A 56,897-nucleotide genomic window follows, 5' to 3' on the forward strand; every position below is an offset into this window, starting at 1 on the left:
CCTCTCCGTCCTGCCCCAATTCACGCCGGAACTGGTCCGCAGCTATATCGACGCGCAACTCGAAGGCCTGCGCACGCTGGGCTATGACGTCGAGAGCTGCCTGATCGACCTCGGCGACACCGCCGAGCCGGTCGCGACGGCGGCACTGCGGGCAAAGCGCTATGATTGCGTCGTGATCGGCGCCGGACTGCGCGAACCGCCGGAGCGGTGCTGTTCGAGACCATCCTCAACCTCGTACACCGCCTCGCCCCCGATGCCCCGATCTGCTTCAACACCAGCCCGGCCGACACCGCCGCCGCCGTGCAGCGCTGGGTCAAGCCGTAGATCCGAATTGGAATGGAGCCACAGCCGGGGGCACCGCCAAATCTCGAAAAACAACCCCATGCAAAGGAGTCGGCGGCGGCGAGTCGAACGTATCTTGCCACCGGCCGCTTGGCGCTGTTGCACGACTGTCATACTGGCGTGCAAATCGAGACGGCAACGGGCACTCCCTCAGTTGCTATTGCGAATTAGTTGCAATAACACGGGGAATGTTTGTTGCTGATCTGTGCTCTTGGATGGGATGGCACAGATCAGGACCTGGGACGACGGGGCGATGACTGCAAATATGGGATGGCGAGCGGCCGCCAAATCTGCCGTGATGTCTGGCGATTCTGCCCGCCGCCTGCCGGATAACGCCGCGTCATGACCTGCGTCCGCCTCTTCCGCGTCCAGCTCGCTGCCGGCGCCGCGCTCGGCGCGGCCGCGTTCGGCGCGCCGGTGAATGCTGCGGATATCGCACTGAAATCGCCGGCGGCCCGGCAGGTCTACAGCTGGACCGGTTTCTACGCCGGTGCTCATGTCGGCTATGGCGACGGCAGCCTCGGTCCCGGCACCAATCCGCTGCCCGAACAAGGCGCGCTGTTTCCGCCGACCATTACCGGCGGGATCGGCGGCTTCCAGGCCGGATACAACAGGGAGTTCGCCAACCGCTTCGTGGTCGGCGTCGAGGCGGACGCGACGTTCACCAGCCCGACCGACGTGGTGCGGCGCCAGCCCGCCCCGTTCCACGCGACGATCGACTATGTCGGAACGCTGCGCGGCCGTATCGGCTACGCGTTCGGCTCCTGGATGCCTTACCTCACCGGCGGCTTCGCCTGGGGCCACAGCCACGTCAAGATCAACGACGCCGACGGCGCGACGCTCTCCGAACCGGGCCAGTACCAGACCGGTTGGACCGTCGGCGCCGGCGCGGCATTCGCGCTGAGCGGCAATTGGACGGCGAAGGTCGAGTACGAATATGTCGACCTGACGCGCAAGACGCTCGGCCTTGCCGATTTCGGCATGCCCGGCGTGGCCATCGAGCCGCGGCTGCATCTGCTGAAATTCGGCCTCAACTACCAGCTCGGCGACTCGCCATGGTCGGCGGCGCCGAGCCGGACCATGCTGCCGGAGTCCAGCGACTGGAGCGTGCACGGGCAGACCACGCTGATCGCGCAGGGATACCCGTCGTTCCGCGCGCCCTATAGCGGCACCAACAGCCTGCCGGGCCCGGGACAGGCGCAGCAGACCTGGACCACGACGGCGTTCCTCGGCGTGCGGCTGTGGGAGGGCGGCGAGCTCTATTTCAACCCCGAGACCGCGCAAGGGTTCGGCCTGAATGGCACCCTCGGCCTCGCCGGCTTCTCGAACGGCGAGGCGCAGAAGGCCGGCGCGCCGTTCCCGAGGATCCGGCCGCAGCGCTACTACTTCAAGCAGACCTTCGGCTTCGGCGGCGAGCAGGAAGAGGTGGCCGACGGTCCGAACCAGATCGCGGGCAAGCGCGACATCGACCGGCTGACGCTGATCGTTGGCCGCTTCGCGGTCGGTGATTTCTTCGACGCCAATTCCTACGCCAAGGACCCGCGCGCCGACTTCATGAACTGGGCGATGTGGGCCTCGGCGGCCTACGACTTCCCGGCCGACCTGCCCGGCTACACCCGCGGCGCCGTGGTCGAGCTCAACCGCAAGGATTGGGCGGTGCGCGCCGGATTCTTCCAGGTGCCGAACGCGCCGAACAGCGACGTGCTGGTCTACAACACCGGCGGCGCGGTGGTGGAATTCGAGGGCCGCTATGCGGTGTTCGACCAACCCGGCAAAATCCGCGTCGGCATCTTCGGCAACCGCGGCAACACCGGCAACTACCGCCAGGCGCTCGCGATCGAGGACGCCAATCCCGGGCTCGACATCAACGATGTGATGGCCGGCATCCGCAAGGAGAATTCCAAGTACGGCTTCTATCTGAATGGCGAGCAGCAGATCGCCACGGATGTCGGCCTGTTCGGCCGCCTGTCCTGGAACGACGGCCAGAACGAGATCCTGTCATTCACCGATGTCGACCGCAGCGTCTCGGGCGGCCTGTCGATCAAGGGCAGCCGCTGGGGACGGCCGAACGACACCATCGGCATCGGCGGCGCGGTGAACGGCCTCTCCGCCGCGCACCGCGACTTCCTCGCCGCCGGCGGCCTCGGCCTTCTGATCGGCGATGGCGCGCTGAACTACAGCCCGGAGCGGATCTTCGAGACCTACTACGCCTATCAGGTGAACAAGAATCTGACGCTGACCGCGGACTATCAGTTCATCACCAACCCCGCCTACAACGCCGACCGCGGCCCGGTGCACATCTTCTCCGGCCGCGTGCACGGAGAGTTTTGAGGCTCCGCTTTCACCCCATCTCCAATGCGTAGCCCGGATGCAGCGCGGCGCAATCCGGGGCGGTAGATCCGCTGACAGTGCGGCCCCGGATTTCGCTTCGCTGCATCCGGCTACGAACTTGCATCGTCGCATCGTCATTGCGCGCGAAGCGAAGCAATCCATGCGTCCGCATGCGAGGAAGCATGGACTGCTTCGTCGCTTCGCTACTCGCAATGACGGCAGGAAATGGGGGTGGGCCAAATAAGCCCTCTCCCCACTCAGATATATGTAGACCCCCTGGGCTTGCCGCAAGCCCGGGGTCATCCCGTAGAACGCGCGCCCGATCGATCGAACTTAAGGGGAGTGCGGGATGCAGGGACATGACGTGGTGATTGCCGGTGGCGGGCCGACCGGGCTGATGCTGGCAGGCGAACTGGCGCTGGGCGGTGTCGATGTTGCGATCGTCGAGCGGCGGGCCAGCCAGGAACTGGTCGGCTCGCGCGCCGGCGGATTGCATGCGCGCAGTATCGAGGTGCTCGATCAGCGCGGCATCGCCGACCGGTTCCTCGCCGAGGGCCAGCGCCATCCGGTGGTGCATGTCCATCCGATCCCGCTCGACATCAGCGACCTGCCGACCCGGCACAATTACACGCTCGGCCTGTGGCAGAACCATATCGAGCACATCCTCGCCGGATGGGTCGGAGAGCTCGGCGTGCCGGTCTATCGCGAGCGCGAGGTGACCGGCTTCACTCAGGACGACGACGGCGTCGACGTCGCGCTGTCCGGCAGCGGGTCGCTGCGGGCGCAATATCTGATCGGCTGCGACGGCGGACGCAGCCTCGTCCGCAAGGCCGCCGGCATCGATTTCCCTGGCTCCGATCCGACCATCAGCTGGCTGATCGCCGAAGCCCGGATGTCCGAGGAGCCGGCATTCGGCCTCCGCCAGGACGCCGCCGGCATCCATGGCATCGGACGATTGGAGGATGGAGCTGGCGTGCGGATCGTGCTGACCGAGCGGCAGCTCAGGAGCGGCGAGCCTGGCCTGAGCGACGTGCAGGACGCCCTGATCGGCATCTACGGCACCGACTTCGGGATCCACAGTCCGACCTGGATCTCGCGCTTCACCGACACGACCCGCCAGGCCGCCGCCTATCGCGAGCGCCGTGTCCTGCTCGTCGGCGACGCCGCGCATGTCCACGCCCCGACCGGCGGACAGGGCCTCAATATCGGCGTACAGGACGCCGTCAATCTCGGCTGGAAGCTGGCCCAGGTGATCAAGGGCATCGTGCCGGACAGTCTGCTCGACACCTACCATGCCGAGCGCCATCCGGTCGGCGCCCGCGTGCTGCGCCGGACGATGGCGCAGGTCGCGCTTCGCCGCACCGACGACCGCAGCAAGGCGCTTGAGGAGCTGATGGCCGAACTCCTCGGCATGGACGCGCCGCGCCGGCACTTCGCCGCGACGATGACCGGGCTGGATATCCGCTACGACCTCGGCGACGGCCATCCGCTGCTCGGGCGCCGCGTGCCCGATCTCGACATCGTCACCGCCGACGGCGACATGCGCGTGTTCGCCCTGCTGCATTGGGCGCGGCCGGTGCTGCTCAATCTCGGCGAGCCCGGCAGCATCGACATCACCGGCTGGCGCGACCGGGTTCAGCTCGTCGACGCCGCATACAGCGGCGCGTGGGAGCTTCCGGTGCTCGGCACGGTCGCTGCGCCCATGGCCGTGCTGATCCGGCCCGACGGATATGTGGCATGGGTGGGAGATCAGAGCCGGTCGGGACTGACCGATGCGATGGCGAAATGGTTCGGTGGGCCCACCTAGTTCCACATCGTCGTCCCGGCGCAGGCCGGGACCCATAACCACCGAAGTGTGCGGCTAGAGCCGGCTGGGGCCGCAGCGAGTTGCAACCATGTAGTCCTGTGGTCATGGGTCCCGGCCTTCGCCGGGACGACACTGAGATCGCGGCGCGAGCGTGCCAGCCCTACCCTGCCGGCTGGAACGAATCCGCGCGCGCCATCGCCCAGGCGTCGCGGTAGCGGCGGTCCTGGGTGCCTTCGAGCAGCTCGCCGGGCCGCAGCGCCGGGTAGAGCTCGGCGAAGGTGCTGACCTCGGTGGTCGAGCTGCGCTGCGAGAAGTGGATCGGGCGCAGGTCCTTGGTGTGCTCGAGGCCGGCGGCGGCAAGCAGCTCGCTGAGCGCGTGCAGGGTCGAGTGGTGGTAGTTGTACACGCGCTCGCTCTTGTCGGGCACGAACAGCGCGCGGTTGCGCGACGGATCCTGCGAGGTGACGCCGGTCGGGCAGCGGTCGGTGTGGCAGCTCAGCGACTGGATGCAGCCGAGCGCGAACATGAAGCCGCGCGCCGAATTGCACCAGTCGGCGCCGATCGCCATCGCGCGCGCCATGTCGAAGGCGGTCGCGATCTTGCCGGACGCGCCGATCTTGATGCGGTCGCGCGCGCCGATGCCGACCAGCGCGTTGTGGACGAAGTTGACGCCCTCGCGCATCGGCATGCCCAAATGGTCCATGAACTCGAGCGGTGCGGCGCCGGTGCCGCCTTCATTGCCGTCGACCACGATGAAATCGGGATAGAGCCCGCTCTCCTGCATCGCCTTGCAGATCGCCAAAAACTCCCAGGGATGGCCGATGCACATCTTGAAGCCGGCCGGCTTGCCGCCCGACAGTTTTCGCATGTTGGCGACGAACTCCATCATCTGCAGCGGCGTCGAGAACGCCTTGTGATAGGCCGGCGAGATGCAGTCCTCGCCCATCGGCACGCCGCGGATCTTGGAGATTTCCTCGGAGACCTTGGCTGCCGGCAGCACGCCGCCATGGCCGGGCTTGGCGCCCTGGCTGATCTTGAGCTCGACCATCTTGATCTGGTCGTCGCCGGAGATGCGCGCGAACTCGTCGGGATTGAAGGTGCCGTCGCGGTTGCGGCAGCCGAAATAGCCGGAGCCGATTTCCCAGATGATGTCGCCGCCCATCTCGCGGTGATACGGGCTGACGCCGCCCTCGCCGGTATCGTGGGCAAAGCCGCCCTTTTTCGCGCCGGCGTTCAGCGCCCGCACCGCGTTCGGGCTCAGCGCGCCAAAGCTCATCGCCGAGATGTTGAAGACCGAGGCCGAATACGGCTTGGTGCACTCGGGGCCGCCAATGGTGATGCGGAATTTGTGGCCGGCGTTCGGCTTGGGCGCCACCGAATGGTGCATCCACTCGTAGCCCTCGCGATAGACGTCCTCCTGAGTGCCGAACGGCCGCTTGTCGAGCACCATCTTGGCGCGCTGATAGACCACCGCGCGGGTGTCGCGCGAGAACGGCATGCCGTCCTTCTCGCTCTCGAAGAAATACTGCCGCATCTCGGGGCGGATTTCCTCGAGCAGGAAGCGCACATGCGCCGAGATCGGATAGTTGCGCAGCACCGCATGGTGCTTCTGCGTGAGGTCGCGGATGCCGAGCAGCGTCAGGGCGCCGAAGATGACCAGCGGGATCAGGACGATCTTGAAGACCTTCGGGTCGAAAATGCCAACCAGCAGCAGCAGCGCGGTGACGACCGAGCAGATCGTCATGATGATGAAGCGCGGCGAGAACGGCAGCAGCAGCGTTTCCATAATTCCCTCAACCCAGACCGGCAGGCCGTCTTGTCGGCAGCAAGCCTAATCCAACTCAGCAATCGAGCGCTACAAGGTTATATCCGCCGGGCAGTCACGGATGTGACAACCGCCCGAATGGGTGGGTATCGCTGTCGTAGTCGGGCGGACCGAAGAGTGCTTTTGCGGTGCAACGAAAGACGTCCGTGGCGCGCGCTGTTACTCCCTCTCCCCGTTCTTACGGGGTCGAGACGAGCGAAGCTCGCTCTTGGAGGGTTGGGGTGAGGGGCTGCTTCCGCAGCACTGCTGGCAGATGAACTCGCGGAGACTCCCCCTCACCCGGGTCGCATCTTGCGATGCGACGTAGCCGAAGCTTTGCTTCGGCGTGCTCGCTCAGAACGGCCGCCAAAGGCGGCCTACGCCTCTCCCCGCAAGCGGGGCGAGGTGAAGGGAAATCACCGCGCGAGGTTGCTCGGCTTAATGAACATGCGGCTACTTCCACCATCGTCATCCTGGCGAAAGCCAGGACCCATAACCACAAATGCAAAAGGCTGGAGCCCGATGGGGCCCCAGCCTTCGCAAAACAGAGAATGGTGGTAATGGGTCCTGGCTTTCGCCAGGACGACGAACCCAACTAGCGAGTATCAGCGCTCGACGAACGCCTTCTCGATCACGAAGTGGCCGGGCGTGTTGCCGCTGCCTTCCTTGAAGCCGCGGGTCTCGAACAGCTGCTTCAGCTCTTCCAGCATCGCCGGGCTGCCGCACATCATGATGCGGTCGGTCTCGATGTCGAGCGGGCCCTGATGCAGGTCGGAGAACAGCTGGTTGGAGGTGATGAGGTCGGTGATGCGGCCGCGGTTGCGGAACGGCTCGCGCGTCACGGTCGGATAGTACAGGAGCTTCTCGGAGAGCAGCGGCCCGAACAGCTCGTCGTCGCGCAGCTTGGCGACCAGCTCCTCACCATAGGCGAGCTCGGAGACCTGGCGGCAGCCATGGACCAGCACGATCGAGTCGTAGCGGTCGTAGACTTCGGGGTCCTTGATCAGGCTCGCGAACGGCGCGAGGCCGGTGCCGGTCGACAGCAGCATCAGCCGCTTGCCGGGAATCAAATTGTCGGTGATCAGCGTGCCGGTCGCCTTGCGGCCGACCAGGATGATGTCGCCCTCGCGGATCTTCTGCAGTTTCGAAGTGAGCGGGCCATCCTGCACCTTGATCGAGAAGAACTCGAGCTCTTCCTCGTGATTGGCGCTCGCCATCGAATAGGCGCGCAGCAGCGGGCGGCCGTCGACCTCGAGGCCGATCATGGCAAACTGGCCATTCTGGAAACGGAACCCGGAACCACGGGTGGCCTTGAAGCTGAAAAGCGTATCGGTCCAGTGACGAACAGAAAGAACCTTCTCTCGATAGAACGCGCTCATGGGATTTCGTTTTCTCGATTGACCAGATTTAGAATGGCTTGATTTTTAGGTGGCCTCGGACGGCGCAGAAGTGTCCGAAATCACTGAAGATCTCGCGTGTCCATCGCGCCGATGAAAGAGATAGTCAAGATCAACTGGCGTGCAATTGCGATCTCAGAATGGCAGTCGTTCGAATCCGCAAAGAAGTTCAGCCACGACATCGTTAATGCCCTGTGACGGCAGCAATTTACTTGCTGAGATCGCCGCCGATCTGGCAAATAATTGCTGCGAGAACCGCGGCGAAGGGAAAATCATTCAGTGGTCCTGATCAGCCAGCGAATCTTCCTGGAAACCATCAAAAAATATTGTCTGGCGCACGACATCGCCGTCGAGATGCGGTCCGGCGGCTGGCTGGTGATGATGCGGCGAGGCGCCGAGCGGCGGCTCGCGATCGGCTATGACCTCGGGCTGAACAGCGCGGTGGCGCATCAGGTCGCGAGCGACAAGGCAGCCTGCGCCGAGGTGCTGACCGCGGCCGGAATCGACGCGATCCCGCACACGCTGTTTCTCGGCCCGCGGCACAGCCCGCATATCCCGGGATCGGGATCGATCGACACGATGGCGCAACTGCTCGATGCGCATCCACGCGGGCTCGTCGTCAAGCCCAACGAGGGCACATCGGGCGAGCTGGTGTGCCGCGTCACCACGCGGGCGCAACTGGAGACGGCTGTCGCGCGGATTCTCGCCGAGTACCGCGCGCTGGCGATCTCGCCCTATGTCGAGATCGATGACGAGATCCGCGTCGTGCTGCTCGATGCGCGCGCGCTGATCGTCTACAGCAAGACGCGCCCACAGGTGACCGGCGACGGCGTGCATTCGCTGCGCGAACTGGCGCAGCGCGCGGCGACGGCGGAGCAGCTCAAGGCCATCACTGCGGATTTTGAAGCAGCCGAGCTCAATGCCATTCCACCTGCGGGCGAACGGCGCCTGCTGAACTGGCGGCACAACCTCGATGCCGGCGCGGAGCCCGTGCTGCTCACGGATGGCGCGACGCACCGCGCCTGCGTCGCGCTTGCGCTCAAGGCCGCACAGGCGGTCGGCATCCGCTTCGCTTCGATCGACGTCGTGCGCGTCGACGGCGGGTGGAAGGTGCTCGAGGTGAATTCCGGGGTGAAGATGGAAGCGCTGGGGAAGCGGCATCCGGCGCTGGTCGAGGCGGCGTATCACGCGGCGCTGGATGCGGTGTTTGCGTAGAGCGTGTGGGGGGATGGGTCCCGGCCTTCGCCGGGACGACGATAATGCTTGCGGCTTGTTTCGCGTCACTCGCTCTCGTCGAGCACCTTGAACGCCTCCTCGAGCTGCGGCGAGATGGCGACGTTGAGCTTTTCGCCGGTCGGCAGGCGGGCGATGAACCACTTGTTGTAGAGCGGGACGATGTCGCGGTTGGAGGCGAGCTTGCGGAAGGCGCGCTCGACCACGTCCTTCATCTGCTTCTCGCCCTTGCGGTACATGATGCCGTAGGGATCGTAGGACAAATAGTCGCCGGTGACGCGGTACTTGTCCTGCGACTTGTGCCGCGCGATCCAAGCTGCCGCTTGGCGTTGACATTGTTGATCGCCTGCTCGTTGGTGGTGCCCTTGGTGACGACGATGGTCTTGCCCTTCAGGTCGGCGATCTGCGTGACGCCGGAGGCCTTCGCCACCATCAGCTTGGTACCGGCCACGAACATCAGCGGCGCGAACGCCACCAGCTTGCCGCGCTCGGCATTCGCGGTGGTCGATCCGCATTCCAGATCGATCTTGTTCTCGACAACCGCCTGAATGCGGTCGTCCGAGGTGACCTTGACGTAGTCGACCTTGAGGTTGGCATCGTCGACCTCGATCCCGATCTCCTCGACGATCGCATCGCACAGTTCGAGGCTGTAGCCGATCGGCCGGTTGGAATGATCGAGGAACGAGAACGGCGGCGAGCTCTCGCGATAGCCGATCCGCACGGTGTGCGTGGCCTTGATGTTGGCGAGCGTGGGGCTGAGCCCCTCGCCCGCGGTCTGCGCGGAGGCCGGTGCCGCCAGCAGAGCTGCCAGCAGCATCAGGCCTTCAGCCGGTATCGGCCTCCAGCGAGGGCGACGCATGCATCCCTCCCGTCAATGGCCGGCCATCACGGCGCCGGGCACCGCATCCGACGGCACCGCATCGTCGGGCCCGAGCTCGTGCTCCGCCTTCAGCTCGCCCTCCCACTTGGCGACCACGGCGGTCGCCAGCGAGTTGCCGATCACGTTGGTGGCGCTGCGGCCCATGTCGAGGAAGGTGTCGATGCCCATGATCATCAACAGCCCCGCCTCGGGGATGCCGAACTGCGCCAGCGTCGAGGCGATCACGACGAGCGAGGCGCGCGGCACGCCGGCGACGCCCTTCGAGGTGATCATCAGCGTCGCCAGCATCGCGAGCTGGGTGCCGAGCGACATCTCGATGTGGTAGGTCTGCGCGATGAACACGTTGGCGAAGGTGCAGTACATCATCGTGCCGTCGAGGTTGAACGAGTAACCCAGCGGCAGCACGAAGGACGAGATCCGCGACGAGGCGCCGAACCTGTTCAGCCCCTCCAGCGTCTTCGGATAGGCCGCCTCGGACGAGGCGGTCGAGAACGCGATCATCAGGGGCTCGCGGATCAGCCGCAGCAGATGGCTGTAGCGCGGGCCGATGACGATGAAGCCGACCGTGGCCAGGATGACCCACAGGATCAGCAGCGCGAGATAGAAGCCGCCCATGAAGACGACCAGCTTCCAGAGCACGCCGAGGCCGTTCTTCGAGACCGTGGCCATGATCGCCGCCCACACCGCGAGCGGAGCGAACAGCATCACATAGCCGGTGACCTTCAGCATGATATGCGCGAGGTCGTCGATCAGGCTCATGATCGGCTTGGCGCGCTCCGGCATGGCGCCGAGCGCCACCGCGAAGAACACCGCGAACACCACGATCTGCAGGATCTCGTTCTGCGCCATCGCATCCGCGATCGAGGTCGGCACCAGATGGATCAGGAATTTCTCGAACGAGAACGCGGAGACCGGAAGACCGGTCGACTGACCCTTGTCGGGCAGCGTGCCGGGGAAGTTGGCGCCGGGCTGCAGCAGATTGACCATCACGAGGCCGAGCAGCAGCGAGACAAAGGAGGCGGAGACGAACCAGCCCATGGTCTTGGCGAACACGCGCCCGAGCCGCGAGCCGCTGCCCATATGGGCGATGCCGCCGACCAGGGTCGCGAACACCAGCGGCGCGATGATCATCTTGATCAGGCGCAGGAACAGCATCGCGATCAGATTGACGTCTGCTGCGATCGAGGCACGGCTGTCAGGAAAGTAGTTGAAGACGATCGACCCCATCACGATGCCTAGGACCATCGCAATCAGGATGTACTGCGTAAACCTGCTGGACATTCTCTTACCCCCGTAAGTTCCCGGCGAAGGTCAAGTGTGGCAGATTTACGCAGCGACGCAACACGCTTCGCGCCTGGCGGGATTTTCCGAAACGTTCCCGTTGTGGAATGCCACCGTGCGGACTAGCGTTCATGCAGCGCACAATCTGTGCAATCTGCTGCGCGCGGCGCAGTCAAATTGCGGCGCAAACGGCCACGACGAGGGGAGACAATCGCCATGAACGACACCGTCAATCGCCAGATCCTGCTGGTCGAGAAGCCGACCGGCAAGCTCGGTCCCGAACATTTCCGTCTGGTCAGCGGCGCGATCCCCGAGCCGAAGGACGGCGAGGTGCTGGTGCGCACGCGCTACATCTCGCTCGATGCCGCCAACCGCGCCTGGATGCATGGCGCGACCTACCGCGCCGCGGTTGAGGCGAACACTGTGATGGCCGGCGGCAGCATCGCCGAGGTGGTGGAATCGAAGGCGCCCGGCCTGAAGCAGGGCGACCTCGTGTTCGGCGACACCGGCTGGCAGGACTATGCCGCGCTGCCGGCCAAGCACCTGTCGAAGATGCCGAGGCTGGAGCCGATGACGCATCTGCTCAGCGTGTTCGGCATCGCCGGCCTGACCGCCTATTTCGGCCTGCTCGACGTCGGCAAGCCGAAGCAGGGCGAGACCGTGGTGGTGTCGGCCGCGGCCGGCTCGGTCGGCTCGATCGTCGGCCAGATCGCCAAGATCAAGGGCTGCCATGTGGTCGGCATCGCCGGCGGCAAGGACAAGTGCCACTGGCTGACAAGCGAGCTCGGTTTCGACGCCGCGGTCGACTACAAGGACGGCGCCACCTACAAGGCGCTGCGCGCCGCGGCGCCCGATGGCATCGACGTCTATTTCGACAATGTCGGCGGCGACATCCTGGAAGCCTGCCTGTCGCAGATGAACAATCGCGGCCGCATCGCCTGCTGCGGCGCGATCTCGCAATATGACGGCGTGCCCTCCGCGCACGGCCCGCGCGGCGTGCCCGGCCTGATCGTGGTGAAGCGGCTGGTGATGCAGGGCTTCATCGTGATGGACTACATGGACCAGCGCGATGCCGCCCTCGCCGAGCTGCAGTCCTGGGTCGGCGCCGGCAAGCTCAAGGTGCAGGAGGACGTGATCGACGGGCTGGCGAACACGCCGCAGGCGCTGATCGGACTGCTCGCCGGCGAGAACCGCGGCAAGCGGATGGTGAAGGTGTAGCGATCTTGCTTACCTCTCCCCGCCTGCGGGGAGAGGTCGGATCGCGTCGCAGATGCGATCCGGGTGAGGGGGTACCGGACACGCAATTCACACCGCCTGGCGGTGAGAGCCCCTCACCCCAACCCTCTCCCCATGAAGAACGGGGAGGGGGAGTTTCAGTGCACCGTGCCCGTCGCCCGCGGCTCGGCTTGCGGCGGCGCGGCCTTGCCTTTCTTCGCCTTGCGCCAGTTCTCGAAACTCTGCACCACGACGAAGAACGCCGGGACGAACAGCACGGCGAGGCAGGTCGAGGCGATCATGCCGGAGAACACCGTGATGCCGATCGACTTGCGGGCGTTGGCGCCGGCGCCGGTGGCGAGCACCAGCGGCAGCACGCCGAGGATGAAGGCGAACGACGTCATCAGAATCGGCCGGAAGCGCGCCCGCGCCGCGTCGATCGCGGATTGCAGCACGGTGTGGCCGTCGCGCAGATGGCGCTCGAGCGCGACCTCGACGATCAGGATCGCGTTCTTGGCCGATAGCGCGATCAGCAGGATGATGCCGATCTGGGTGTAGAGGTTGTTGTCGATCCGCAGGCCGGTCAGCACCAGCATCGGGCCGAGCAGCGACAGCGGTACCGCGAGGATCACCGAGATCGGTGCGTACCAGCTCTCATACTGTCCGGCGAGCACGAGATAGACCAGCAGCAGCGCCAGCGCGAATGTGTAGTAGATCTGGCCGCCGACCGCCTTCTCCTGGTACGACATCGCCGTCCACTCATAGCCCGAGCCGGGCGGCAGCGTCTTGGCTGCGATCTCCTCCATCAGCGCCATCGACTGGCCGGACGAGTAGCCCTGTGCCGGCAAGCCGATGATCGAGGCCGACGGATAGAGGTTGTAGAGGCTGATCAGCGACGGCCCGACCGACGGCGTGATCTTCGCCACCGTGCCGAGCGGAATCATGTCGCCGTTGCTGTTGCGCACCATCATGTTCTCGATGTCGCGCAAGGTCAGGCGGTACTGCGCCTCGGCCTGGGTGTAGACCTGGAAGGTGCGGCCGAACTTGGTGAACTGGTTGACGTAGCTGGCGCCGAGATAGGACGACAGCGCCGAGAAGATCTGGTCGGTGGTGACGTGCAAGGTCTGCGTCTTGATGCGGTCGACCTCGACGTCGTATTGCGGCACCATCGAGCGGAACGAGGACTGCACGCGCTGCAGCGCGCTCTGGGTCTGCGCGTTGGCGACGATCGCGCCGGTGATCGCCTGCAGCTTGCCGTAATCGGCATTGCCGTCGCGCAGCTCGACTTGCATGGCGAAGCCGGCGGCGTTGCCGATGCCCTGGATCGGCGGCGGCGGGATCACCAGGATGCGCGCCTCCGGGATCACCGCGAGCTTGTCGTTGAGTCCGAACACCAGCGAGCGCAGGTCTTCGCCCGGCCCGCGCGCACTCCAATCCTTCAGGATCAGGTAGGCGACGCCGGCATTGGCGAGGCTCGACGAGTTGTCGAGCGCGGAAATGCCGGCGATCGAGATCACCTGGTCGACGCCAGGCGTCTTGCCGGCGATCTCGGTGACCTTGTCGAGCACCTGCTGGGTGCGGTCGAGCGCGGCGCCGTCGGGCAGCTGCACCGCTGCCAGCAGATAGCCCTGATCCTCGATCGGGATGAAGCCGGTCGGCACCCGCGACAGGCCATAGCCGGCGAGCCCGATGATGATGAGCGCGATCGCGACCGATGTCTTGGCGTGCCCGGCGATGCCACCGATGATGCGGGCATAGCCGCGCTCGATCCGGTCATAGACCGCATTGAAGCCGCGGTAGAAGAAGTTGCGCTGCTCGGGCGGCGCCGGCGGGCGCAGCCACAGCGCGCACTGGGTCGGCTTCAGGGTCGCGGCATTGATCGCGCTGAGCAGCGCGGTGGCGGCGATGACCAGCGCGAATTGCGCGTACATCCGCCCGGTCAGTCCCGGCAGAAAGGCGGCCGGCAGGAACACCGAGATCAGCACCAGCGTGATGCCGACGATCGGTGCGAACAACTCGTCCATCGCCTTGATCGCGGCGTCGTGGCCGGACATGCCGTGCTCGATATTGTGCGCCGCGCCCTCGACCACGACGATGGCGTCGTCGACCACGATGCCGATCGCCAGCACGATCGCGAACAGCGTTGACAGATTGATGGTGAAGCCGAGCGCGGCCATCGCCGCGAAGGCGCCGATGATGGTGACCGGCACCGTCGTCGCCGGCACCAGCATCGCCCGCCAATCCTGCAGGAACACCAGAATCACGACCAGCACGAGCAGGCCGGCCTCGATCAGCGTCTTGTAGACTTCTTCAATCGAGGCGTTGACGAATTTGGTGGTGTCGAACGGCGTGTCGTATTTGATGTCCTGCGGGAACTGCCTGGCCAGTTCCGCCATCTTCTTCTCGATCGCCTTCTCGACCTGCAGCGCGTTGGCGCCGGGCGACTGGAACACGCCGATGCCGACCGCGGGCTTCTGGTTCAGCGAGAAGATCTGGCTGTAGGTCTGCGCGCCGAGCTCGACCCAGCCGACGTCGCGGACGCGGGTGACGTCGCCGACGGTGCCGGTCTTGACGATGATGTTCTCGAACTGGCCGGCGTCGTCGAGCCGGCCGTTGACATTGAGCGTGTACTGGAACGCCTGCCCCGCCGGCGTCGGCGGCGCGCCGACCTGGCCGGCGGTGACCTGCTGGCTCTGCTGCTGGATCGCCTGGATGACGTCCTGCGGCATCAGCCCGCGCACCTGCAGCTTGTTGGGGTCGAGCCAGACCCGCATCGAGTACTGGCCGGCGCCGAACACCGTGACGTTGCCGACGCCGGGCAGGCGCGACAGCTCATCGCGGATGTTGATGGTGGCGTAGTTCGACAGGAACAGGCTGTCGTAGGTCTTGTTCGGCGAGGTCAGCGTCACGAACAGCAGGATCGAGGTCGACCGCTTCTGCACGGTGACACCCTGGCTTTGCACCGCCGACGGCAGCTGCGACAGCGCGCTGGAGACGCGGTTCTGCACCAGCACCTGCGCGAAGTTGAGATCGGTGCCGATCTTGAAGGTCACCGTCAGCGTATAGGTGCCGTCGGCGCCGCTGTAGGACTGCATGTAGAGCATGTCCTCGACGCCGTTGACCTGCTGCTCGATCGGCAGCGCCACCGTGTCGACCACGGTCTGGGCCGAGGCGCCGGGATAGCGCGTCGTCACCTGCACGGTCGGCGGCACCACGTCGGGATATTGCGCGACGGCGAGGTTGTACAGCGACACGCCGCCGAGCAGGATCATCAGGATGGCGATGACGTTGGAAAGGACCGGGCGCTCGATGAAGAATTTCGAGATCATGGCGCGTCCTATTTCGTCGCTGTCGGCGTCGCGTCGCTCGTCCTGACCTGCGGATCGACCTTCTGGCCGGGGATCGCGCGCAGCAGCCCGGCGGTGACCACGCGGTCATCCGGCTTCAGCCCGGTCTCGATGACGCGGAGTCCCTGATCGAGCGGGCCGGTCGTCACCTTGCGCTGCTCGACCACATTGTCGGCATTGACGACCAGCACATAGCGCCCGGCCTGGTCGCTGCCGATCGCGGTGTCCGGCACCAGCAGCGCATTCTCCTGCTTGTCGAACGGCACGCGAACGCGGACGTAGAAGCCCGGCAGCAGCGCACGATCCGGGTTCGGGATCAGGCCGCGCACGGCCAGCGTTCCGGTCGACTGGTTGAGCGTCGGCGAGATGTAATCGAGCTTGCCCTTGTGCGGATAGCCGGTCTCGGTCTGCAGGCCGACCTCGACCGGCAGTTGCCTGATCTCGTCGATCGAGATGCCGCGCCGCCGCGCCTCGTCGCGCATGCGCTGCACGTCCTGCTCATTGACGTTGAAGTTCACATAGATCGGGTCGAGCTGCACGATGGTGGCAAGCTGCGTCGGCGAGGAGACGCCGACCAGCTCGCCGACCGAAACCAGATGGTTGCTGACGATGCCGTCGAACGGCGCGACGACGTTGGTGTAGCCGTAATTGACGGCGGCAAGCTTGGTGTTGACCTGGGCTTGCTGCAGACTGGCGGTCGCGTTGTCGCGCGTCGAGGTCGAGGTATCCAGCGTCGCCTGCGACACCGCCTGGCGCTGCACGAGCACTGCCTGCCGCTTGTAGTCGGTCTCGGCCTGCTTCACCGTCGCCTGCGCGCCGACCTCGGCGGCCTGCGCCTGCTCGAGCTTCAGCTTGTAGGTCTCCGGCTCGATCGTGAACAGGGTGGTGCCCTGCTTCACGAAGGTGCCGTCCTTGTAATTGATCGACTCCAGAAAGCCCTGCACGCGCGCAACCAAATCGACGCTCTGGATCGGCGCGGTATTTCCGGTCGCGTCGAGATAGCGCGTGATGGCGCGCTGCACCGGCGGCGCGACCTCGACCTTGGGCGGCGGTGGCGGCACAAAACTATTTTGTTCGCAGGCACTTAAACTGAAAAACGCCGCTATGACGAAAACATCGCGCGGAAATGTCGTGGTTCGCAGCCGCACAAAACTGGCTAGCCTGGAATTTGCCGGCGCGCGAGCATGCCTCATTTCCGAGCCTCGATTCAAAATGCCTAATACAAGGACGTCGTATCGAGTGAACAGCAGCCTTACCTCATGCATAGCAACAATCCGCTTGCAGTGGAACTCGAAAGCGAAAATGATGACGCACGCTAAGGTTGTTACAAGAAGATTTTTTCAGAACTCAGTTCGGCGGCTTCCCGCGCAAACAAAGAGATTTAGTTCAAATGATTGACGCGTTGACACGTGCAGCGAGGCTGTCCGCATGGCTGGCGGCCGTGGCCCTGATAAGCGCTGCCCCGGCCTTGTCGCAGGCTCCAACCCAGGCGCAGCGCGACGCCGTCAAATCGCAATGCCGCAACGACTACATCGCCCACTGCTCCAGCGTTCCGCGGGCGGTGAACCGTCGCTGCAATGCCTGCAGAAAAATATGAGCAGCCTGTCGTCCAGTTGCGCCAGCGCGGTGAAGGCGCAATCCCGGATTTGAAGTGTCGCCACAGGCGAGACCGCCCGGATCGCGCTGCGCGCCATCCAGGCTACGAAGCTACGAAGCCGAATGGCTGCGCGCATTTTCCCTCTGGCGTTTCCGCCGGAGGCAGATTAGTCTGACCTCAATTAGTAAGTACACTGTCAATCTGGGAGGCAGACGTTGCGCATCGCCGTGATCGGCGGAGGGCCCGGCGGGCTTTACTTCGCCTATCTCTGGAAGAAGCGTCATCCCGACGCTGAAATCGATCTGTTCGAGCAGAACGCCGCCGGCGCCACCTGGGGCTTCGGCGTGGTGTTCTCCGAACAGGCGCTTGAATTCCTGCGCGCCGACGATCCCGAGACGGTGGGCGCCATCGCGCCGCAGATGGAGAGCTGGCAGAACATCACGCTGAACCTGCGCGGCGAAAGCGTCGAGATCGACGGCGTCGGCTTCTCCGCGATCGGTCGCCTGGCGCTGCTCACCATCCTGCAGCAGCGCGTCCGCAGCGTCGGCATCACGCCGCGCTTCGACACCGTGGTGGAGTCGACTGGCCAGCTCAAGGGCTATGACCTGATCGTCGCCGCCGACGGCCTCAACTCGATGGTCCGCCGCGGCTTCGAGGCAGCGTTCGGCGCCTCGGTGTCGCATTCGACCAACAAGTTCGCCTGGTACGGCACCACCAAGCCCTTCGCGACGCTGTCGCAGACCTTTGTCGCCACCGACCGCGGCCACTTCAACGCCCATCATTATCGCTATGCCAGGGACATGAGCACCTTCCTGGTCGAATGCGACGCGGCGACCTGGGCCGCCTACGGCTTTGCCGACAAGAGCATCGAGCAATCGCAGGCGATCTGCGAGCAAGTGTTCGCGGCGACATTGGACGGCCACAAACTGATCTCGAACAAGTCGGTGTGGCGCAATTTCCCGTGGATCTGGAACGAACGCTGGTCGCAGGGCAACATGGTGCTGATCGGCGACGCACTGCATTCGGCGCATTTCTCGATCGGCTCCGGCACGCGGCTGGCGATCGAGGACGCCATCGCGCTGACCAAGGCGCTGGAGGCGGAGCCGGCGATCCCGGCGGCGCTGGCGCGCTACGAGGCCGAGCGCAAGCCGATCGTGAAGAAACTCGTCGCCGCGGCGCGCACCAGCGCCGACTGGTACGAGAATTTCCCCGCGCACATGCAACTTGGCTTGATGGACTTCGCCTACAGCTACATCACCCGTTCGGGGCGGATCGACGATGCGCGGCTGCGCGCGATGTCGCCGGCCTTCATGGCCCGGTATGAAGCCGCAAAGGGCAATGCACGAGAGGGCAAGTCATGACCGCGATCATCGACCAGGTCCCGCAGGACAATGCCGGCGCGCGCGAGATCGGCTTTGCGATCCCCGAACGCTACAATGCCAGCTGCATCCTGTTCGACAATCTCGTGAACGGCAACGCCGACCGCATGGCACTGACCGGCCCGGCCGGCACGCGGACCTATCGCGAGCTCTGCACCGAGGCGGCACGCTGGGGCCACGGCTTCAAATCGCTCGGGCTCGCCCGCGGCGACCGCATCCTCTTGTTCCTCGACGACACCCCGGCCTATCCGGCGGCGTTCTTCGGCGCGGTCCGCGCGGGCTTCGTGCCGCTGCTGATCAATACGCTGACGCCGCCGGAGTTGCTGCAATTCTATCTGTTGGACGCCGGCGCGCAGGCCGCGGTGGCCGATGCCGAATTCTGTACGCGCTTCAACGCGGAAGCGTGCAAGGACACGCCGCTGCGCACGCTGATCGTGGCGGGCGGCGCGGCCGGCGATCATGCAGTTGCCGAGACCCGCAATGCTGCCGAATGGCTGCAACAGTTTCCGGGCGAGCTCGACGCGGCCGACACGCACCGCAACGAGATGGCGTTCTGGATGTACTCGTCGGGCTCGACTGGCCGGCCCAAGGGCATCGTTCATCTGCAGCACGACATGGCCTACAGCGAGCTCGCCTTTGCCCGCAGCGTGCTGAAGCTTTCGCCCGGCGACATCTGCTTCTCGGTGCCGAAGATCTTCTTCGCCTACGGGTTCGGCAATTCGATCACGTTCCCCTTCTCGGTCGGCGCCGCGACGCTGCTGCTGCCGGGCCAGCCGAAGCCGGCGGCGATCTTTGCCGCGATCGGGCAGTATCGCCCGACCGTGTTCTTCGGCCTGCCGACGCTCTACACCTCGCTGACCAAGGCCGAAGGTGCCGACGCGGCCGACTTCTCCTCGCTGCGGATGGCAATCTCGGCCGCCGAGGTGCTGTCGGCTGACGTCTTCAATGGCTGGAAAAATCTGACCGGGCTCGAAATCATCGAGGGCCTCGGCTCGACCGAGGTGCTGCACATCTATCTCTGCAACCGCGCGGACAACAAGAAGCTCGGCGCCGCCGGCCTGCGCGTGCCCGGCTACGAGATCATGCTGCGCGACAGCGACGGCCGCGAGGTCGGCGACAATGAAGAGGGCATTCTGTGGGTGCGCGGCGATTCCGCGACGCCGCTGTACTGGAACCGGCCGGACAAGACGGCCGAGACGGTGCGCGAGGCGGGCTGGATCTACACCGGCGACCGCTTCGTGCGCGACAGCGACGGCTTCCACTTCTTCCGCGGCCGCGCCGACGATTTGGTGAAGATCTCCGGCCAGTGGGTCTATCCGCTCGAAGTCGAGCTCTGTCTCGCCGATCACCCCGATGTGCGCGAATGCGCGGTCTACGCCGCCGAACTGCCGGATCGCCGGATGACGCTGCGGGCGGTGGTGGTGATGAACAAGCGCAGCTTCGATGCCAGCGAGGCGACGCGGCAGTTGCAGGATTACGTCAAGGCGAAACTCCTGCCTTACAAATATCCGCGCGAGGTGACGTTCATCGACGAGCTGCCGAAGACCGGAACGGGCAAGATCGACCGGCAGGCGGTGATGCGGATGTAGCTTCGAAGCTGCGTGCTGCAAGGGCTGCCTTCGCGCATGCGTCGCACATCTCGTCCCCGGGCCACCCCTCTCCCCGCCCTCCCCCGCAAGGGGGGAGGGAGCCTGAGCAGCTTGCTCACCTCACTTGTATTCATCTTGCGGACCGTTCACGCAAGCAGCTCTTGCTACACGATGCGCGTCTACCTCGATCGGATGTAAGGAGCGCACCGGCGGAAGGGCTCCCTCCCCCCTTGCGGGGGAGGGTTGGGGAGAGGGGTGCACACGGCGCTCTCTCGATCAGATTGCGGCGGCTACGCTGCCAGCCCCGTCCCGCCATACAGCCACGCGATGTCATCGCACCACTGATCCTGCGACTTCGCGCTCATGATCGCGTTGCGGATGCGGGCGTGGTCGCCTGCGGGGTGGTAGATGTGCTCGCCGATGGCGCGCGACATCAGTTGCACGCGCGCGGTGCGCGGGAAGCGCCTGATACGATAGGCTTCCAGCGCCGCGGCCTGATCGTCGTGGTTGGCCAGCATGTGCGACAGGCACACCGCGTCCTCCATCGCCTGGCAGGCGCCTTGCGCGAAATATTGCAGCATCGGATGCGCGGCGTCGCCGAGTAGCACGGCACGGCCGTCGATCCAGTGTTCGGCGGGATCGCGGTCGCACAGCACCCAGAGCTTCCAGTTGGTGCCGTGGCGGATGATGTTCTGCGCCCGCTCATGGACGTGCGCAAAACCCTTCATCACTTCGTCTTCCGACACCGGCTTGCCAGCGACCGGCTCCGGCGCATCGTTGTGATAGGTGACGACGAGGTTAAATACCTTCCAGCCCGACAACGGGTAATGCACGATGTGACATTTCGGGCCGGCCCACAGCGTCGCCGCGTTCCAGCGCAAATCCTCCGGCATCTGCTCGGTCGGGATCACAGAGCGATAGGTAGTGTGGCCGGAGACGCGCGGCGGGCCGTCCGCGATCACCTGCTTGCGGATGTTCGACCACAGGCCATCGGCGCCGATCAGAAGACGTCCGGTGATACGCTCGCCGCTGGCGATCGTCGCGGTCACCGATGCGCCGTCCTGTTCGTAGCCGACCACCTCGCTCCTGACACGCAGCTCGATCAGCTCATGGTTCTGGCAGGCGCGCAGGAATACGCCATGCAGATCGCCGCGATGCACCACCGCATAGGGATTGCCGAAACGCGCGCGGAAGCTCTCGCCAAGGTCGATATGGGTGATCTCGTCGGCGGTGAGCGCATCCATCAGCCGCAGCTTGTCGATATAGACCGCCATGCTGCGCGCCGCCTCGCCGACGCCGAGATAGTCGAAGGCGTGGAAGGCATTCGGTCCGAGTTGGATCCCGGCGCCGATCTCGCCAAGCGCGGCGGCCTTTTCCAGCAAGATCGAGCGGATGCCCTTCTGCGCGAGGCCGAGCGCTACGGCGAGGCCGCCGATACCGCCGCCCGCGATCAGGACTGGTCCAGTCTCCGCCATCAGCCCGACTTTCCCAGATGTTCGAGCGCGTCCTCGGCGCGCAGCGGCACGCGCGATGCCTCGTTGTTGAGATCGACCAGTTGCGTCAGCAGCGCCAGCAGCGTCTTGCGGTCGGCCGGCTTGAGCGGCTGCAGCATCCGCGCCTGCGCCTTGTCGACCGACGGCATGATCTCATCGAGCACGGCCGCACCGGCCTTGGTAAGATACAGCAGCTTGACGCGCCTGTCCTCCGGTGCCGGCTTGCGGACGATGAACTCCTTGGCCTCCAGCCGCTCGATGACGTTACCGAGGGTGGAGCGGTCGAACGCGATCACCGCCGACAGGCGGGTGGCATCGATGCCGGGATGGGTCGAGATCGCGATCAGCGCGGCGTATTGAACGGGGGTCAGGTCGAACGCCTTGCACTCCTCGATGAACAGCGCAACCGCGATCTGCTGCATGCGGCGGAACAGATAGCCGGGCGCGGTGTAGACCGCGTCCATGGTGACGGGCTTGTTATTCGGCATCGGGCTGCTTGTCCGGAGCGGCGTCGGCGAACGCCTTGATTTGTTTGGCCGCGGCCTCGGCCTTCAGCAGGCGCGGATAGGCCGAGACGTCGACGCCGAAGCGCCGCGCATTGGCGAGTTGCGGCACCAGACAGAGATCGGCCAGCGTCGGCGCATCGCCGAAGCAGAACGGCCCGCCCTCCCCCGCGATCAGGATTTCGCAGGCCGAAAGACCCTCGCGATTGGCCCAGGCCGCCCACTCCGTCACCTTCTCTTCGGGCAGGCCGAGCTGCCGCAGCCGCGCCAGCACCTTCAGATTTTGCACCGGGTGGGTGTCGCAGGCGATCGCCTGCGCGAAGGCACGCACCTTGGCGCGGCGCAGCGGATCCTTCGGCAGCAGCGGCGGATTGGGATGGGTCTCATCGAGCCATTCGATGATCGCGAGCGACTGGGTGAGGATTGCGCCGGCATCGTTCTCCAGCGTTGGCACCAGGCCTTGCGGGTTGATGGCGAGATAGGCCGGCGCGCACTGCTCGCCCTTGCGCAGATGGTGCGGCAGATGCTCGGGCGAGAGTCCCTTCAGATTGAGGGCGATCCGGACCCGGTAGGACGCGCTGCTGCGGAAATAGCCATGCAGCTTCATCGGAACCTCCCTTGCATTTCGTGATTGGCTTGGTTGATTGACGCTAGCCATATTGTCAGTATACTGTCAATTAAATTGAACCGACAAGAATGACGGGAGGCTCGCCATGGAAGCCGTGCAGAAGACCCCGGAGCGCGAGGCGTTCTACAAGAAGATCGACGGCGAGAATCTCTCGGCGCTGTGGAACGTGCTGGGCGATCTGGTCACGCCGGAGCCGCGCAGCGCCTGCCGCCCGCATCTGTGGAAGTTCGATCATATCCGCGACTACATGAACGAGGCCGGCAGACTGATCACGGCCAAGGAAGCCGAACGCCGTGTGCTGGTGCTGGAGAATCCCGGCCTGCGCGGCCAGTCCAGGATCACGACCTCGCTGTTCGCCGGCGTGCAGATGGTGGTGCCGGGCGACGTCGCGCCGGCGCATCGCCACACCCAGTCGGCGCTGCGTTTCGTGCTCGAGGGCAAGGGCGCCTACACCGCCGTCGACGGCGAGCGTACCGCGATGGCGCCAGGCGATTTCGTCATCACGCCGTCGATGACCTGGCACGATCATTCCAACGAAACCAATGAGCCGATGTTCTGGCTCGACGGCCTCGACATCCCCATGGTGCAGTTCTTCGATTGCTCCTTCGCCGAAAGCGCCAAGGAGGACCAGCAGCAGATTTCGAAACCGGCCGGTGCCAGCTTCGCGCGCTACGGCCACAATCTGTTGCCGGTCGATCAGAAACGGACGTCGAAGACCTCGCCGATCTTCAACTATCCCTATGACTACACCCGCGAGGCGCTGGAGAAGGCGCGGACCGCCGAGGAGTGGGATGCCTGCCACGGCCTGAAGCTGCGCTTCTCCAATCCCGAGACCGGCGACTTTGCGATGCCGACCATCGGCACCTTCATCCAGCTGCTGCCGAAGGGTTTCAAGACCGCGCGCTATCGTTCGACCGATGCCACCGTGTTTGCCGCCATCGAGGGCAAGGGCCGCACCAGGATCGGCGACCAGACCTTCGAATGGGGTCCGCGCGACCTGTTCGTGGTGCCGAGCTGGCACTGGGTCACGCACGAGGCCGATGCGGACTCGGTGCTGTTCTCGTTCTCCGACCGCCCGGTGCAGCAGAAGCTCGACCTGTTCCGCGAGGATCGCGGCAACGCCTGAATGCGTCGTCCCGGCGAAGGCCGGGACCCATTACCACCGATGCAAATTGTTGAAGCCGGCTGGCCCCCAGCAAACACAACCACAAAATCCTGTGGTTATGGGTCCCGGCCTTCGCCGGGACGAGGGCGAAAGGCGGCGGACCTCACCGCCAGTGCAGCAGCCGCGCCTCGAGCAGGTTGATCAGCTTCCCTACCGCGAGCCCGAACAGCGACAGGATCACGACGCCGGCGAGCAGCTGGTCGGTCTGCATCAGGTTGCCGGCCTGCAGCACGAAGGCGCCGATGCCGTATTGCGCGCCGATCATCTCGGCGCTCACGACCAGCAGCAGCGCGACCGAGGCGGTGATGCGGAAGCCGGCGAGGATCGAGGGCAGCGCGCCCGGCCAGATCACGCGGCGCACGATGGCGTGGAACGGCACGTTGAAGCTCTGCGCCATCCGGATCAGGTTGCGCGGCACCGCGTCGACGCCGCTATAGACCGAGATCGCGGTCGAGAAGAACACCCCAAGTGCTATGGTCGCGATCTTCGGCTCCTCGCCGATCCCGAGCCACAGGATCAAAAGCGGCAGCAGCGCGATCTTCGGAATCGGGAACAGCGCCGAGATGAACGTGATGCCGACGCCGCGCGCCATGGTGGACAGCCCGATCGCAAAGCCGACGATGACGCCGGCGATCGTGCCGATGAACCAGCCCGATCCGATGCGCATGATCGACCAGGAGAGATGCTGCCATAGCGCGCCCGAGGTCGCGAGCTTGTAGATCGCCACCGCGATCGCCGACGGCGCCGGCAGGAACAGCGGATTGACCCAGCCGGCGCTGCCGGCGAGCTGCCAGATCGCGATCACAAGGGCGAGCGCGACCCAGCCCGAATAACGGCTGCCGCCTGGCGCGAATCCGGCGCCGCGAAACTCCACCGGCCGCGGTGCGTCCGTCGGCTGCGCTTCTGTTTCCGGAGTCGCACGGTCAAGCATGCTGGACCTCGCGCTCGGCGTCGATCGCCTCTTTGCGGATCAGCGACCATAGTTCGCCTTGCAGCTCGGCGAGCTGCCCGCGCGCATCCGCCGCGCCGCGCTCGGCGCGCGTCATCGGGATCGTCACGATCTCCCTGATACGGCCGGGGCGGCGCGACAGCACCAGGACGCGGTCGGCGAGCCGCACCGCCTCTTCCAGGTTATGCGTGACATAGACCGCGCCCATCGTGCCGTCGGCGAGCAGACGAACGAAATCCTCCATCAGCAGCTCGCGAGTCTGCGAATCCAGCGCCGACAGCGGCTCGTCCATCAGCAGGATCGCCGGCCGCACCGCGAGCGCCCGCGCGATGCCGACCCGCTGGCGCATGCCGCCGGACAATTGCTTCGGATAGGCGGAGGCGAAATCCGTCAGGCCCGTGCGGCGCAGCGCGTCGTCGATCACCGCGGCGCGCTCGCCGGCGCTGAGGCCGGTATGCAGCAGCGGAAAGGCGACGTTCTCCTCGACCGTATTCCACGGCAGCAGCGCAAAATCCTGGAACACGAAGGTCAGCGGGTTGAGGCTGCCCGCCGGCGCCGCGCCGCGCAATTCGGCCGCGCCCTTGCCCGGCCGCAGCAGGCCGCCGAGGATCTGGAGCAACGTGCTCTTGCCGCAGCCGGACGGCCCGACGATGGCCACGACTTCTCCGGCGCGGACGGTGAAGGAGACATCGTCGAGCACGTCGAGTGCCCCGAAGCGATGCGAGATGTGGTCGGCGATCAGGTCCATGGCGCCTACAAGCTCACTTCCAAACCCGTTACCCTAAGGAGCCGCGCAGCGGCGTCTCGAAGGGTCGACGGCCGGGATGGAGCCGGGCCGTGCATCCTTCGAGACGTGCGCAAGTGCGCACTCCTCGGGATGACGGGGTGGGTGTAGATTGCGCGAGGCCGTGACATCAATCCGCCTTCACATAGTCCTTGGCGACGATCGCATTCGCATCAAAGCCCTTGTCGACAAAACCCTCGCCCTGCAGCCATTTGATCTGGTTGTCGACGTTCTTGACGTCGAGCTTGCCGTCGGGATCGACATAGGCGCAGTTGCCGACCACCTGCTCGACCGGGAGATTGGTGTACTTGGCGATGATCTCGAGCAGCGGCTTTGTCGTCTCGTTGATCGGCACCACGCCGTCCCTGATCGTCGCCAGGATCACGTCGTGATATTCGCGGTCGGCGCGCACCAGCGCCGCCAGCAGCTTCGTCACCATCTGTGCGTTGGTCAGCGTCTTCGGCGAGGCGAAGATCGCGCCGAGCTGCCACGGCGTCTCGTCGCCGACCCAGCCCAGGAACTTGGCGCCGCCGGAATCCATCAGCGTACGCGCGGTCGAGATCGGCAGCAGCGCGGCGTCGACGGTCTCGCCCTTCAGCGCCGCGGCAGCGTTCGACAGCGATTGCAGCGGCACGATCTTCACATCCGACAGCTTGAAGCCGTATTTGTCGGCGAGCAGGCCGATCGAATAGTGGAAGCTTGAGCCGACCTGGGTCACCGCAATGCGCTTGCCGGCGAGATCCTTCGGCGTCTTGAGGCCGCTTGCATAAGCGTTGTTGCTGGCGAAATAGCCGATCAGCGGATAGCCGGCCTTCTCGCGGCTCATGCCGCCGATCACCTTCAGCGTGCCCTTGCTGGCGAGATTGTAGAGCCCGGCGGTGAAGGCGGTGATGCCGAAATCGACATCGCCCGACGTGGTGGCGACGGCGATCGGCTGCGCCGCGTCGAAGAACTTCAGCTCGACATCGAGGCCGGCGTCGCGAAAATAGCCCTTGTCCTGCGCGATGAACACCGGCGCCGAGGACGACAGCCGCAGCACGCCGATCTTCGCCTTCAGGAGATCGTCGGCGCGCGCGATGCCGCTCGCCGCCCACATCACGAGACCCGCAAGTGCGAGACGCATCCACCCCTTCATTATTATTTCTCCGCCTAGATCCCTTCGGGCACGGCCTGATCGCGGCCGATGAACGCGCCCTGCCTGCCAAGCTGTTGTTGCAACTTTTCGACGGAAATGTCGCGCGGAATCGTGTTGCCCGACAGCGCCAGCGCGGCCGCGGTTCCCGCCGCCTCGCCCATCACGAAGCAGGCACCGGAGACGCGCGCTGCGGATTGCCCCTCATGGGTCATCGAGGCGCAGCGGCCGGCGATCAAGAGATTGTCAACACCGCCGGGCACAAGCATGCGATACGGCAATTCATTGTAGCCGCGCGATTCCGGGATCGGCGGAAACTCGAAGACCACGTCGCCCGGCACATGGGATTCCTTCGGCCAGCCGTTGACGCCGATGGAATCCTCGAACGAAGCACAGCCCAGCACATCCTCGCCGGACAGCATGTAGCCGCCGATCACGCGCCGCGTCTCGCGGATGCCGAGCTGCGGCGGCAGATCGACGATGTAGGAATTTTCAAAGCCCGGCAGCGTGCGCAGGAAGGCGAAGGCCTCGACTGCCTGGCGGCGGCCCTCGATCTCGCCGCGCGTCATGTCGTCGGGATCGATGCCGGAAATCGCGCTGCCGTCGCTGCGCGCCATCTGGGTGAAGTTCACCCGCCATTCGATCTGCGATTTCTGCGGCCGCACGATCGCGGATTTGCGCGGGAATTTGTGGGTGCCCGCGGCCTCCGCCTGCGCCATCCGCTCCGGAATGGTGCGCCAGGCATCGCCAGCCTTTGCCGGATCGATGCCGTTGAGGCGGAACATCATCGAGGGATAGAGCATGCTGCCGGCATTATCGCCGACCTCATAGGGTGCGCCGGCCCACACCGCGAGGTCGCCGTCGCCGGAGCAATCGATGAAGATGCTGGCCAGCACGGCCTTCCGGCCGGCCTTGGTCTCCACCATCAGCGCGCGGATCTGCGCGCCGTCCATCACGACGCCGGCACCGAGCGCATGGAAGAGGATGTCGACCTTGTGCTGTGCCAGCAGATCGTCCGCGGCGATCTTGTACGCCGCGGTGTCGTAGGCCTGCGCGAGGATCTTGCCGAGGATCAGATGCGGCGCGTTGAGCCCGCCGAGCCGGTCGATCCGCGCCAGGAGGTCAGAGGCGATGCCCTGCACCACGCGGTGCATCTCGCCGAACACATTGGCGTGCAGCCCGCAGAAATTGGTCACGCCCGCCGCGGTGCCCATGCCGCCGAGGAAGCCGTAGCGCTCGATCAGCAGCGTCCGCCGTCCGGCGCGCGCCGCGGCCACCGCGGCTGCGATGCCGGCCGGTCCGCCGCCGAGCACCACCACGTCATATTCGCCGTAAACCGGGACCTGCCGCGCAGGTTCTGCGATCGTGTTCGCCCGCATCATTTCCGTATTTCCGCCCTGAACAAAGTTGATTGGGCGAACTATGAATTGATGCGGATTGCAGTACAATCCACCAAATTATGTAATCAGTTTTCTCGAATCGAGAAAGGCAGATGGATACGCTGGTCAACCTCGAAGCCTTCCTCGCGACTGCCGATGCCGGCGGCTTTTCCGCTGCCGCGCGAAAACTCAACGTCGCGACATCGGTGGTGGCAAAGCGCGTCACCCAGCTCGAGGAGCGGATCGGCACCGCACTATTCCACCGCTCGACGCGGCAATTGCGGCTGACGGAAGCCGGCCAGCAATATGTGCATCGCGCCCGCGGCGTCGTCGCCGATGTCGGCGATCTGTTGTCGCGGATGGGCGAGAAGCAGCGCGACCTCACCGATCATCTGCGCGTCAAGGCGCCGACCTCGCTGACGGTGGCGCGGCTCGCCGACGCCTTCACGATCTTCCAGCAACAGAACGCCAGCGTGAAGCTGGAGATCGTGATGATCGACCGCCCGGTCGATCCAGTGACCGAAGGTTTCGACATCGCAATCGGCGCCTTCCCGCATTCGTTCGGCGGCGTCGTCGACGAGCCGCTGTGCCGGCTGCCCCGCCTGCTCTGCGCTTCGCCCGCCTATCTGAAGAAGCACGGCACGCCGAAGCATCCGCGCGACCTGGTCGACCATCGCTGCCTCAGTTTTCTGCCGACCGGCCCGGAATGGCCGTTCGAGGGATCCCGCGGCCGCATCAACATCCAGGTGCGGCCCTATTTGTCCTCGAACGAGGGTCGCGTGCTGGCGCAGAGCGCGGTCGCCGGCAACGGCATCGCGCTGCTCTCGCACTATCTGGTCGCGGACGCGCTGCGCGATCGCACCTTGCGGCCGGTGCTCACGGAATTTCCGATCCCCGAATTGTGGGTGAAGGCCACTGTGCCCGAGCGCCGCATCGACGCCGCCGCGGTGCAGGCCCTGCTCAAGTCGCTGAAGACATCGCTGGCACAGCCGCTGTGAGGTGAAGCCGATCTTGCCTCGGTGGCGCGGACCTGAGACAACAGTGCGAAAGGATCGCCGTCTTGAAACTGCTGGTCTCAGCTTCGCTCGGTCTTATCGTCGTTGCCACGCCGGCAGCAGCGATCGAGACCTGCCGATTCATCCAGGACAAGGCTGAGCGCGATGCCTGCTACCAACGGCAAGAGCAAGAGCTCACGGTCCGGCGCAAGCCCGACGCTGCGCCCATGGCCGCGCCATCAGCGGAAGCGAAGACGTTGCAATCACTGCAGCAGATGCGCCGCGACGACGAGCAGGTCTATCGCAGCATCCGCGGCATCTGCAACGGCTGCTGAGCGGCGAGGCTTACGCCGTGCCGCCGCTCCAGCGGCCCGCGCGCTTCTCGGCGAATGACGCCAGCCCTTCGGCGGCCTCGGCGGTCTGCCGCTTGGCGGAATGCAGATGAACCAGGCGCTTGTAGGCCGCGTCGTCGACGGCCATGCCGCCGAACGAGCTTTCCAGCGCCAGCTTCTTGGTCTCGGCCAGCGCATTCGGCGCGTTCGCCAGCAGCTGCTCGACCACCTTGGCGCCGGCGCCATCGAGATCGGCCAGCGGCACCACCTCGTGCACGAGACCGATGCGGCGCGCATCGTCGGCACCGAAACGCTCGCCGGTCAGTGCGTAGCGGCGCACCTGGCGAACGCCGATCGCATCGCAGAGCTGGGGAATGATGATCGCCGCCGTCAGTCCCCAGCGCACCTCGGTGATCGAGAACAGCGCGTTGTCGGCCGCAATCACCACATCGCACGCCGCGATCACGCCGGTGCCGCCGCCGAAGCAGCCGCCCTGCACCAGCGCCACCGTCGGAACCGGCAGCGTGTTGAGCCGCTGCACCGCTTCGAAGGTGGCGCGCGAGGCCGCCTCGTTCTCCTCTGATGATTTCGGCCGCACGCTGTTGATCCACTTCAGATCGGCGCCGGCCTGAAAGTGCTTGCCATTGCCCTTGAGCACGACGACACGCACCGGCTTGCCCGAGAGATCGTCGATCGCCGCCAGCACGCCCTGGATCAGCGCGCCGTCATAGGCGTTGTTCACCTCGGGGCGGTTCAGCGTGACGGTCGCGACCCCGCGTTCATCGAGACTCCACAGGACTGGGCTGGCGGACATGGACGATCTCCCTCGTTCGGCATCTTGTCGTGCGAGGCACTATGGCCGAGAGACGATGGCCCGATCCATCACTTTCCGGCGCGCCGGGCCGCGTCAGGCGCATGACCGGTTGCGCGAGGCCGCCTGCTCATGGAAACTGGCGCGACATCTCGGCAAGGACTCCCCTCCATGCGCATTTGCATTTTCGGCGCCGGCGCCGTCGGCAGTCATTTTGCGGTTCGGCTGGCGCGCGCCGGACATGACGTGTCCTGCGTGATGCGCGGGCCGCACCTCGACGCGGTCAAGGCTGGCGGCCTGACGCTGAAGGTCGGAGACACCGCCGTCACCGCGGAAGTGAAGGCATCGGCCGAACCCGCCGAGCTCGGGCCGCAGGATGTCGTCATCAGCACGCTGAAGGCGACCGGCGTCGATGCGCTCGCAACCGGCCTTGAGCCGCTGCTGCATGACGACACGGGAGTCGTGTTCGCACAGAACGGCATTCCCTGGTGGTACGATCTCGGCCTGCCGGCCCATCACCCCGACATTCCCGATCTCGGCTTCCTCGATCCCGGCGGACGGCTGCGCGCGGCCGTCGCAAAACAGCGGATCATCGGCGGCGTGATCTTCTCGTCCAACGAGGTGATCGCGCCCAGCGTCGTCGCGAACCTCTCGCCCGAGCGCAACCGGCTCCTGATCGGCGAATGCGACGATCGCCGCAGCGAGCGCATCGCCGAGCTGCGCGCGGTGCTCAGCAAGGCCGAGATCGAATCGCCCGACGTGAAGGAGATCCGCGAGACGATCTGGTCGAAGCTGCTCACCAACATGTCGATGTCGGTGCTGTGCCTCCTGACCGGGCTGACCGCGCGCGGCGTTCGCGACGATCCGGCGATGCAGGAGGTGATTCCGCGCCTGCTCGACGAGGCCACTGCGATTGCGACGCGCTATATCCCCGACGTCAAGCGCGTCACGCGCTCGGTGCCGGCGCCGGACCACAAGCCATCGATCCTGCAGGACTACGAGCTCGGCCGCGCCATGGAGATCGACGTGCTGGTGCGCGCCCCGGCCGCCTTCGCGCGCGCCGCCGGCCTCGCCACCCCGATGCTCGACCTGATGGCCGCGCTCGCCATCCAGAAGGCGCGTGACAAGGGGCTGTATCAGGGCTGACAATCGACGCAACGACAACAAGCAGGGAATCGCAGCATGCAAGTCAGGAACAAGGTCTGCGTCGTCACCGGCGGCGCGAGCGGGATCGGTGAAGCGGTGGCGCGGGCCTATGCCGAGGCCGGCGCGCGCGGCGTCGTGGTCGCCGATTTGAAAACCTCGCGCGACCGGCTCGCCAGCGTCGCCGGCGACATCGACGGTCTCGGCGTCACGGCCGATGTCGGGCTCGAGGAGGACGTCAAGGCACTGATCGCCGCCGCCGAGGACAAATACGGTCCGGTCGACGTGTTCTTCTCCAACGCCGGACTGTCGCGCAAGGGACAGGAGACAGCGTCGGACGCCGACTGGGACGTCAGCTGGCGGGTTCATGTGATGGGCCACGTATTCGCGGCGCGGGCGCTGGTGCCGGGCATGCTGGCGCGCGGCTCCGGCTACCTGCTCAACACCGCGTCGGCCGCGGGACTCTTGGCGTCGCTGAACTCGATGGCCTATGGCGTGACGAAGAGCGCCGCAGTCGCGCTCGCCGAGCATCTCGCCATCCAGTATGGCGATCGCGGCATCCGCGTCTCGGTGCTGTGCCCGCAATCGGTACAGACCGGCATGACGACGCCGGGGCCGAGCGCGGCGCGCGTCGACGGCGTGCTCCAGCCGGCCGAGGTCGCCCGCATGGTGATCGCGGCGATGGCGGAGGAACGCTTCCTGATCCTCTCGCATCCTCAGGTACAGGAATACATGCAGCGCAAGGCCACCAATCGCGACCGCTGGCTGTCCGGCATGCGCCGCCTGCGCGACAAGATCTACGGCGGGCCGGTGTGATTGACCGTAGCCCGGACGCAGCGAAGCCCACTGTAACCGCGGATGATCTGTCCCGGATTGCGCTTCGCTCTATCCGGGCTACGAAACTTCGCTCGCAATGACGCCGTCACTTCTTCGGCGCAAACCGCTCCAACAGCCCGATGTATCCCTTTGCTGCCGGCGAGGCGTAGGCGCCGCGGCGTGACGTCGTGAGCTTGAGGCCGGCGAGCGCTTCGGCCTGCTTCACGGCGGCGGCGACGCCGTCGACAACCGGCACGCCGAACTGCGCCGAGAGTTCATGCGCGAGATCGGCCATGCCGGCGCAGCCGAGCACGATGGCATCAGCGCCCTTGTCCAGCGCCCGCGCGATCTCCGCCTGCAGCTTCGTCTTCGCCCCCGAGCCCGGCTTCTCGAGATCGAGCACCGGAACGTCGCAGGCGGTGACCACGGCGCGGCCGGCAAAGCCGTAGCGGCGGACCAGATCCTCCAGCGGCACGATCGAGCGCGGCAGCGTGGTGACGATGCCGATCCGCTTGCCGATCTGCCCTGCGGTGACCAGCGCCGCCTCGCAGATGCCGACCACCGGATAGCGCGCCACTGAGCGCGCAGCGTCGAGCCCGGTGTCGTCGAAGCAGGCGATGATGCCGGCATCGGCGTCAGGCGCATTCAACAGCGCCTCGATCAGGCCGGGAACGGCAAACGCCTCGTCATAGAAGCCTTCAATCGAGGCCGGTCCCGTTGACGAGGTGACGGCCGAGATCTCGGTGCCCGGTGCGGCAACCGCCTGCGCTGCGGCGGCGATGGTCGCGGTCATCGAGGCGGTGGTGTTGGGATTGACGATCAGGATTTTTGTCATGGCTGGAGGTTAGTATCCCCTTTCGCGGCGAAGCGTAGCCCGGATGGAGCGCAGCGCAATCCGGGAAGTCTGACCGCGGATGATCTCTCCCGGATTTCGCTTCGCTGCATCCGGGCTACGAGATCTTCGCCACCCACGCTGCGAACGCATCCAGCACCTCGGTCATCACCTCGGCATCGTTGCGGCCGGAGCGCTTGAGCACGTGGAAGGAATGATCGGCCTCCTTGACCAGATGCAGCGCCGCGCGGGCACCGAGCCCCTTCACCACAGGCTGCAGCAGATCGAGCTCAGCCAGCGCATCGCGCGTGCCCTGCACGAACAGCATCGGTATCTTCACTTCGGCAAGGTGCTTGGCGCGATCACTCGACGGCTTGCCGGCCGGATGCAGCGGAAAGCCGAGGAACACCAGGCCGCGTACGCCGGCGAGCGGCGCCTTGGCCTGCGCCTGCGACGTCATCCGGCCGCCGAACGACTTGCCGCCGGCGAACAGCGGCAGATCGCCGCAACGCCGCGCCGCCTCCGCCACCGCGGCGCGCACGGCGGCTTGTGCGACCGCGGGCGGATCGGGCCGCTTGCTGCCATTCTCCATATAGGGGAATTGATAGCGCAACGTCGCGATGCCGCGCGCAGCCAGGCCATCCGCGATCGCGGCCATCGACGGGTGTGTCATGCCGGCCCCCGCGCCATGGGCCAAAACGTAGACCGCGCGCGCCTCCGCCGGGTGCAGCAGCAGCGCGGACACCTTGCTGGTGTCCGAGACTGCGATGGTCAGCGGTTGCGCGACGGGAGCGTTCAAGCGGTGCCTCGCGAAAATTGCTCCATCGTTCTAGCTGCCCGCCGCAATGCGTGCAAATGACACCGCGACCGCCGTTGCGAAAAGTGAACTGGCTCACAGCGATTCAACATTTCCGTTGTTAGACAAAGCGCCGCCACTATAGGATGGCGCGCAGCACGATACACGCATAGCGTGAATCGCGATTTGGCGATTCTTAATACCTCGGCCATATGACGCGCGGTGACCGGGAATTGGGGGACGGCATGCCTCGCAAGACGATCGTTATCATTGGGCTGTTGCTTGTTGGCGGCCTGCTTTACCTCAAGGACGATCTCGAGACGCTGGCGAGCAGCTTCCATGTCAAGGCCGTCGCCTACCAACCGGCGGCCAAGACCGTGTGGCTCGACCAGAGCGTCAGCGCCGAGCGGCTGCGCTGGTTCTACCACGCCGACCAGGGCACCCGAACGTTCGGCATTCCCCATGAATGGTTCATGGTGCTGGAGCAGCCGACGGTCTGGCCGCCGTTTAGCGCCGCGCCGCGGCTGTCCGACACCAATTATCTCGGCCGCTTCGGCTTCATTCCCGATACCGTGATCCCGGGCAAGCCCGATCCGCTGCCGATCGGCTTTGCGCAGGGCGGTCCGATGGCGGATGCCAACGGCGCGCCGTTCCGCAACCCTCGCACCAAGGCCGACATGACCGGCATCGGATTGACCTGCGCCGCCTGCCACACCGGCAGCTTCAATTATCGCGGCACCGAGATCGTGATCGACGGCGGGCCGGCCAACACCAATCTGTTCGAATTCCAGAAGAGCGTCGGCCTGTCGCTGCTGCTGACCCGGTTCTGGCCGGGCCGCTTCTCGCGCTTTGCCGAGGAGATCCTCGGCAAGGACGCCAGCCTCGACGAGCGCATGGCGCTGCGTGGCCAGCTCGATCTGGTGCTGAAGCAATACGCCAATATCAACGCATTGGAGACCAAGGTTGCCGCCAACAGCGTCGAGGAAGGCTACGCCCGGCTCGACGCGCTGAACCGGATCGGCAACCAGGTGTTCTCGATCAACCTGAACAATCCCAACAACTACGCCTCGCACTCCGCGCCGGTGCATTTCCCGCGGATCTGGAACGCGCCGTGGTTCAGCTGGGTACAATACGACGGCTCGATCATGCAGCCGATGGTGCGCAACGCCGGCGAGGCGCTCGGCGTCAGCGCCGAGCTCAATCTGCTCGACGAGTCCGCCGGCCTGTTCAAATCGAGCGCGCGGATCGACGTGCTGCACGAGATGGAGCGGATGATCGCCGGCGAGCCGCCGAGCGAGGACAAGGGTTTTGGCGGGCTGAGTTCGCCGAAATGGCCGGAGAACATCCTGCCGCCGATCAACATGGACCTCGCGAAGAAGGGCGGCGAGCTCTACAAGACGCACTGCCAAGAGTGCCATGGCCCGGCGATCGACAGCAAGGCGCTGCCCGCGAGCGAGGCCTATGCGCTGTTCAAGGACAAGAAGCGCTGGATCAAGAACGAGGCCGGCCAGCCGCTGCTCGACGTCGAGCTGATCCCGATCAGCCATATCGGCACCGACAGCGCGCAGGCCGAGGGCCTTGCCAACCGCACGGTGGAGACGCCGGCCAATCTGAAGATCAAGGACGGCGCGTTCGGACCGGCGCTGGGTGAGCTAGTCGAGAAGACCGTCAACTATTGGTACGACCAGAACAAGATTCCGCCCGAGGATCGCAAGCGCTTCGACGGCTATATGCCGAACAAGATCCAGGCGCCGCTCGCCTACAAGGTGCGGCCGCTCAACGGCATCTGGGCGACGCCGCCCTACCTGCACAACGGCGCGGTGCCGACCATCTACGCGCTGCTGTCGCCAGTGAAGGACCGGCCGAAGACGTTCTATCTCGGCAACCGGGAGTATGACGCCAAGGATCTCGGCTATGTCTGGCGGGACAACATCAAGAACAGCTTCCTGCTCGACACCTCCAAGCGCGGCAACTCCAATTCTGGTCATGAGTTCTCGAACGAGAAGCGCCGCGGCGTGATCGGGCCGGAGTTGAAGGAAGACGAGCGGCGCGCCTTGATCGAGTTCATCAAGACGCTGTAGCGCGTCGCACACGCGCCGCAGAGCCGCTGCACCTCTCCCGCTTGCGGGGAAAGTCGCATCGCATCGAAGATGTGATGCGGGTGGGGCTCTCTCCACAGTGCGATTCGTGGAGAGAGCCCCCACCCCAACCCTCCCCCGCAAGCGGGAGAGGGAGCCCAGTTTCTGTGCGGATGTTAGCAGTACATCGCCTCACCCCTTCGGCGCCGGACCTTGCCGCCGCGCCGGGCGCGTCATGGCTTCGAGCTCGAGCAGCTGGTTCAGCTGCTCCTCGGTCAGGAGCTTCTCCTCCAGCACGATGTCGGCGACCGAGCGGTTCTCCTTCAGTGCGCGGCGGGCGACGCGCGAGCTCGCTTCATAGCCGAGGCTGGGCGCCAGCGCCGTGATCAGGCCGATCGAGCCCTGCACCAGGCTGCGGCAGCGCTCGCGGTCGGCCTCGATGCCATCGACGCAGCGCCGGGTCAGCGTATCGACCGCCGCGGTCAGCATGCGCAGCGAGCTCAGCACGCAGTAACCGATGGTCGGCTCGAACGCGTTGAGCTGCAACTGCCCGCCCTCCGCGCACATCGTCACCGTGAGATCGTGCCCGATGACGAGGAACGCGACCTGGTTGACCACCTCGGGGATCACCGGATTGACCTTGCCGGGCATGATCGAGGAGCCGGCCTGCACCGCCGGCAGCCGAATCTCGCCGATGCCGGTGCGCGGCCCCGACGACAGCAGCCGCAGATCGTTGCAGATCTTCGACAGCTTGACTGCGACGCGCTTGAGCACGCCGGAGAACAGCACGAAGGCGCCGAGATCGGAGGTCGCCTCGATCAGGTTCGAGGCCAGCACCATCGGCTGTCCCGACAGCCGCGACAATTCCTCGACGGCGAGCGCGGCGTAGCGCGGATCGGCATTGATGCCGGTGCCGATCGCGGTGGCGCCGAGATTGACCTCGCGGAACAGCGCCGAAATTTCGTTGAGCCGCGCCACGTCCTCCTTCACCGTGACGTGGAAGGCATCGAACTCCTGGCCCAGCGTCATCGGCACCGCATCCTGCAACTGGGTGCGGCCCATCTTCAGCACGTCGGCGAACTCCACCGCCTTGCCCTTGAAGGCATAGGCGAGATCGTCGAGTGCGCGCACCAAGGGCTGGGTGGCGAAGATCACGGCGAGCCGCAGCGCGGTCGGATAGGCGTCGTTGGTCGACTGCGCCATGTTGACGTCGTCGTTCGGATGCAGCGCGTGATAATCGCCCGGCTTGCGGCCCATCATCCGCAGCGCGACGTTGGCGATCACCTCGTTGGCGTTCATGTTGGTCGAGGTGCCGGCGCCGCCCTGGATCGCGTCGACCACGAAGGATTCGGCATAGACCTTGTCGGTCGCAACCTGTGTGCAGGCGGCCTCGATCGCATTGGCCTTCTCCGCCGACAGATAGCCGAGCCGCTTGTTGGCGCGCGCGGCGGCCTGCTTGACCAGCGCCAGCGCGCGCACGAATTCCGGGAAGTGGCCGACCGGCACGCCGGTGATCGGAAAGTTCATCACCGCGCGCTTGGTGTGGATGCCCCACAGCGCATTGACCGGCACCTCGTCCTCGCCGAGCAGGTCGTGCTCGGTGCGCGACTGCGCCTGCTCGATCGGCACGGTGCGGACGGTCGCGACCGCAAGTTCGCTCGGGCTCGAGCTCTCGCCGGATGGCGGCGCGGCGCCTGCGGTGCTCGTGGTCTCAACCCTGGATTCGGCCATCGCTGCACTCCGTTACCTGCTGCAGAGGACTCTGCGGTGTCCGACATGATGCCTCCGGCCGTGGGCCAAAGCCAATGCCGCCCGTAGCCCCGTCGCGCCGTTTTGCGTGGATTGTCGGAGCGAACACTGCGGCGAGATGGTTGCCGCGGCGGACATTCGCAGGTGCGAAGCGCGGGTGCGCTGGCGCCGCCATGGCCGGCGCGGCCTCGCTCCCCTCTGGTGGACGCCGGCTAAGCAATTGTTTCTAAACATTTCTCGAACCACGCACGCGTTTGTGACGACCTGACGCGCCGGCGATCCGTTAACAGCAGGAGAAGCGCTGACGCCCCGGGCGGCAACAAGAACAGAACATCGTGCTCAAGACTGCTGACGCCTTGACCCTCACATTCCGCTGTCCGGCGGAGCTCGAAGGCAAGATCCCGCCGCCGGTGCCGGCGAGCCTGGGCCTGCCCGGCTGGCTCAAGACGATGCCGACACAGGCGTTCAATGCGGTCAACATGCGCGACGAGGATACCGTTAAGCGCTGCCCGCCTTTCGTCGATGCCATGACGTCGGGCTTCCTGCTGCCGCTGATCTGCGACCTCAAGGTCGAGAACGGCGCGATCACTTGGGAAAACGACCTTCCCACCGGCGAGCTCGACTTCCCACGCTCGCCGATCGGCTTCCATGACGGCAGCCAGGTGACGGGCACGCCGCTGTTCGAGGCCGACCGCTTCGTGATCAAGTTTCACAATCTGTGGAGCATCGAGGCGCCGGCCGGCTATTCGCTGTTCTTCACGCATCCGGTCAATCGCTTCGACCTGCCATTCACCACGCTGAGCGGCCTCGTCGATTGCGACCTGTTCCACGACAGCTGGATCCATTTCCCCGCACGCTGGTACGACACGCGCTTCAACGGCGTGCTGCCGAAGGGCACGCCGGTCGCCCAATGCATCCCGGTGAAGCGCGACAACTGGGTCGCCCGCACCGCGGCGATGTCGCCGCAGGAGACGCAGCGCGTGCAGGCGCTGACGAAGAAGATCAGTCGCGAGCCCGGACTGTACCGGCGGCAATTCCGGACGTAGGCGCGGGCGTCGGCGGGATGACAGCGAGTGTGGTGCGCGACCGTCATTCCGGGACGCGCATAGCGCGAGCCCGGAATCCATCAGGCCGCATGCATAGCGGATAAATGGATTCCGGGCTCGCGCCAAGTGGCGCGCCCCGGAATGACGGAGACGGTCCTTAGGCTTTGCCCATCCTGCGGTTTTGGTAAGAGCTACGGCGCCCCTAACCCGGCTCGCTCAGGAACTTCGCCATTGCGCTTGGGCGGAAGAAGAAGCGGCCGTGCGAGGACTGCGCCAGCGCGTAGGTGGCGCGGCCGATCAGCTGCGACTGGCCGCGCATCGCCTGGCGCAGATTGGCCTCGCCGGCCTCGCGCTCGCCCATCTCCAGGAGGCACGCGGCAAAGTCGGCGCGGGTCGCGGCATCGCCGGGGCGCAGCGCCAGCACGCGGCGATAGAGATCGGCGGCGGCAGCGTAGTCGCCGTCGAGCAGCAGCGCGCGCGCCAGCGCCGTCAGGATGTCGAGATGATCCGGCGCCGCCGCACGCGCCATTTCGAGGATCGCCCGCGCTGGGCCGCGCTCGCCGCGATGGAGCAGGAGCCGCGCGAGATCGAGCTGCAGTTCGACCGCGTTGGGCGCGAAGCCAAGTGCGCTCTCGATCACGGCGATCGCCTCGTCGCCGTGGCCGGCTTTCGACAACTGGCCGGCGAGTTCCTGAAACGCCGGCAGGAACGGCGGACGCCGCGCCGTGGTCCGGCGCAACAGCTCGATCGCCTCGCTGCCGCGCCCCGCCCCACCCAGCGCGGCGCCGAGCAAGGTCTCGAGACCCGAATCCTCGGCGCGCCGCGCGACCCGCTCCAGCGGCGCGACCGCTTCCGCCGCACGGTTCTGCGCCAGCAGCGCCCGCGCCAGAATCGATGCCGCGGCAACATCGGTGCGACTCGCCTTCAACACCTCGGCCGCGAGGCGCTCCGCCTCGGCAAGCTGCCCCATCTGCAGCGCGAGCGCAGCGCGCTGCAGGGCTGGCGACGGAGACTGAGCACGGGTTGCGGTGGGTGGAGGTGGTTTGGGCATGCGCGCGCGACGATGGTTGTCCAGCCTTTATCACCGCCACGGCGCGAGCCGTCCAACAACAGTCGCGTGATGAGGCGGCGGGCGGATCGCCGCGGCCATCAGTAGAGCGTCGCCCGCACCGTCTCCTCGCGGGTGTGGTCGCGTTCGCGATAGCCCTGATCCTTGCTGAGATCGGCCAGGATCGTCCCGTTGCTCGGCAGGGCCGAACGCTGCAGGAACCGGTCCGGATTCCAGAGGTCGGCGCGGACGGCTGCACGCGGACACTGGAAATAGACGGTCTCGACGTCGACGATCACCACCGAGCGCGGCGGCTTGTCGCCCATCGCAAACCTTGCCAGTAGCGTGGGCTCGATCGAAATCGTCGCTTTGCCGTTTACGCGCAGGGACTCGGCGATGCCGGGCACCAGGAACAGCAGGGCGATGCGCGGATCGGCAACGAGATTGTGCAGTGTGTCGACCCGGTTGTTGCCGCGCCGGTCGGGAATCAACAGCGTATGCTCGTCCTCGACGACGACAAAACCTGCCGGATCGCCGCGCGGCGACGCGTCGAGGCCGCCGGCCCCGCTGGTCGCCAGGATGACGTAGCTCGACGCTTCGATGAAGGCGCGATAGTGCGGATGAACGTGATCGACTTCCTTGACCAGCGAGGCCGGGCTGCCATGGCCATACAGCGCAACCAGCCCGGCTTCGTCGCGGATGAAATAGCTCGGGTCCATGATCGGCTCCCACGCATCGAAGGACTGGCCGGAGGCTGCCATGCGGCGCGCGCAGCGACAAATACATAAGTGCGCTGGCCGCCAGATGCCCTTCCTCTGGGTCGCCTTGCCGCAGCGCCAGCAATGACCGATAGACAGCCTCGCGGCAGCTCCGCATTGCGCAGCCCTCGCTCAGCCAACACGTCATCGCGCTCGAGAACGAGCTCGGCGTCAAGCTGCTGGAGCGCGAAGCGCGCGGCATCAGGCTCACGACGCCGGGCAGCACATTCCTGGAACACGCCCTGACGGTGCTGCGCGACCTGGAGCGTGCCCGCGAAGCGGTCACCGCTTCCGGCACCGGCATCGTCGGACGGGTCGCGATCGGATTGCCGACCACGGTGACGCCGGTGCTGGCGACGCCGCTGCTGCAGGCCGCGTTCGCGTCGCTGCCTGATGTGACGATCCATCTCGTCGAAAGCCATTCCGGTTTCCTGCGCGAATGGCTCGATACGTTCCGCCTCGATGTCGCGGTGCTGTTCAACATCACCGAGGCGCAGGGGCTCGAATTGACGCCCTTGATCGCCGAGCAACTGTACCTCGTCAGCCGCAGCACGGCGACGCGGGGCCGGCCGATCACCTTACGGGAGATCGGCAAGCTCGACCTCATCATGTCGAGCAGACCGCACGACCTCCGCAAGACCCTCGACAGCGCGATGATGCTCGCCTCGGGACATCAGCTGCGCATCAAGGCCGAGATCGACTCGCTCGCCACGATCAAGCAGATGGTCGCGGCGGGTCTCGGGCAAACCATCCTGCCGTTGTCCGCGGCGCGCAGCGAATTGGCGGCCGGCAAGCTCGCGGCCCGTCGCATCATCCGCCCCGTCATCGAGCGCCACGCCGCCATCGCGTGCGTCTCGCGCCGTCCCAGGACGCGAGCGCAGCAGGCGGTGGCGAGTTTGATCCTGGAGATCGCAAACCGCCTGATCGCCAGCGGCGACTGGACCGGACGGCGGCTGCACAAGCTCAAGTGAAGGGGACCGGCCAGCAGGGCGATTGAGGAGTGGCGATCCCGGGAAGACTCGAACTTCCGACCTACGGTTTAGGAAACCGTCGCTCTATCCGGCTGAGCTACGGGACCGCGAACCCGCAAGCAAGCGGGCGTGGGCAATCCCATAGCAGAGACGCCGCCTGATCGCCAGCCCGCGCGATGGACTGGAAATGCGAAGTTGCGCGATGACGCGCCGCCTCGGGGCGGTGCAATAAATTATGACGACTTCGGAGCCTGATGGCCGATGGCGGCATTGCGGCGGTAGATCTCCAGCAGGCCGCGAATGGTCAGATCGGGATCGAAATGATCGATTGCGGTGGTGGCGCCGCGGAACAGCGAGGTGACGCCGCCGGTGGCGACCACGGCCATCCCTTCGTTCCGCTCGGCCTTGATCCGCGCGATCATGCCCTCGATCATCGCGACGTGGCCCCAGAACACCCCCGATTGCATCGCGCTGACCGTGTCGTCGCCGACCACGCGGCGCGGCCGTTGCAGGGCGACCCGGGGCAGCTTCGCGGCGGCGGCGTGCAGCGCCTCCATCGAGAGGTGGACGCCGGGCGCGATGATGCCGCCCTCGAAGGCGCCGTCCCGGCCGATCACATCGAGCGTGATCGCGGTGCCGCTGTCGACGATGATCAGCGGCGGCGCATATAGCGCGCGGGCGCCGAGCGCGTTGACCAATCGGTCCGCTCCGACCTCCGACGGCTTCAGCGTCCGCACCTCGATGCCGAGCTCGATGTTCTCGCCGACGATCAGCGGTTCGACGCCGAGGTAACGGCGCGACAGGTTGCGCAGATTGAAGATCGATTGCGGCACGACGCTCGAGATCACGCAGGCATCGAGCCCGGCGACGTCGAGCTTCTGCATCGCCATCAGATGCGACAGCCAGACGATGTATTCGTCCGCGGTACGGGTCGGCTCGGTGGCGGAACGCCATTGCGCCACCCAGTTCGCGCCGTCGTGAACCGCGAAGACGCTATTGGTGTTGCCCTGCTCGATCGCCAGCAGCATCGGTTCGCCCCCTGTGATGCGCGCGCGGATCGCCAGCCATAGCAGAGGCATTGCCCGGTCGCCAGTTCGCACCGAGGCGGGTGCACGATGCCGCGCGGCGTCGACAGGCCGTTCGTTACGCGACCTGCCGCGCCGGCGCCGCTGACGGCCCGGCTGCGGCCGCGGTCTTGCCGGCGGGTCGGAATTCGAGCGCCTCGTCGGCCAGCGAACCGTAGCGCAGGGTCATCAGATCGAGCGCGTAGTTCTGGTAGAGCCGCCACGGCCGGCGCGAGCCCTGCTTGGGGAATTTGTCGACGGCGCGCTGGATGTAGCCGGAGGAGAAGTCCACCCAGGGCATCTCGGTGACGCTGGGGTCATTGCGCCGCGGCGTCACCTGCGCGTAGCCGCTGGCCTTCATGTAGTTGAGCAGGCGGCAGACATATTCGCAGGACAGGTCGCATTTCAGCGTCCAGGACGCGTTGGTGTAGCCGAAGGCGGCGGCGAGGTTGGGCACGCCGCTGCACATCAGCCCCTTGTAGTTCATCGATTTCGACAGATCGACGGGCACCCCGTCGACCTTGAAGGCAAGCCCGCCGAGCACCTGCAGATCGAGCCCGGTCGCGGTCACCACGATATCGGCGTCGAGCGTCTTGCCGGATTTGAGCTTGATGCCACGAGGCGTGAACGTCTCGATGTGGTCGGTGACGACGGACGATTTGCCGCTGCGCAGCGACTGGAACAGATCGCCGTTCGGCACCAGGCAGAGCCGCTGGTCCCACGGGTTGTAGCGTGGCGTAAAATGGGTGGCGATGTCGTAGTCCGGACCGAGCGCGTGTCGCACGCCGCCGAGGATCAGCTGCTTGACCCGCTCGGGGCTGCGCTTGCACAGCCGATAGAAATACATGCCGAACAGCACGTTCTTCCAGCGGGTGATGCCGTAGGCGAGTTTTGCGGGCAGCCGCGCGCGCAGCCAGTCGGCGATCTTGTCCTTGTCGGGACGCGCGACGACATAGGTCGGCGAACGCTGCAGCATCGTGACGTGACCGGCGGCCTTGGCCATTTCCGGCACCAGCGTCACCGCGGTCGCGCCGGAGCCGATCACCACCACCTTCTTGCCGGCATAATCGATGTCGTCGGTCCATTTCTGCGGATGGACGACGCGGCCGGCGAAATCGGCGATGCCGGGGAAGTCGGGCGTATAGCCGTGCTCGTATTTGTAGTAGCCGCTGCACATGAACAGGAAGTTGCAGGTCAGGCGCTCGACGGTCTTTTCCTGGCCGCGCTCGACCTCGACCGTCCAGCGCGCCTCGGCCGACGACCAGTCGGCACTGACGACGCGATGGTTGAAGCGGATCTTCTTGTCGATGCCGTAGAGCGCCGCGGTCTCGCGCACGTAATTCAGGATCGACGGGCCGTCGGCGATCGCTTTCGGCTCGGTCCACGGCCGGAACGAATAGCCGAGCGTGTACATGTCGGAGTCGGAGCGGATGCCGGGATAGCGGAACAGGTCCCAAGTGCCGCCGATGCAGTCGCGTCCTTCGAGGATCGCGTAGCTACGGTCCGGACAGTTGGTCTGCAGATGATAGCCGGCGCCGATGCCGGAGAGGCCCGCACCCACGATCAGCACGTCGAAATGACTGGACACGGCTGCACCTCCCGTTTTGACAATCTATATTGTCAGATAACTTGACATCTGACAATATGCCATGTCAATACGTATTCATGGAAAGCAGCCGCAAAGCGCGCCTCTATGGCGGCCTCGACGCCGAGGAACGCCGCACCGAACGGCGCCTCAAGCTGATCGACGCAGCGATCGAGGTCTATGGCGAGGTCGGCTACCGCAGCGCGACCGTGAAGGCGATCTGCGAGGCGGCCGAGCTGACCGAGCGCTATTTCTACGAGTCGTTTGCCAACAGCGAAGCGCTGCTGATCGCGGCCTACACCCATGTCGTCGATCATTTGTACGCAGACATGACCGCGGCGGCTGCCGCCGCGGGCGACGATGCCGACGCGAGGCTGCGCGCGGCGCTGACGCTGTATTTCACGCGGCTGAAGGAGCATCCGAAACCTGCGCGGGTCTTCCTGCTCGAGATCTCCGGAATCAGCCCGGCAGTCGAGGCCGTCACGCTCGATGCCGGGCGCGTCTTCAGCGAGATCCTGGTGCCGCCGACTTTCGATCCGAGGCGGAGCGGAAAAGGTCCGGCGACGCTGCTCGCGGTCGGCATGATCGGCGCCGTGATCTCGATCGCGCGGCGCTGGGTGTCGCGGCAATATCCTGAGCCAGTCGCGGAGGTCGCGGCGACCGCGGCGAGCTTCTGCCGGGTGGCGCTTGGCGCTGCGGATCATCCGAGTCACGCCGTTCCAGGCTGACCGGTTTCGTAGCCTGGAGCTGCAAAACAGCCGCTGGGCCACCAATCCGGTCGATTCGGACCGATTTCGCCTGAATTACCTGATCCGATGCCGCCCGTCATTGTACGGGCATTGATTTTGCTTGCACATCCGGCTGCGCTGGCCTTTTTAAGCATGGTAGCGGGCGCAAGCAGCGGCTGACTGCTTCGCCTGACGAAGCGAGAATAGTGCGTCTAGGGAGTTGTCGAGCCTTGGTCGACCTGCGCAAGCTTGACGATGTCGCCGCGCGCCTCGGCGACGTGGTTCTCGATCCTGCACGCTGGCTGCCCTTCATGGACGATGTCTGCGCCGTGGTCGGTGCGACCGGCGCCGCGATGCTCCAGAGCGACATCCGCACCGAGGACATTCCGCGCACCGACTCTATTACCGAGTATTTCACCAAGACCTACTTCCCCACCAACCTGCATCTCACCGACATCCGCGCCGCGCGCGGCGTGCCACTGATGCACGCCGGCGTCGATGTCATCTCCGATGCCGATCTGTTTGAATCAGAAGCCGAGATGCTGCGCGATCCGCTTTACGCGACGCTCGGCGAGTTCGGGCTGAAATGGTTTGCCGCCGTCGGCTTCCGCGCCGGCCCGGCATTGTGGGCGCTGACCATCCAGCGCTCGCCGCAGGAAGGCATGTTCGACGCCGAGGAGATCAAGGCACTGTCGACGCTGTCGGCGCGGCTCACCGAAGCCGCGACGCTGTCCACCGCGATCGGCCGCTCCGCATTGTCGGGCATCACCAGTGCGCTCGACCTGATCCAGACCGCGGCGATCGCCGTCGGCCGCTTCGGCGGCGTCATCGGCATGAACAGCCGCGCCGAGGCCTGTCTCGGCGACGACCTTGCGATCCGCAACAATCGCCTGACGCTGCGCGACCGCCAGGCCAATGCCGACCTGACGCGATTGGTCGATCAGCTTGACCACACGTCGGATCTGCTGGCGGTAGCATCGGCGCCGATCATCGTGCGCAGGGCCGACCGGCGGCCGATCGTGATCCAGATGCAAGGCGTGCCGGCCGCGGCGCGCTCGCCGTTCCTCGGCGCACGCGCGATCCTCTTGATCCGCGACCTCGAGGGCAGCGCCGCATTCGATCAAGCACTGCTCGCCGCGACATTCGAGCTGACCCCGGCGCAGGTCCGGCTCGCGACACAGCTGGCACGCGGCGATTCGCTCGAGGACACCGCGGCGCAGGCCGGCATTGCGCTGTCCACCGCGCGCAATCAGCTCAAGGCGATCTTCCAGAAGACCGGCACGCACCGGCAGGCGGAACTGGTCGCATTGCTGCACAAGGTGAAGTGAACGATTCGATTCGAATCGTCGCAGTTGCGCACGCGACCGCACATAAGAGTTGGGTCAAACGTTGCAGTGATGCGAAACGCTGTGTTCCCTCCGACACAGCGCCCACATTTGCGGTTCCACGCGCCGCAAAATTCATCACCTGACGGGGTGACAAGCGCCGTCAAAATGGCGACAATCAGCCAAATCCGTGTCGTTCGAGTTTGTCTCAATGTCCGTGATACCATCACGATCATCGACGTTGGCTGCTGCCGCTTGTGCCGCCTGCTTCGTGCTCGCGCATTCAGATGCGCATGCGCAATGGTGGCGCAGCGGGCCGAAGGACTTCGAGGAGTGCGCCGACCTCGCCGAGAAGGCGAAGACCAAAGAGGACAGGACCGCACAGCTCGGCGACTGCAACGCCAAATTCGCCGGACGCCGCAAGCCGGGCGGCGGCTACACCTATTACGATTTCATGCAGGATCACAGCTTCGACATCGCAGGTCCCAATCCGACGCCGGACGAGCAGAAGAAGATCGACCAGGAATATACCTCCTATCTCGAGAAGCAGCGCCGCTCCACCATCGTCGCGGCGTTCAACGCGCGACAGCAGCAGGAAAAGCTGCAGGAACAGCCGCCGCCAACGCCGCAGCCGGCGCCGCAGCTTCAGCAGGTGACGCTGCGCAGCCAGCCCGAGCGGGTGCCGGTGCCGGTTGCGAGCCCGGTGAAGCAGGCCGCGCGGATCAGGGCGGCGCAATGCGCCAAGAACGCCTTCTCATGCGAATGGCCGCGGCTGTCGCAGGGGATCGAGGACATCAAGAAGCTGTTCACCCCGCAGCCGACGGCGCCGATGCCGACCAGGGCCGCAAGGCGCGGCTGAAATTCTCGCGTCAGGAAATTCTGGTCAGTCGGTGATCAGCATCGCCCAGAACCTGCGGTAGGGCGACTTCGCATTGTCGGCGAAGGCGACGCCGACGCGCCTTGCGCCCGGCATCAGCAAATTCTCGCGATGGCCGGCGGAGTTTTCCCACTGCTTCAGCATCTCGGCGAAGCTGATGAACCCGGCGCCGATGTTCTCGGCCGCGCGCTGCTTCTTCAGCGGCTTGATGCGGGTGAAGAAGCTGCCGCCGGCGGAGTGGCTGACCGATCCGCTCGCCGACATCGCCTGCGCCTGCTTCAAGGCGACCGCGTTGAGCTTGGCATCGAGCTTCACCGCCGGCATCCCCTTGCTGCGCCGATAGCTGCTGATGGCGCCGGCATAGTCGGCGGCCACGGCAGCGGTGGAGATGCCGAGCAGCAGGCCGAGTGCGAGAACCGCTGATCGCATTTGAAATCGTCTGACCATTACGTGTGGGGTGGAGTTACCGTTGCGGATTGCGCTTGGTGTGGCGCGGCTTCGTCCGCGGGGCAACGGGCGTCACCTGCCCGCCCGATCGCGCCGACATCGCGGCACGCTGCTCCTGCAGGCGCGCGTCGTAGCCCGGTGACGGAACGACGGTCGGCGGCGCGGCGTGTGCAACGGTTGTGCTGAGTCCTGCAATCGCCACCAGCATCACGACAATCGATCTCATGACATCCTCCTTCCGAATGCCCTACCCCGCGCGAATCTGCTCCGGCGTCAGCCCGGGCGAGCCCTTGCCGGCAGCCTCCGCCTTGCGGATCAAATCGATGACACGGCGCGACAACGGCACGTCCAGTCCGTGGCGATCGGCAATCGCGGTGATGACGCCTTGCAAATAGTCGATCTCGGTGCGGCGGCCGCGTTGCAGATCCTCCCACATCGAGGAGCGCGCCTCGGGATCGATCTTCATGGTGCGGCCGAGCAGCATCTCGAAGATCGCGTCCGGCAGCCGCAGCAGCGGCGGCATCCAGCCGGACGGCAGCGGCGTCGGCGACACCGGCGTGATGCCCTCGGCGCGGACCGCGGCCAGTCCTTCCGCCATCTGGTCGGCGAACAGGCGGCGCCAGTTGCGTTGCGCGAGCTGCTGGCGCAGCGGAATGTCGGAGAGCGCATTGAGCGCGTTGTTGAGATTGACGATCAGCTTGCCCCACTGCACGCCGTCGATGTTGTCAGTCGCACGGATGGCAAGGCCTGGCACCGACAGGCGCGCCGCCGTGCCGGCGTCGTCGTTGGCGATCACGATGTCGCCCGAGGTCGAGCGATGAAAGCGGCCGTCGCCGAGCGCCACCACATTGAACGGCACCATGCCGCCGAGCACGCTGCGGCCGGCGAGATGCTGGCGCAGCACCGGCACGTTGCCGACGCCGTTCTGCAGGCTGACCACGACGGCATCATCAGGCGCGTGGCGCGCGATCAGCCCGGCCATCGCCGGCGTATCGGCGCTCTTCACTGTCACCAGAATCAGCGGCGTGTCTTTGAAGATCGACGGATCGTCCGACAGCGTCAGCGCGGCCGCGGGGACCGTCCTTTCCGACTCGTCGAAATTGCTGACGCGCAGTCCCCCGGCGGTAATTTCCTTCACCACGCGCGGCCGGGCCAGCAGCGCGACGCGGCGTCCGGCCGCAGCCAGCATGCCGCCGACGAAGCAGCCGATGCTGCCGGCGCCGGCAATGCCGATCGGCTGGTTCTCGTTCATCTGGCTAAACGTCCATTCATCGCACATCGATAGCAGACCGCATGACCGATGCCCATCGACCTCGCCGCCACCCCCGCAACGCTGCCTTGTAACCGTCATGCGCCACAGCTATGTTTTGGCATCGGGGCACGGTTGCGGCAGGAGACGATCATGGGTTTACTCGACGTACTCAACGGCATGCAGAACGGCCCGCGCGGTTCGAGCGCGCCAAGCACACAGTCCGACAGTTCGAGCGGCGGCGGCATGTCGCCGATGACGATGGCGATCCTGGCGCTGCTCGCCTGGAAGGCCGTCAAGCATTTCGGCGGCAGCGGCCAGCAGCCGACTGAAGCAGCTCCGGCGCCGCGGCCGACGCAGGCTCCGCCGCTGCCCGGCAACGTCACCGCCGGCCTGCCCGGCGGAACGGGCGGCGGCGGGCTGTCCGATCTGCTCAAGGGCGGGCTCGGCGGCCTGCTCGCAGGCGGCGCCGCCGGCACCGTGCTGAGCGGCGGCCTCAGCGACCTGCTCAAGCAGATGCAGGACAAGGGCCATGGCGACACCGCCAATTCCTGGGTCAGCAACGGCCCCAACAAGCCGATCGAACCCGGCGATCTCGCCAACGCGCTCGGCGCCGACCAGATCAACTCGCTGTCCTCGCAGAGCGGCCTGTCGCGCGACGATCTGTTGCAGGGCCTCAGCCAGTATCTGCCCGAGGTCATCAATCACCTGACGCCGGACGGACGGCTGCCGAGCGGCGACGAGCTGAACGGCCGGCTGTGATCTGATTTTAGTGGAGGTCGATCATCATGGGCGGCATCATCTGGGTCATCATCGTCGGCTTCGTCGCAGGAATCATCGCGCGCTTCCTGTCGCCGGGGCCGAACAATCCGACCGGCTTCATCCTCACCACGGTGCTCGGCATTGCCGGCGCCTTCCTCGCCACCTTCATCGGTCAGGCGATCGGGCATTACGGTCCGGACCAGGGCGCCGGCTTCATCACCGCCACGATCGGCGCGCTGGTGGTGCTGTTCATCTGGAACCGGCTGGTCGCCGCGCGGGTGATTCCGGATCCGGGTAACAAATAGCGGCAGACGCGAAGCCGCTCTTTGACATTGTCATGCCCGGGCTTGACCCGGGCATCCACGTCTTCCCATCCGCGCGCCAAGCAAGTCGTGGATGGCCGGGTCAAGCCCGGCCATGACGCGGATGGAGTCCGCCTCACTGAATCAAATGCATGCCGGCGTCCATGCGGACGAACTCGCCGGTCATGTTGCTCGACGCCGGGCTCGCCAGGAAGCAGACTAGGTTGGCGATATCTTCCGCCGTTGACGCGACCTTCAGCGGCACCCGCGCCACCACCGCATCGCGCACCTGCTTGGCGCCGGCCTCGCCGCGCCCCTTGGTGAACCAGGGCGTATCGATATAGCCCGGGCAGACCGTGTTGACGCGGATCAGCGGCGCCAGCGCGCGGGCCAGCGACTGCGTCATGGTGTTGAGCGCGCCCTTGCTCGCGGCATAGGCGACCGACGAGCCGCCGCCGGAAATGCCGGCGACCGAGGACACGTTGACCACCGCCGACGGCCGGCCCGATGCCTTCGCGCCCGCTTCGAGCAACGCCCGCGCGGCGCGGACCATCTGGAACGGGCCGATGGTGTTGACGGCATAGATGCGCTGGAAGTCGTCCGCCGTGAGACCATCCATATCGTGATGCGGCACATGCTTGGTGGTGCCGGCATTGTTGACGAGCACATCGAGGCGGCCCCAGCCCTGCGCGGCGGCCGCGATCTTCTGGCAATCCTCATCGCGCGAGACGTCGCCCTGCACCACCAGCACCTCGGCGCCCTGCTTGCGGCAGAGCTCTGCGGTCGCCTCGGCTTCCGCCTTGCTGTTGGAATAGTTGACAATGATGCGCGCGCCCTCGGCGGCGAGGATTTGCGCGGTGGCGGCACCGAGCCCCGATGCCGACCCCGTCACGATCGCGCACAAGCCTTCCTTCGACATCTGCGTTTCCTTGTTGTTGTGAGCCAGATGAATTGCGGTGGCATACCATATCGTGCAGCCAAATCCCTGAAAATCTGGCTCGTGACAATCTGCGAAATCCGCACTGCGGAATTAATTCTTCTGAATGGCCGCTCGCATGCCATCCGCGCAAGTGGCCCTGCGGGCAGTGCTTGTCACGGCTATGGCTTTTCCTCATCATTGAGCGCAAGACGACATCGCAAGCACGGTCTGCCTGATGGCCGGACCCAAGCCAATCAACACGAGGAACGCTGTGGCGGAGAGTGAGAACATCGTCGCCGAGACCGCGGAAAAGATTTTCGCCGATCTCGCGGATGCCCAGACCATCAATCACGACAGGCAGGGCGCGTGGAAGGCGCCGCTGTGGCAGGCGCTGACCGAAGCCGGCCTGCCGCTCTCCTGGGTGCCCGACGATCTTGGCGGTTCCGGCGCCAGCCTCGCTGAAGGTTTTGCCGTTCTCAACGTCGCCGGCCGCCATGCCATCGCTGTTCCGCTGGCCGAAACCATGCTGGCCGGCTGGCTGCTGACGCAGGCGAAGATCGCCTCCCCCGAAGGCGAGATGACTGTGATGCCGGCCGCGCCGAAGGATCGCATCACGCTGGCCGCCGACGGCTCCCTCTCCGGCCGCGCCCGCGGCGTGCCGTTTGCGAAGGAGGCAAAGCATTTCGCGGTGCTGGCTGATGGCAAGGACGGCGTCATGATCGCGCTGGTCGACGCCGCGAAGTGCCGGATCGCATCCGGCATCGGGCTCGGCGGCGATCACAGCGACACCGTCACGCTGGACAAGGTGCAGCCTGTAACGATCAAGCCTGTGCCCAATGGTTTCGACCAGACCACGCTGATGCTGATGGGCGGTGTGGTGCGCAGCCTGCAGATCGCGGGCAGCCTGGAATCGATGCTCGACATCTCCGTGCGCTATTCCAACGAGCGCGTCGCCTTCGAGAAGAAGATCTCGAAATTCCAGGCGGTGCAGCACAACCTCGCCCGCCTCGCCGGCGAATCCGCCGCAGCACTGGCCGCTGCGACCTCGGCGGCCGACACCATCGTCAATGCGAAGTCGCTCGATACCGACGCGGTGTTCCTCGAAGCCGCCTCGGCAAAGATCCGCTGCTCGGAAGCGGCGGAGAAAGGCGGCGGCATCGCGCATCAGGTGCACGGCGCGATCGGCTTCACCATCGAGCACATCCTGCACCGCTACTCGCTGCGCGCGCTGGCGTGGCGCGACGATTTCGGCTCCGAAAGCTACTGGGCGGTCGAGCTCGGCAAGCTCGTCGCCGACCGTGGCGCCGACGAATTGTGGCCGCTGGTGGCTTCGCGCTGAGATCAGGCAGAAAGATCAGGACTGGACATCATGACCGCAGCCCTTCGTTTCGATCCGATCCGCCTGCCGGAAAAGTGCGAGCAGCTTCGTAAGGAAGTCCGCGCCTTCCTCGCCGAGGAGATCGCCGCCGGCACGTTCGATCCTCACGCGCCCAACCGCGAAGACAACGACGCGCCGGAATTCTCCCGCCGCGTCGGCGCCAAGGGCTGGCTCGGCATGACCTGGCCAAAGAAATATGGCGGCCAGGAGCGCTCGTTCCTCGAGCGCTACGTGGTGACCGAGGAGATGCGGGTAGCGAATGCGCCGACCCGGCGCTTCTTCGTCGCCGACCGCCAGAGCGGGCCGGTGCTGCTGAAATACGCGCCCGAGCACATCAAGATGGACATTCTGCCGCGCATCTGCCGCGGCGAGATTTGCTTTGCGATCGGCATGAGCGAGCCGAATTCGGGCTCCGACCTGTTCGCGGCGAAGACGCGCGCGACCAAGACCGACGGCGGCTATCTGATCAACGGCACCAAGATCTGGACCTCGTCGGCGCACATCGCCGACTACATGATCGCGATCTTCCGTACCTCGCCGCCGACCAAGGAAAACCGCCGCCACGGCTTGACGCAATTCTTGGTCAAGATGAAGCAGCCGGGTATCCAGGTGAATCCGATCGGCCAGATCACCGGACAGTTCGAATTCAACGAGGTCGTGTTCACCGACTATTTCGTGCCCGACGATCACGTGCTCGGCGAGATCGACGGCGCCTGGAAGCAGGCGACGAGCGAGCTCGCCTATGAGCGTAGCGGTCCCGAGCGTTTCCTCGAGACCTATTACGTGCTCACTGAACTCGTGCGCGCCGTCGGCAAGAACCCGGACACCCGCTCGGCCGAAGGCATCGGCCGGCTGGTGGCCCAGGTTCACACCATGCGCCGCATGTCGGTGTCGGTCGCCGGCATGCTGCAGGCCGGCAAGGAGCCGGTGGTGGAGGCCTCGATCGTCAAGGACATCGGCACGGTGTGGGAGCAGCAGCTCCCGCACCGCGTGCGCGATCTCGCGGCGTTCGTCGAGGAGACCGCGACCAATCGCGAAACGCTGGAGAAGCAGCTCGATTTCGCCATCAAGACCGCGCCCAAGCTGACGATCCAGGGCGGTACCACCGAGGTGCTGCGCGGCATCATCGCCCGCGGATTGGGTTTGCGCTGACGACGATGACACCGACGATCTCACCGCGATCACTCGCACCTCTCCCGGAGGGAGAGGTCGGCGCGCAGCGCCGGGTGAGGGATTACGGTCCCACGAGAGAGCACAACCCCTCACCCGATTTGCTGGCGCAAATCGACCTCTCCCCTTGGGAGAGGTGAAGAGTCCCGCGCCAAACCAATGAAGCCTTACGGAGACAATAAATGACCAAATACACGGATATCGGCGTCGAGACCCACGGCCATGTCGGCCTGATCGAGATCCGCAAGCCGCCGCTGAACTTCTTCGACGTGGCGCTGATCAACCAGATCGCCGACGCGCTGGAGGAGTTCGACAACAATATCGAGATCCGCGCCTCGGTGCTGGCAGCGCAAGGCAAGGCGTTCTGCGCCGGCGCCAATTTCGGCGATCCGGCCCGCCAGGAGCAAGAGGAGCGCGCCAAGACCGATCCGGCCTCCAACCTGCCGATCAACCATCTCTATGTCCAGGCGGTGCGCATCTTCCGCAACAAGAAGCCGATCGTCGCGGCGATCCATGGCGCCGCGATCGGCGGCGGCCTCGGCCTTGCCGTGTCGGCCGACTTCCGCGTCGCCTGCCCCGAGGCGCGCTTCTCGGCCAACTTCACCAAGCTCGGCTTCCATCCGGGCTTCGGCCTCACCGCGACGCTGCCGGAGTTGATCGGCAAGAACAATGCCGAGCTGATGTTCTACACCAGCCGCCGCGTCACCGGCGAAGAAGCCTATCGCTGGGGCCTCGCCAACGTGCTGGTGCCGCAGGACCAGGTGCGCGCAGAGGCGATGAAGCTCGCGCAGGAGATCGCCGAATGCTCGCCGCTCGGTCTGGTCTCGACTCGCGCCACCATGCGCGCCGGCCTCGCCGACCGCGTCCTCGCCGCCACCAACCATGAGCTGGCCGAGCAGACCAAGCTGCGCGCGACCGAGGATTTCAAGGAAGGCGTCAAGGCCACCGCCGAGCGCCGCGTCGCGAATTTCAAGGGGCGGTAAGGCCCGCAACCGCGCAGGGTGGGCAAAGCGCAAGTGTGCCCACCTTCGCGAGCAGCGATGCGTAGCCGGATGCAGCGCAGCGCAATCGGGGGCCACATTCTCCGCGGACGGTGGCCCCGGATTTCGCTTCGCTGCATCCGGGCTACTGTCGTTTACGTCAGGCGGAACGTCACGCCGCAGAGGAAAAATCCATCGCCTGACACGGCGCAGCCCCTCGCTTTCGCCGCGTCGAGCACCTTCGTCTTGTCGGCGACCGTAAACGTCAGGCCGCTCATGATCTCGGCATCACCCTGCACGAAGCGGAAGGTGGCGTTCGGCAGCTTCACGGTGGTGCCGTCGGCGGAAATGCCGACGATCCTGCCCCAATGCTCCGCCAGCGCTTGCGGCTCGGGGCTCTGCATCTCGACCTCGGTCAGCGCCAGCGTCGTGTCCTTGCGGATCGACTTTTGCCAGTTCGGGCCTGCCGGCGGATACGGCCCCAGAATGTCGTCGCTGCCGTCGGTGTGGTTGAACTCGATGAAGGCCGCGCGGCAATCGCGCGGGTGCAGCTGCACGCCGCGATACGGCGCGTGCGTGATCACGTTGGCGGTGCGCACGCCCATCGCATTGGCTTTCGCGCCGCGCGCGTTGGGATCTTCGCAAGCGAAGATCGCCATGTAACCGCCGCGGCCGCCGGTCTTCTCGATGAAGCGGCCGGCCGCGGTTGCGGGCCCTGGCTCGAACGGCGCGACGACTTCGAGCAGGATGGTGTCGACCGGCATCAGCGCGTTCTCGAGGCCGTATTTGGCGACGTTGCCGTCGCGGTAGCAGACGTCGAGTCCCATGATCGCGGAGATATCCGCGATCACCGGCGCGAGCTGCGGCGCCACCAGGCAAATCTGCCGCAGCCGGATATATTCGGTCATGGCCTACTGCCCCTGGAAGGTCGGCTTGCGCTTCTCGACGAAGGCCTTGGCCGCTTCCTTGTGGTCGGCGGTGTCGCCGGCACGGGTGTGATGGATCGCCTCGCCGTCGAAGCAGGCTTCCAGCGTCATGGTCTCGGCATTGTTGATGTTGCGCTTGATGTAGCCGAGCGCGACCGACGGCCCCTGCGCCAATGAGCGCGCGAGCTCCAGCGCCTCGGCCTCGATATCGGCATCGGGCACCACCTTGGAGACCATGCCGAGATTGTAGGCTTCCTGTGCCGACAGCACGGGGGACATCATGTAGAGCTCACGCGCCTTGGCGCTGCCGAGCATCTTAGTCAGGAAATAGGTGCCGCCGTAATCGCCGGAGAAGCCGACCTTGGCGAAGGCGGTGGTGATCTTGCAGGAGGCGCTGGCAACGCGCAGGTCGCAGGACAGCGCGATCGAAAGCCCGGCGCCGGCGGCCGCGCCATCGAGCTGCGCCACCACCGGCTTGGGCATCTGGTGCAGGATGCGCGAAACTTCCATGCCGCGGCGCAGGTTTGCCATCTTGGCCTCGAACGGCAGCGGCGCGCGGCCGGCCGCCATCGACTTGACGTCGCCGCCGACGCAGAAGGTGCCGCCGGCGCCCCGGATCAGCACCGCGCGCACCTCGGGATCGCCTTCGGCGCGCCGCGCCGCCTCGACGAGGCCCTGCGTCATGTCGGGGTTGAGCGCGTTGCGCCGCTCTGGGCGGTTCATCGTGATGGTGAGCAGGCCCTGCTCGAGGGATTGGAGAACCATCTGACTGTCGCTCATGGCGTTTTGCCTTTCGTGTTGTTGATTTGCGCGACCTTTGTCCGCACCTCATTGCGAGGAGCGAAACGACGAAGCAATCGATTCTTCATGCTGCGCGAGATGGATTGCTTCGCTCGTTCGCAATGACGGCCGTCCGTCATTTCTTCACCAGCGGGCAGCGCGAGGCTTCCAGCGGCTGGAACGCCTGGTCGCCCGGCACCGTCGCGAGCAGCTTGTAGTCGTCCCAGCGGCCCTTCGACTCCGACGGCTTCTTGACCTCGAACAGATACATGTCGTGGATCATGCGGCCGTCCTCGCGGATCTTGCCGTTCTTGGCGAACATGTCGTTGATCGGGGTCTCCTTCATCACCTTGATGACCGCGGCGGAATCGGTGGTGCCGGCGGCCTTCACCGCTTTCAGGTAATGCGTGACGGAAGAATAGACTCCGGCCTGGGCCGAGGTCGGCACCCGCTTGACGCGCTCCATGAAGCGTTTCGAGAACGCGCGGGTGTCGTCGTTGAGATCCCAGTAGAAGGCTTCTGCCAGCAGCAGGCCCTGCGCGGTCTCGAGCCCGACGCTGTCGATGTCGGTGACGAAGGCGAGCAGCGGCGACAGCTTCTGGCCGCTCTTGGTGAGACCGAATTCGGCAGCCTGCTTGATCGCGTTGATGGTGTCGCCGCCGGCATTGGCAAGGCCGATCACCTTGGCCTTCGACGCCTGCGCCTGCAGCAGGAACGACGAGAAGTCCGAGGTGTTGATCGGATGCCGGACGTTGCCGAGCACCTTGCCGCCCGACTTGACCACCACATTGCTGG

At 65.7% G+C, this 56,897-nt stretch carries 49 protein-coding genes, 1 tRNA gene and 3 pseudogenes (1 of these 53 running past the window's edge); 24 read left to right on the top strand and 29 right to left on the bottom strand.

What is annotated here, in order from left to right; genetic code table 11:
* From J6500_RS22340 to J6500_RS22350, 3 genes and pseudogenes are all read left to right on the top strand, one after another.
* Positions 1-324: pseudogene (locus tag J6500_RS22340) on the top strand (hypothetical protein); the annotation flags it as partial.
* Positions 325-684: 360 nt separating this feature from the next.
* Complete coding sequence (locus J6500_RS22345; RefSeq protein WP_225714854.1) at positions 685-2,673, top strand: carbohydrate porin; 1,989 nt, start codon at positions 685-687, stop codon at positions 2,671-2,673.
* A 349-nt stretch (positions 2,674-3,022) separates the two neighbouring features.
* Positions 3,023-4,480, top strand: coding sequence for an FAD-dependent monooxygenase (locus J6500_RS22350; RefSeq protein WP_225714855.1), 1,458 nt, complete (start codon positions 3,023-3,025; stop codon positions 4,478-4,480).
* 160 nt (positions 4,481-4,640) lie between these two features.
* On the opposite strand, the gene J6500_RS22355 is transcribed toward J6500_RS22350, so the two are convergent.
* Complete coding sequence (locus tag J6500_RS22355) at positions 4,641-6,266, bottom strand: FMN-binding glutamate synthase family protein (protein WP_225714856.1); 1,626 nt, start codon at positions 6,264-6,266, stop codon at positions 4,641-4,643.
* A gap of 623 nt (positions 6,267-6,889) precedes the next feature.
* The gene (locus J6500_RS22360; RefSeq protein ID WP_225714857.1) at positions 6,890-7,663 is read right to left on the bottom strand and encodes a ferredoxin--NADP reductase; all 774 of its coding nucleotides are present in this window, start codon (positions 7,661-7,663) and stop codon (positions 6,890-6,892) included.
* 297 nt (positions 7,664-7,960) lie between these two features.
* On the opposite strand from J6500_RS22360, the gene J6500_RS22365 reads away from it, so the two are divergent.
* Positions 7,961-8,896: an ATP-grasp domain-containing protein gene (locus J6500_RS22365; RefSeq protein WP_225714858.1), complete on the top strand. Its 936-nt coding sequence runs from the start codon at positions 7,961-7,963 to the stop codon at positions 8,894-8,896.
* A gap of 65 nt (positions 8,897-8,961) precedes the next feature.
* Here J6500_RS22365 and J6500_RS22370 read toward each other — a convergent pair.
* Both J6500_RS22370 and J6500_RS22375 read right to left on the bottom strand, forming a co-directional pair.
* Positions 8,962-9,773, bottom strand: a pseudogene (locus J6500_RS22370) (amino acid ABC transporter substrate-binding protein).
* 12 nt (positions 9,774-9,785) lie between these two features.
* Positions 9,786-11,075, bottom strand: a complete 1,290-nt coding sequence (locus J6500_RS22375; RefSeq protein WP_225714859.1) for a dicarboxylate/amino acid:cation symporter — start codon at positions 11,073-11,075, stop codon at positions 9,786-9,788.
* A gap of 216 nt (positions 11,076-11,291) precedes the next feature.
* Here J6500_RS22375 and J6500_RS22380 point away from each other — a divergent pair, with 216 nt between their 5' ends.
* On the top strand, positions 11,292-12,293 hold the full coding sequence (locus tag J6500_RS22380) for an NADP-dependent oxidoreductase (RefSeq protein WP_225714860.1): 1,002 nt from the start codon (positions 11,292-11,294) through the stop codon (positions 12,291-12,293).
* Positions 12,294-12,448: 155 nt separating this feature from the next.
* Here the strand turns inward: J6500_RS22380 and J6500_RS22385 are convergent, their stop codons facing one another.
* Positions 12,449-15,619 carry an efflux RND transporter permease subunit gene (locus J6500_RS22385; RefSeq protein WP_225714861.1) on the bottom strand — a complete coding sequence of 1,057 codons (3,171 nt, stop codon included), beginning with the start codon at positions 15,617-15,619 and terminating at the stop codon, positions 12,449-12,451.
* Between the two features lie 8 nt (positions 15,620-15,627).
* The gene (locus J6500_RS22390) at positions 15,628-16,830 is read right to left on the bottom strand and encodes an efflux RND transporter periplasmic adaptor subunit (RefSeq protein ID WP_376707841.1); all 1,203 of its coding nucleotides are present in this window, start codon (positions 16,828-16,830) and stop codon (positions 15,628-15,630) included.
* A gap of 619 nt (positions 16,831-17,449) precedes the next feature.
* Between J6500_RS22390 and J6500_RS22395 the strand changes: the two genes are divergently transcribed.
* Both J6500_RS22395 and J6500_RS22400 read left to right on the top strand, forming a co-directional pair.
* Positions 17,450-18,595, top strand: coding sequence for an FAD-dependent monooxygenase (locus tag J6500_RS22395; RefSeq protein WP_225714862.1), 1,146 nt, complete (start codon positions 17,450-17,452; stop codon positions 18,593-18,595).
* Positions 18,592-20,202 (top strand): benzoate-CoA ligase family protein, encoded by a 1,611-nt coding sequence (locus J6500_RS22400; protein WP_225714863.1) that lies wholly within the window; start codon positions 18,592-18,594, stop codon positions 20,200-20,202. Before J6500_RS22395 ends, J6500_RS22400 begins: the two co-directional genes overlap by 4 nt.
* Before the next feature lie 290 nt (positions 20,203-20,492).
* Here J6500_RS22400 and J6500_RS22405 read toward each other — a convergent pair whose 3' ends face one another.
* The 3 genes from J6500_RS22405 to maiA are packed head-to-tail and all read right to left on the bottom strand — an operon-like array spanning position 20,493 to position 22,805.
* Positions 20,493-21,677, bottom strand: a complete 1,185-nt coding sequence (locus J6500_RS22405) for a 3-hydroxybenzoate 6-monooxygenase (RefSeq protein ID WP_225714864.1) — start codon at positions 21,675-21,677, stop codon at positions 20,493-20,495.
* Positions 21,677-22,183, bottom strand: coding sequence for a MarR family winged helix-turn-helix transcriptional regulator (locus tag J6500_RS22410; protein ID WP_225714865.1), 507 nt, complete (start codon positions 22,181-22,183; stop codon positions 21,677-21,679). Before J6500_RS22410 ends, J6500_RS22405 begins: the two co-directional genes overlap by 1 nt.
* A complete protein-coding gene (gene maiA, locus J6500_RS22415) occupies positions 22,173-22,805 on the bottom strand; it encodes a maleylacetoacetate isomerase (RefSeq protein ID WP_225714866.1) in 633 nt (210 codons plus the stop codon). The genes J6500_RS22410 and maiA overlap by 11 nt, the downstream gene beginning before the upstream one ends.
* 106 nt (positions 22,806-22,911) lie before the next feature.
* On the opposite strand from maiA, the gene gtdA reads away from it, so the two are divergent.
* Positions 22,912-23,952 carry a gentisate 1,2-dioxygenase gene (gtdA, locus tag J6500_RS22420; protein ID WP_225714867.1) on the top strand — a complete coding sequence of 347 codons (1,041 nt, stop codon included), beginning with the start codon at positions 22,912-22,914 and terminating at the stop codon, positions 23,950-23,952.
* Between the two features lie 142 nt (positions 23,953-24,094).
* Here the strand turns inward: gtdA and J6500_RS22425 are convergent, their stop codons facing one another.
* The 4 genes from J6500_RS22425 to J6500_RS22440 form a co-directional block, all read right to left on the bottom strand.
* Complete coding sequence (locus J6500_RS22425) at positions 24,095-24,922, bottom strand: ABC transporter permease (protein ID WP_225714868.1); 828 nt, start codon at positions 24,920-24,922, stop codon at positions 24,095-24,097.
* Positions 24,915-25,688 (bottom strand): ABC transporter ATP-binding protein, encoded by a 774-nt coding sequence (locus J6500_RS22430; RefSeq protein ID WP_225714869.1) that lies wholly within the window; start codon positions 25,686-25,688, stop codon positions 24,915-24,917. Before J6500_RS22430 ends, J6500_RS22425 begins: the two co-directional genes overlap by 8 nt.
* Positions 25,689-25,854: 166 nt before the next feature.
* Entirely contained in the window at positions 25,855-26,859 is a 1,005-nt protein-coding gene (locus J6500_RS22435; RefSeq protein ID WP_225714870.1) for an ABC transporter substrate-binding protein, read from the bottom strand.
* Between the two features lie 14 nt (positions 26,860-26,873).
* A complete protein-coding gene (locus tag J6500_RS22440) occupies positions 26,874-28,235 on the bottom strand; it encodes an FAD-dependent oxidoreductase (RefSeq protein ID WP_225714944.1) in 1,362 nt (453 codons plus the stop codon).
* Positions 28,236-28,348: 113 nt separating this feature from the next.
* Here J6500_RS22440 and J6500_RS22445 point away from each other — a divergent pair, with 113 nt between their 5' ends.
* Together J6500_RS22445 and J6500_RS22450 are read left to right on the top strand one after the other, a co-directional pair.
* On the top strand, positions 28,349-29,233 hold the full coding sequence (locus J6500_RS22445; protein ID WP_225714871.1) for a LysR family transcriptional regulator: 885 nt from the start codon (positions 28,349-28,351) through the stop codon (positions 29,231-29,233).
* Between the two features lie 62 nt (positions 29,234-29,295).
* A complete protein-coding gene (locus tag J6500_RS22450) occupies positions 29,296-29,565 on the top strand; it encodes a hypothetical protein (RefSeq protein ID WP_225714872.1) in 270 nt (89 codons plus the stop codon).
* Between the two features lie 10 nt (positions 29,566-29,575).
* Here J6500_RS22450 and J6500_RS22455 read toward each other — a convergent pair whose 3' ends face one another.
* Complete coding sequence (locus tag J6500_RS22455) at positions 29,576-30,376, bottom strand: enoyl-CoA hydratase-related protein (protein WP_225714873.1); 801 nt, start codon at positions 30,374-30,376, stop codon at positions 29,576-29,578.
* Between the two features lie 168 nt (positions 30,377-30,544).
* On the opposite strand from J6500_RS22455, the gene J6500_RS22460 reads away from it, so the two are divergent.
* Both J6500_RS22460 and J6500_RS22465 read left to right on the top strand, forming a co-directional pair.
* The gene (locus tag J6500_RS22460; RefSeq protein WP_225714874.1) at positions 30,545-31,519 is read left to right on the top strand and encodes a 2-dehydropantoate 2-reductase; all 975 of its coding nucleotides are present in this window, start codon (positions 30,545-30,547) and stop codon (positions 31,517-31,519) included.
* A gap of 36 nt (positions 31,520-31,555) precedes the next feature.
* On the top strand, positions 31,556-32,332 hold the full coding sequence (locus J6500_RS22465; protein WP_225714875.1) for an SDR family oxidoreductase: 777 nt from the start codon (positions 31,556-31,558) through the stop codon (positions 32,330-32,332).
* A 106-nt stretch (positions 32,333-32,438) separates the two neighbouring features.
* Here the strand turns inward: J6500_RS22465 and J6500_RS22470 are convergent, their stop codons facing one another.
* Both J6500_RS22470 and J6500_RS22475 read right to left on the bottom strand, forming a co-directional pair.
* Positions 32,439-33,167 (bottom strand): aspartate/glutamate racemase family protein, encoded by a 729-nt coding sequence (locus tag J6500_RS22470; protein ID WP_225714876.1) that lies wholly within the window; start codon positions 33,165-33,167, stop codon positions 32,439-32,441.
* A gap of 115 nt (positions 33,168-33,282) precedes the next feature.
* Positions 33,283-33,963: an alpha/beta hydrolase family protein gene (locus J6500_RS22475; RefSeq protein WP_225714877.1), complete on the bottom strand. Its 681-nt coding sequence runs from the start codon at positions 33,961-33,963 to the stop codon at positions 33,283-33,285.
* 242 nt (positions 33,964-34,205) lie between these two features.
* On the opposite strand from J6500_RS22475, the gene J6500_RS22480 reads away from it, so the two are divergent.
* Positions 34,206-36,041: a di-heme-cytochrome C peroxidase gene (locus tag J6500_RS22480; protein WP_225714878.1), complete on the top strand. Its 1,836-nt coding sequence runs from the start codon at positions 34,206-34,208 to the stop codon at positions 36,039-36,041.
* A gap of 189 nt (positions 36,042-36,230) precedes the next feature.
* On the opposite strand, the gene J6500_RS22485 is transcribed toward J6500_RS22480, so the two are convergent.
* Positions 36,231-37,769, bottom strand: coding sequence for an aspartate ammonia-lyase (locus tag J6500_RS22485; protein ID WP_225714879.1), 1,539 nt, complete (start codon positions 37,767-37,769; stop codon positions 36,231-36,233).
* A 353-nt stretch (positions 37,770-38,122) separates the two neighbouring features.
* On the opposite strand from J6500_RS22485, the gene J6500_RS22490 reads away from it, so the two are divergent.
* Positions 38,123-38,833 (top strand): hypothetical protein, encoded by a 711-nt coding sequence (locus tag J6500_RS22490; RefSeq protein ID WP_225714880.1) that lies wholly within the window; start codon positions 38,123-38,125, stop codon positions 38,831-38,833.
* Between the two features lie 202 nt (positions 38,834-39,035).
* Here J6500_RS22490 and J6500_RS22495 read toward each other — a convergent pair whose 3' ends face one another.
* Together J6500_RS22495 and J6500_RS22500 are read right to left on the bottom strand one after the other, a co-directional pair.
* Complete coding sequence (locus J6500_RS22495) at positions 39,036-39,884, bottom strand: tetratricopeptide repeat protein (RefSeq protein ID WP_225714881.1); 849 nt, start codon at positions 39,882-39,884, stop codon at positions 39,036-39,038.
* Positions 39,885-39,982: 98 nt separating this feature from the next.
* Complete coding sequence (locus J6500_RS22500; protein WP_376707846.1) at positions 39,983-40,600, bottom strand: pyridoxamine 5'-phosphate oxidase family protein; 618 nt, start codon at positions 40,598-40,600, stop codon at positions 39,983-39,985.
* A gap of 149 nt (positions 40,601-40,749) precedes the next feature.
* Between J6500_RS22500 and J6500_RS32240 the strand changes: the two are divergent.
* Together J6500_RS32240 and J6500_RS22510 are read left to right on the top strand one after the other, a co-directional pair.
* Positions 40,750-40,848, top strand: a pseudogene (locus J6500_RS32240) (helix-turn-helix domain-containing protein); the annotation flags it as partial.
* A 39-nt stretch (positions 40,849-40,887) separates the two neighbouring features.
* Positions 40,888-41,610, top strand: coding sequence for a LysR substrate-binding domain-containing protein (locus J6500_RS22510; protein WP_225714883.1), 723 nt, complete (start codon positions 40,888-40,890; stop codon positions 41,608-41,610).
* 30 nt (positions 41,611-41,640) lie between these two features.
* Here J6500_RS22510 and J6500_RS22515 read toward each other — a convergent pair.
* The 3 genes from J6500_RS22515 to J6500_RS22525 all read right to left on the bottom strand — a co-directional run bounded on the left by J6500_RS22515 (position 41,641) and on the right by J6500_RS22525 (position 44,262).
* A tRNA-Arg gene (locus J6500_RS22515) sits at positions 41,641-41,717 on the bottom strand.
* A gap of 126 nt (positions 41,718-41,843) precedes the next feature.
* A complete protein-coding gene (locus J6500_RS22520) occupies positions 41,844-42,689 on the bottom strand; it encodes a type III pantothenate kinase (protein WP_225714884.1) in 846 nt (281 codons plus the stop codon).
* 64 nt (positions 42,690-42,753) lie between these two features.
* Positions 42,754-44,262 carry a flavin-containing monooxygenase gene (locus tag J6500_RS22525; protein ID WP_225714885.1) on the bottom strand — a complete coding sequence of 503 codons (1,509 nt, stop codon included), beginning with the start codon at positions 44,260-44,262 and terminating at the stop codon, positions 42,754-42,756.
* A 77-nt stretch (positions 44,263-44,339) separates the two neighbouring features.
* Here J6500_RS22525 and J6500_RS22530 point away from each other — a divergent pair, with 77 nt between their 5' ends.
* The 3 genes from J6500_RS22530 to J6500_RS22540 all read left to right on the top strand — a co-directional run bounded on the left by J6500_RS22530 (position 44,340) and on the right by J6500_RS22540 (position 47,171).
* Positions 44,340-44,987, top strand: coding sequence for a TetR/AcrR family transcriptional regulator (locus tag J6500_RS22530; RefSeq protein ID WP_225714886.1), 648 nt, complete (start codon positions 44,340-44,342; stop codon positions 44,985-44,987).
* 230 nt (positions 44,988-45,217) lie between these two features.
* Positions 45,218-46,315 carry a helix-turn-helix transcriptional regulator gene (locus J6500_RS22535; RefSeq protein WP_225714887.1) on the top strand — a complete coding sequence of 366 codons (1,098 nt, stop codon included), beginning with the start codon at positions 45,218-45,220 and terminating at the stop codon, positions 46,313-46,315.
* A 208-nt stretch (positions 46,316-46,523) separates the two neighbouring features.
* Positions 46,524-47,171, top strand: a complete 648-nt coding sequence (locus J6500_RS22540; RefSeq protein WP_225714888.1) for a hypothetical protein — start codon at positions 46,524-46,526, stop codon at positions 47,169-47,171.
* A gap of 24 nt (positions 47,172-47,195) precedes the next feature.
* On the opposite strand, the gene J6500_RS22545 is transcribed toward J6500_RS22540, so the two are convergent.
* Genes J6500_RS22545 through J6500_RS22555 form a run of 3 tightly spaced genes read right to left on the bottom strand, consistent with a single transcriptional unit; the run spans position 47,196 to position 48,888 of the window.
* Entirely contained in the window at positions 47,196-47,618 is a 423-nt protein-coding gene (locus J6500_RS22545) for a CAP domain-containing protein (protein ID WP_225714889.1), read from the bottom strand.
* A 34-nt stretch (positions 47,619-47,652) separates the two neighbouring features.
* Positions 47,653-47,862, bottom strand: coding sequence for a hypothetical protein (locus J6500_RS22550; RefSeq protein ID WP_225714890.1), 210 nt, complete (start codon positions 47,860-47,862; stop codon positions 47,653-47,655).
* A gap of 21 nt (positions 47,863-47,883) precedes the next feature.
* Positions 47,884-48,888: a 2-dehydropantoate 2-reductase gene (locus J6500_RS22555; RefSeq protein WP_225714891.1), complete on the bottom strand. Its 1,005-nt coding sequence runs from the start codon at positions 48,886-48,888 to the stop codon at positions 47,884-47,886.
* A gap of 150 nt (positions 48,889-49,038) precedes the next feature.
* Between J6500_RS22555 and J6500_RS22560 the strand changes: the two genes are divergently transcribed.
* Positions 49,039-49,647, top strand: coding sequence for a YidB family protein (locus J6500_RS22560; RefSeq protein ID WP_225714892.1), 609 nt, complete (start codon positions 49,039-49,041; stop codon positions 49,645-49,647).
* 26 nt (positions 49,648-49,673) lie between these two features.
* Entirely contained in the window at positions 49,674-49,952 is a 279-nt protein-coding gene (locus J6500_RS22565; RefSeq protein ID WP_225714893.1) for a GlsB/YeaQ/YmgE family stress response membrane protein, read from the top strand.
* A 133-nt stretch (positions 49,953-50,085) separates the two neighbouring features.
* Here J6500_RS22565 and J6500_RS22570 read toward each other — a convergent pair whose 3' ends face one another.
* Positions 50,086-50,868 carry an SDR family NAD(P)-dependent oxidoreductase gene (locus J6500_RS22570; RefSeq protein ID WP_225714894.1) on the bottom strand — a complete coding sequence of 261 codons (783 nt, stop codon included), beginning with the start codon at positions 50,866-50,868 and terminating at the stop codon, positions 50,086-50,088.
* 271 nt (positions 50,869-51,139) lie between these two features.
* Between J6500_RS22570 and J6500_RS22575 the strand changes: the two genes are divergently transcribed.
* From J6500_RS22575 to J6500_RS22585, 3 genes are all read left to right on the top strand, one after another.
* Positions 51,140-52,207, top strand: coding sequence for an acyl-CoA dehydrogenase family protein (locus tag J6500_RS22575; RefSeq protein WP_225714895.1), 1,068 nt, complete (start codon positions 51,140-51,142; stop codon positions 52,205-52,207).
* 30 nt (positions 52,208-52,237) lie between these two features.
* Positions 52,238-53,398 carry an acyl-CoA dehydrogenase family protein gene (locus tag J6500_RS22580; protein ID WP_225714896.1) on the top strand — a complete coding sequence of 387 codons (1,161 nt, stop codon included), beginning with the start codon at positions 52,238-52,240 and terminating at the stop codon, positions 53,396-53,398.
* Positions 53,399-53,598: 200 nt separating this feature from the next.
* Entirely contained in the window at positions 53,599-54,399 is an 801-nt protein-coding gene (locus J6500_RS22585; RefSeq protein ID WP_225714897.1) for an enoyl-CoA hydratase/isomerase family protein, read from the top strand.
* Positions 54,400-54,551: 152 nt separating this feature from the next.
* On the opposite strand, the gene J6500_RS22590 is transcribed toward J6500_RS22585, so the two are convergent.
* The 3 genes from J6500_RS22590 to J6500_RS22600 all read right to left on the bottom strand — a co-directional run.
* Positions 54,552-55,304, bottom strand: a complete 753-nt coding sequence (locus J6500_RS22590; protein ID WP_225714898.1) for a VOC family protein — start codon at positions 55,302-55,304, stop codon at positions 54,552-54,554.
* A 3-nt stretch (positions 55,305-55,307) separates the two neighbouring features.
* Positions 55,308-56,102 carry an enoyl-CoA hydratase gene (locus tag J6500_RS22595; protein WP_225714899.1) on the bottom strand — a complete coding sequence of 265 codons (795 nt, stop codon included), beginning with the start codon at positions 56,100-56,102 and terminating at the stop codon, positions 55,308-55,310.
* A 136-nt stretch (positions 56,103-56,238) separates the two neighbouring features.
* A protein-coding gene (locus J6500_RS22600; protein WP_225714900.1) for an ABC transporter substrate-binding protein crosses the window boundary here: on the bottom strand, positions 56,239-56,897 show its 3' portion. The gene runs 547 nt beyond the window's last position; only the last 659 of its 1,206 coding nucleotides appear in the window; its start codon lies beyond the right edge, outside the window; its stop codon occupies positions 56,239-56,241.

The sequence above is a fragment of the Bradyrhizobium semiaridum genome (assembly GCF_020329505.1).
In the GTDB taxonomy this organism is placed as follows: Bacteria; Pseudomonadota; Alphaproteobacteria; order Rhizobiales; family Xanthobacteraceae; genus Bradyrhizobium; species Bradyrhizobium semiaridum.

Coding starts and splice junctions, on each gene's coding strand:
- J6500_RS22500 (WP_376707846.1), bottom strand. CDS start 40,600: ATGGACCCGAGCTATTTCATCCGCGACGAAGCCGGGCTGGTTGCGCTG.
- J6500_RS22545 (WP_225714889.1), bottom strand. CDS start 47,618: ATGCGATCAGCGGTTCTCGCACTCGGCCTGCTGCTCGGCATCTCCACC.
- J6500_RS22390 (WP_376707841.1), bottom strand. CDS start 16,830: ATGAGGCATGCTCGCGCGCCGGCAAATTCCAGGCTAGCCAGTTTTGTG.
- J6500_RS22585 (WP_225714897.1), top strand. CDS start 53,599: ATGACCAAATACACGGATATCGGCGTCGAGACCCACGGCCATGTCGGC.
- maiA (WP_225714866.1), bottom strand. CDS start 22,805: ATGAAGCTGCATGGCTATTTCCGCAGCAGCGCGTCCTACCGGGTCCGG.
- J6500_RS22495 (WP_225714881.1), bottom strand. CDS start 39,884: ATGCCCAAACCACCTCCACCCACCGCAACCCGTGCTCAGTCTCCGTCG.
- J6500_RS22350 (WP_225714855.1), top strand. CDS start 3,023: ATGCAGGGACATGACGTGGTGATTGCCGGTGGCGGGCCGACCGGGCTG.
- J6500_RS22455 (WP_225714873.1), bottom strand. CDS start 30,376: ATGTCCGCCAGCCCAGTCCTGTGGAGTCTCGATGAACGCGGGGTCGCG.
- J6500_RS22485 (WP_225714879.1), bottom strand. CDS start 37,769: ATGGCCGAATCCAGGGTTGAGACCACGAGCACCGCAGGCGCCGCGCCG.
- J6500_RS22385 (WP_225714861.1), bottom strand. CDS start 15,619: ATGATCTCGAAATTCTTCATCGAGCGCCCGGTCCTTTCCAACGTCATC.
- J6500_RS22565 (WP_225714893.1), top strand. CDS start 49,674: ATGGGCGGCATCATCTGGGTCATCATCGTCGGCTTCGTCGCAGGAATC.
- J6500_RS22345 (WP_225714854.1), top strand. CDS start 685: ATGACCTGCGTCCGCCTCTTCCGCGTCCAGCTCGCTGCCGGCGCCGCG.
- J6500_RS22355 (WP_225714856.1), bottom strand. CDS start 6,266: ATGGAAACGCTGCTGCTGCCGTTCTCGCCGCGCTTCATCATCATGACG.
- J6500_RS22465 (WP_225714875.1), top strand. CDS start 31,556: ATGCAAGTCAGGAACAAGGTCTGCGTCGTCACCGGCGGCGCGAGCGGG.
- J6500_RS22435 (WP_225714870.1), bottom strand. CDS start 26,859: ATGAAGGGGTGGATGCGTCTCGCACTTGCGGGTCTCGTGATGTGGGCG.
- J6500_RS22555 (WP_225714891.1), bottom strand. CDS start 48,888: ATGAACGAGAACCAGCCGATCGGCATTGCCGGCGCCGGCAGCATCGGC.
- J6500_RS22560 (WP_225714892.1), top strand. CDS start 49,039: ATGGGTTTACTCGACGTACTCAACGGCATGCAGAACGGCCCGCGCGGT.
- J6500_RS22520 (WP_225714884.1), bottom strand. CDS start 42,689: ATGCCTCTGCTATGGCTGGCGATCCGCGCGCGCATCACAGGGGGCGAA.
- J6500_RS22550 (WP_225714890.1), bottom strand. CDS start 47,862: ATGAGATCGATTGTCGTGATGCTGGTGGCGATTGCAGGACTCAGCACA.
- J6500_RS22590 (WP_225714898.1), bottom strand. CDS start 55,304: ATGACCGAATATATCCGGCTGCGGCAGATTTGCCTGGTGGCGCCGCAG.
- J6500_RS22405 (WP_225714864.1), bottom strand. CDS start 21,677: ATGGCGGAGACTGGACCAGTCCTGATCGCGGGCGGCGGTATCGGCGGC.
- J6500_RS22445 (WP_225714871.1), top strand. CDS start 28,349: ATGGATACGCTGGTCAACCTCGAAGCCTTCCTCGCGACTGCCGATGCC.
- J6500_RS22470 (WP_225714876.1), bottom strand. CDS start 33,167: ATGACAAAAATCCTGATCGTCAATCCCAACACCACCGCCTCGATGACC.
- J6500_RS22480 (WP_225714878.1), top strand. CDS start 34,206: ATGCCTCGCAAGACGATCGTTATCATTGGGCTGTTGCTTGTTGGCGGC.
- J6500_RS22460 (WP_225714874.1), top strand. CDS start 30,545: ATGCGCATTTGCATTTTCGGCGCCGGCGCCGTCGGCAGTCATTTTGCG.
- J6500_RS22380 (WP_225714860.1), top strand. CDS start 11,292: ATGAACGACACCGTCAATCGCCAGATCCTGCTGGTCGAGAAGCCGACC.
- J6500_RS22440 (WP_225714944.1), bottom strand. CDS start 28,235: ATGCGGGCGAACACGATCGCAGAACCTGCGCGGCAGGTCCCGGTTTAC.
- J6500_RS22530 (WP_225714886.1), top strand. CDS start 44,340: ATGGAAAGCAGCCGCAAAGCGCGCCTCTATGGCGGCCTCGACGCCGAG.
- J6500_RS22595 (WP_225714899.1), bottom strand. CDS start 56,102: ATGAGCGACAGTCAGATGGTTCTCCAATCCCTCGAGCAGGGCCTGCTC.
- J6500_RS22425 (WP_225714868.1), bottom strand. CDS start 24,922: ATGCTTGACCGTGCGACTCCGGAAACAGAAGCGCAGCCGACGGACGCA.
- J6500_RS22400 (WP_225714863.1), top strand. CDS start 18,592: ATGACCGCGATCATCGACCAGGTCCCGCAGGACAATGCCGGCGCGCGC.
- J6500_RS22430 (WP_225714869.1), bottom strand. CDS start 25,688: ATGGACCTGATCGCCGACCACATCTCGCATCGCTTCGGGGCACTCGAC.
- J6500_RS22570 (WP_225714894.1), bottom strand. CDS start 50,868: ATGTCGAAGGAAGGCTTGTGCGCGATCGTGACGGGGTCGGCATCGGGG.
- J6500_RS22580 (WP_225714896.1), top strand. CDS start 52,238: ATGACCGCAGCCCTTCGTTTCGATCCGATCCGCCTGCCGGAAAAGTGC.
- J6500_RS22540 (WP_225714888.1), top strand. CDS start 46,524: ATGTCCGTGATACCATCACGATCATCGACGTTGGCTGCTGCCGCTTGT.
- gtdA (WP_225714867.1), top strand. CDS start 22,912: ATGGAAGCCGTGCAGAAGACCCCGGAGCGCGAGGCGTTCTACAAGAAG.
- J6500_RS22360 (WP_225714857.1), bottom strand. CDS start 7,663: ATGAGCGCGTTCTATCGAGAGAAGGTTCTTTCTGTTCGTCACTGGACC.
- J6500_RS22375 (WP_225714859.1), bottom strand. CDS start 11,075: ATGTCCAGCAGGTTTACGCAGTACATCCTGATTGCGATGGTCCTAGGC.
- J6500_RS22410 (WP_225714865.1), bottom strand. CDS start 22,183: ATGCCGAATAACAAGCCCGTCACCATGGACGCGGTCTACACCGCGCCC.